Consider the following 56,066-nt stretch of genomic DNA (forward strand, 5'->3'; position numbering starts at 1 on the left):
CTCGTGCTCGCGCCGGGGGGGGGGGGGCGGGGGGCGGCGTGCTTGGGTGGCCCCGCTTGGGGGGGGGGGGCGGGGCCGCCCCTTGCGGGGGCCCCCCCCCCGACCGGTCAGGACGGTGTCGCCGTCGGCACCGTCGCGCCGGTGCTCCCGTCGGTGGGGGACCGGCGGGCGACTCCGACGTGGTGGAAGAGCAGGTTGAGCAGGACGGCCATCACGCAGCCGGCCGAGATACCGGAGTGCATCAGGGTGCGGACCGCCTCCGGGAAGGCGTCGTAGAAGGTCGGTGCGGCGATCGGGATGATCCCGACGCCGAGCGAGACGGAGACCAGGATGGTGTTGGAGCTGGATTCCATGCCGGCCTCCGCGAGGGTGCGGATGCCGCTCGCCGCGACCGTGCCGAAGAGCACGATCCCGGCGCCGCCCAGGACGGGCTGCGGTACCAGGGAGACGACCGACCCGAGCACTGGGAAGAGCCCGAGCAGGATCAGGATGCCTCCGCCGGCCGCGACCACGAAGCGGCTGCGGATCTTCGTCAGTGCCACCAGCCCGATGTTCTGGGCGAAGGCGCTGGCGGCGAAGCCGTTGAAGACCGGGCTGAGCGCGGTGGCCAGCCCGTCGGCCCGCAGGCCGGCGGCGAGCACGGGTTCGTCGGCCTCGCGGTCGACGATCCTGCCGAGCGCGAGCATGTCGGCGGTGGACTCGGTCATCGAGACCACCATGACGATGCAGAGCGAGATGATCGCGGCGGCGTCGAACATCGGCGCGCCGAAGTGGAACGGGGAGGGGAGCGCGAAGACCTTCGCGTCCTGGACCGCGCCGAAGTCGGCCAGGCCCAGCGGGAAGGCGAGCAGGGTGCCGATCGCCAGACCGATGAGCAGGGAGAGCTGCTGCCAGAAGCCGCGCAGCAGCCGGTTGCAGAGCACCACCGCGACGAGGGTGGTCGCGGCGAGGCCGATGGCCCGCGTGGAGCCGTACCCGGGGGCGCCCGGCGCGCCGCCGCGGGCCCAGTTCACCGCCACCGGCAGCAGGGACACCCCGATGAGGGTGATCACGGTGCCCTGGACGACCGGTGGGAAGAACCTGATCAGCTTGCAGAAGTACGGCGCCGCGAGGAAGCACAGGAGCCCCGCGACGATCACCGCTCCGAAGATCACCGGGAGGGCGTCCTTCGGTCCGTGCTCCTTGGCGATGGCGATCATCGGGGCGACGCCCGCGAACGAGACGCCGTTCACGAACGGCAGCCGCGCGCCGATCTTCCAGATGCCGAGGGTCTGCAGGAGGGTGGCCAGTCCGGCGGTGAACAGGCTGGCCGATATGAGCAGGGCGAGCTCGGCGGGGGAGAGTCCCACGCCGGCGCCGACGATGAGCGGGGGAGCGACGACTCCCGCGTACATCGCGGCGACGTGCTGGAGGCCGGTGGAGAAGAGCCTCATGGGTGGCAGCAGCTCGTCCACGGGGTGGACCCCCGGCCCGGACGAGGTGTCGGGGAGGTTGGTTGACACACCGTCCGGACCCGGGGGTCTGTCAGGGGTGGAACCGCCGTCTTCGGTGCTGGTGTTGCTGGGTGCCATGTCGAGCCCCTCTTGTGCCCGAGGCTCCCGGCGCGCCCGCGGCGCTGGAGAACGGCCTGCTGTGCGGTGACCGAGGACGGGACGGCGGTGCAAGGATCCCTCGGCCGGCCTCTCCGGCACCCCGGGCCGGCCGCCGTGAGGCGGGCACGATCTCCGGTTGGTGGGGGTGGAGAAACAGGTACTGCGGGTGCAGCGGTCCGCCCGGCACCAGCCGGCCGTGGAAGGCCGGAGGGTGCGGTGGTGCCGGTCGGGGTTCATGGGGTGGGGCGGTCAGGCGACCGGGATGACCGGGACGACGCCCTCGCGGTGCACGGTGCCCTCGATCAGGCCGTACATCCGGTCGGCGGCGTAGTAGACCTCGTTGTCGTTCTTGAGGCCGAACGGCTCCAGGTCCACCAGGAAGTGGTGCTTGTTCGGGAGCTCAAGGCGTACCTCGTCCACCTCGGCGCGGTTGTTCAGCACCCGGGTGCCCATCGAGTGCAGGGTCTGCTGCAGCGAGTAGGAGTAGGTCTCGGCGAAGGCCTCCAGCAGGTGCCGCCGCACGTGGGTGTAGGAGCGGTTCCAGTTGGGCTGGGCCTCGGCGTCGCGGCCGTTGAAGCCGTACTTCCAGCGGGCCGTCACCTGGGTCGCGAGGATGCGGTCGTACGCCTCCTGCAGGGTGGTGTACCTGTCCTTGATGTAGCCCCAGAACTCCGAGTTGGTGGAGTTCATCACGACGAGGTCCTTGAGGCCCGAGATGACCTGGAAGCTCTCGCCGTCGTAGACGATCTCGCTGGTGCGGGTCTCGCCGCCGTTGCGGACGAACGAGTGGCCGACCTCCTCGGAGCCGATGAAGCGCGCCGAGTTGTCCGGCGTCCTGATCCGGTCCCAGGTGTACTCCTCGATCCGGATCCGGGCGCGGTGGATCGGCTCGTTGTTGTCCACGAAGTGCTTCGCCAGCGTGATGCCGAACTGCTCCGCCGACTCGATCCCGTACTCCTTCGCGAAGGCGAAGACGGTGTTCTTGGTGGTGTCGGTGGGCAGGCAGTTGGCGTTCGAGCCGGTGAGGTGGACGTCGTCGAGGTCCCCGGAGAGGGCGACCGAGACGTTCAGGTCCTTGATCTCGTGACGGGTGCTGTCACGGTAGACGCGGACGATGCGGTTCTCCGCCTTGCCGTACTGGTTCTGACCGAGCACGTGGGCCATGACATGGCTCCCAATCAATGAGGCGGTCTAGCTTCCGCGGTAGACCGAGTATCCGAACGGGTTGAGCAGCAGCGGCACGTGGTAGTGGTGCTGCGCGGGCGCGACCGTGAAGACGATCGAGACCTCGGGGAAGAACGGCGCCTCGTCCGACCTGCCCGCGTAGTACGCGGCGGTGTCGAACCGGAGCCGGACGACCGAGCCCGCCTCCACGGCCGGCAGGTCCTTGGCCCGGCCGTCGGAGTCCGTGGCGGAGGTGCCGAGCACCGTCCAGCCACCCTCGGTGTGCAGTGCGAGCTCGACCGGGACGCCCTCGGCCGGGCGGCCGAGGCTGGTGTCGAGCACGTGGGTGGAGATGCCAGTCATGGGTGAAGTGACCTTACTGATGGCAGATATGACGCTGAGTCAGAATCCCGGTGGGAGTTCAGGACTCGTCGAGCAGACGGGTGATGCGGATGTCGTTGATCTTGCGCAGTTCGCCCCGGACGATCTCCGCCTCGGTGGCGGCGTCGTTGGGGTAGCGCTCGCGCAGGGCGGCGAGCATGGTGGCCGCGGTGCGGCCGGTCGCGCAGATCAGGAACACGTGGCCGAACTTGGCCTCGTAGGCGGCGTTGGCCTCGTGCAGGTCATCGAGGAGAGCGGTGTCCACTCCCTGGATGCCGGCCTGCTCGCGCTCGGAGGTGGCGTCGCCCGTCCTGGGCTTGCCGATCCGGGCGTGGCCGGCCATGGCGTCGTGCAGGTCGGAGACGGTGAGCGCGTCCATGGCCGCCGCGTTGGCGGCGAGCAGGGCGTCACGGTCGGACCACGGTCGGGCCGCCGCGACGGCGGTGGCCCAGCCGGGGCTGGAGCAGACCTCCAGCAGGATCGCCTTCAGCTCGGCGGCGTCGGCCGCCGCCAGGGCCTCAAGGGCGTGGGGGTGGTTGGTCACGGGTGGACCTCCTGAAGAGTGGTGCCACCCGCACAAGCTAGATCCACCCACCCGGGCCGTCAACACTTTGTTGAACGGTTGGTGGTTACGTTTTGAACCGGCTCGTGTTGCCGGGCCGTTTCGTGTGCGATTAGCCAAGTGTGCCCCGTCGGGGGCTGGTCCAGACTGGCCGAGCCGAGGGGTTTCACCCGTTCGGCCCGGCCTGGACGTACGCCCCGGGGCGGACGCGACCGGCCGGAATCAGCCGGACTTCGTCCCGTCCTGGCGGTTGAGGTAGTTGTACACGGTGAAGCGGCTGACGCCGAGCGCCGAGGCGACCGTCTCCACCCCGTGGCGGACGGTGAAGGCGCCCCGCTCCTCCAGCAGGGCGACCACGCGCTGCTTCTCCCAGCGGTCCAGCTCGGCCAGCGGGCGGCCGTCGAACTGCCGGGTCATCTCGGTGAGCAGGCGGTCCAGCGCACTGCTGAGGTGGGGCAGCCGGACGGCCAGGGCCGGGGCGCCCTCCCACTCCAGGACGACGTCGTCGGCCTTCGCCTCGTCCAGCGGGACGGGCGTCGCGCCGACCGCGTCCAGCAGCGGCTTCATCGCCGCGGCGAGCGGGTGTTCCACGTGGTGCTGCTCGGTCACGGCGTACCGCCCTCCTCGCCGAGCACGCTGACCTGGACGGAGATCCGGGTCGCGCCGGCGTCCAGGGTCTCCCGGAGCAGCTTGGTCACGGCGGCGAGGACCTGGTCGGCCTCGCCCTCCGCGCCGGTGCCGAACGGGCCGACCGCGACGGCCAGGCCGGCCTCGTCGACCACCTTCCGGGCCGCCGCGGCGTGCTCCGGGAACGTGTCCAGTTCGAACGGTTCTGTCGTGAACTCCACCATCAATCGCACCCGCTCACTGTAGCGAGCGGGGGCGGGCGCGGTCAGGGGGTGGTCAGGGGGTGGTCGGCGGCGGCGTTCCGCGGCCGGTCGGCGACTGGTCGATCGAACAGTCCGCGGCTGTCCCGGCGGGCGGGACCGGGCCACTTCAACAAATTGTTGCGGCGGCCTTGACACCCGCTCGACCCGGCGGACATGCTTCCACCAAGCAGAATCCCTCTTCCGGATCGTGGAAGTTGCGGATAGACGGAAGAGAGTGAGAGGTGATTGACGTGACTGCCGCTTCCGAGCACAGCTACACGGTCAACCTGTCGATCCTGTTCAGCGAGCTTCCGCTCCTGGAGCGCCCGGCCGCGGCCGCCGCCGCCGGCTTCACCGCCGCCGAGCTGTGGTGGCCCTTCGGCGAGGACCACGACCCGTCCGAGGCCGAGCTGGACGCGCTCCGCAAGGCCTTCACCGACGCGGGAGTGCAGCTCACCGGCCTCAACTTCCTCGACGACCTCACCAAGGGCGCCCGCGGCACCGTCTCGGTCCCGGCCGAGAAGGACCGCTTCCGGGCCAACGTCCCGGTCACCGCCCGGCTCGCCGACTCGCTCGGCACCAAGGCGCTCAACGCGCTCTACGGCAACCGGGTCGAGGGCGTGGACCCGGCCGAGCAGGACGCGCTCGCGCTGGAGAACCTCGTGATCGCGGCCGAGGCCGCCCACGCGATCGGCGCGGTCCTGCTGATCGAGGCGCTCAACAAGCCCGAGTCCCCGGACTACCCGCTGGTCTCCGCGGCCGCCGCGGTCGAGGTCGTCGACAAGGTCAACGCCGCGACCGGCCTGGGCAACGCGCGCTTCCTCTGCGACCTGTACCACCTGGCCAGGAACGGCGAGGACCTGGCGGCCGTCATCGACCGCTACGCCGACCGCTTCGGCCACGTGCAGATCGCCGACACCCCGGCCCGCAACGAGCCCGGCACCGGCGAGCTCGACTTCGAGGACCTCTTCGCCCGGCTCACCGCCGCCGGCTACACCGGCCGGATCGGCCTGGAGTACCGCCCGGCCGGCGGTGTCAGCGCCGACGCCTTCGAGTGGCTGCCGCGCGAGCACCGCGCCGCGAAGTAGTCCCCGACCCCACCCCCTTCACGACATAAGGAACGACGCGATGAGCCGCAAGATCGCCTTCATCGGCCTCGGCATCATGGGCAGCCCGATGGCCGCCAACCTGGTCAAGGCCGGCCACCACGTCACCGGCTTCAACCTCACCCAGCCGCAGATCGACGCGCTGGTCGCGGCCGGCGGCCACGGTGCGAGCAGCATCGCGGACGCGGTGAAGGACGCCGAGGTCGTCATCACCATGGTCCCGGCCGACCCGCACGTCGAGCAGGCCGTGCTGGGCGAGGGCGGTGTGCTGGAGAACGTGCAGCCCGGCACGCTCGTCATCGACATGTCGAGCATCACCCCGCAGACCTCGATCAAGGTGGAGGCCGCGGCCAGGGCCAAGGGCGTCCGCACCCTGGACGCCCCGGTCTCCGGTGGCGAGGCCGGCGCCGTCGAGGCGGTGCTGTCGATCATGGTCGGCGGCGCGGCCGAGGACTTCGCCGAGGCGAAGCCGCTGTTCGACGTCCTCGGCACCACGGTCGTCCACGTCGGCCCGGCCGGCGCCGGCCAGACCGTCAAGGCCGCCAACCAGCTGATCGTCGCGGTGAACATCCAGGTCCTGGCCGAGGCCGTGGTCTTCCTGGAGAACGCCGGCGTCGACCTCGCCGCCGCGCTGGACGTCCTCGGCGGCGGTCTGGCCGGCTCGACCGTGCTGAACCGCAAGAAGGCGAACATGCTGAACCGCGAGTTCGCGCCCGGATTCCGGATCGACCTGCACCACAAGGACATGGGCATCGTCACCGACGCGGCCCGCGCCGTGGGCGCCGCGCTGCCGGTCGGCGCCGTGGTGGCCCAGCTGGTCGCCTCCGCCCGGGCGAACGGCGACGGCTCGCTCGACCACTCGGCGCTGCTGCGCGGCGTCGAGCGGCTCTCGGGCCGCGAGGTCGCGTAGCCCCGCTCCCCCTGACTCCTCCTGGTGGCGTGTACCTATCCGGTCGTGCCCGCGCCACCAGGAGGCCAGACCCGATCGGCAGGCGGGCTGGGGCTCATCCGCCCCCTGCCGATCGACCAGACCGGCGGCGCGCACTCCCTGTCGGGGGCACTTCGGTCGTGCCAGATGTGCGCCGCCCGGCCTCCTCCCTCAGCCGAGGGGAGCCTCTCGTACGTCGGAAGCGGGACGAGGGGAACGGCGGGGAGGGGGCCGCCCCCAGATCCTCGGCGGCGGATCCGCCGGGCCCTGTCCGGGGCCCGGTCCGCCGCGAGGGCACATGCTTGACGAACCATCGCCAGACGTCCGGAAGTGAGGCCCACACCATGCCCGCCACCCCCACTCAGGGCCATGTGGTCGTAGCTCCCGACAAGTTCAAGGGCACTCTGGAGGGCGCCGAGGTCGCCGCCCGGATCGCGGCCGGCATCCGCCGCGGCGCGCCCGGCGCGGAGGTCCGCGAGCTGCCCGTCGCCGACGGCGGCGAGGGCACCCTGGCCGCCGCGCTGGCGGCCGGCTTCACCCGGATCCCGGCCAAGGTGGCCGGTCCGACCGGCCTGCCGGTGGACGCCGCGCTGGCCGTCAAGGGCGACACCGCCGTGGTCGAGCTGGCGCAGTCCTCCGGACTGGCCCGGCTCCCCGGCGGCCGGACCGCCCCGCTCGCGGCAGGCTCCTTCGGGGTCGGCCAGCTGATCGGCCGGGCGGTCGGCCTGGGGGCCAGGCGGATCGTGCTCGGCCTCGGCGGCAGCGCCTGCACCGACGGCGGCGCGGGCATGGTCCAGGCGCTCGGCGTCGGCCTGCTGGACGCCGACGGCACCGAGCTGCCGCCCGGCGGCGCCGCGCTGCGCCGACTGGCCCGGCTGGACCTCGGTTCGCTGGCCGACGGGCTGGCCGGCGTGGAGGTCGTGGTGGCCTGCGACGTGGACAACCCGCTGCTGGGCCCGCGCGGCGCGACCGCCGTCTACGGCCCGCAGAAGGGCGCCGACGGCGAGGACCTGGTGGTCCTGGAGGAGGGCCTGACCCGCTTCGCCGACGTGGTCGGCGAGGCCGTCGGACGGGACTTCCGCGACGCCCCCGGCGCCGGGGCCGCGGGCGGGGTCGGCTTCGCCGCCCTCGCCCTGCTGGGCGCCACCATGCGACCCGGCATCGAGCTGATGCTCGAACTGCTGGGTTTCGACGCGGCCGTGCGTGGGGCACGCCTCGTCGTGACCGGTGAGGGGTGCCTGGACGCGCAGACGCTCCACGGCAAGGCCCCCGCTGGCGTTGCCGCGGCGGCCACCCGGGCGGGGGTTCGGGTGGCCGCTGTGGCAGGACGGCTGGAGCTGTCGGAGCGGGAGTGGCGGGCGGCCGGTTTCGCCGCCGCGTACGCGCTCACCGACCTGGCCGAACAGCCGGGGGACAGCATGACCAGGGCGGCGGAGCTGGCCGAGGTCGCGGGGGAGCGGCTGGCGGCGGAGTTCCTCGCCCGCTAGCGGTCCTCCTCTCGTATTTTCCTACATTGACGTTTTGTTGAAGGCGGCCCTAGGCTCCGGGCATTCCTTCGGCACACCCCACTCGTACCCAGGTTTCGGAGGTCCCCCATGTCCTTCAGCGAGACGGCGGTGATCCGCTCGCGCCGGGTCGTCCTGCCGGACGGCGAGCGCCCCGCCGACGTGCTGATCCGCGACGGGAGGATCGAGCGGATCGCCGAGCACGGCTCCCTCCCGACCGGCGACCGCCCGGACGGCGCGGTCGCGCTGACCGACCTCGGCGACACCGCGCTGCTCCCGGGTCTGGTCGACACCCACGTACACGTCAACGAGCCCGGCCGCACCGAGTGGGAGGGCTTCGCCACCGCCACCCGGGCCGCCGCGGCCGGCGGCGTCACCACCATCATCGACATGCCGCTCAACTCCATCCCGCCCACCACCACGGTGGACGGCCTGGACGCCAAGCGGAAGACCGCCGAGGGCCAGGCCTGGGTCGACCTCGGCTTCTGGGGCGGCGCCGTCCCCGGCAACGTCCCCGACCTCGAACCGCTGCACCGCGCGGGCGTGTTCGGCTTCAAGAGCTTCCTGGCCCCGTCCGGCGTGGACGAGTTCCCGCACGTGGAACAGGCCGACCTGGAGGCCGCGCTCACCGAGCAGGCCCGGATCGGCGCCCTGGCGATCATCCACGCCGAGGACCCGGCCGTGCTGGCCGCCGCACCGCAGCAACCCGGCGTGCACTACCGGGACTTCCTCGCCTCGCGCCCCGCCGACGCCGAGACCGCGGCGGTCGCCCGGCTGCTCGACACCGCCCGCCGCACCGGCGCCCGGGTCCACATCCTGCACGTCTCCTCCGCCGCCGTGCTGCCGCTGCTGCGCCAGGCCCGCGAGGACGGCGTCCGGGTGACCGCCGAGACCTGTCCGCACTACCTCACCCTCGCGGCCGAGGAGGTGCCGGACGGCGACACCGCCTTCAAGTGCTGCCCGCCGATCCGCGACGAGTCCAACCGCGACGCGCTCTGGGCGGCCCTGGCGAACGGCGAGTTCGTCGCGATCGTCTCGGACCACTCGCCGTCGACCCCGGACCTCAAGCTGCTGCCCGAGTACGGCGGCAGCGGGGACTTCGCCCAGGCGTGGGGCGGCATCGCCTCCCTGCAGCTCGGCCTGCCGGCCGTCTGGACCGAGGCCCGCCGGCGCGGCCACTCGCTGGGCGACGTGGTCCGCTGGATGGCCGCCGGACCGGCCTCGCTGGTCGGCCTCACCGGCACCAAGGGCGCCATCGCGGTCGGCCACGACGCCGACCTGGTGGCCTTCGACCCGGACGGCGCCTTCGCGGTGCAGGCCGCCCGGCTGCACCACCGCAACCCCGTCACCCCGTACGCGGGCCGGACGCTGACCGGCGCCGTGCGTACCACCTGGCTGCGCGGCCGGCCGGTCGACACCGCCGCCGCGCCGTTCGGCCGCCAGCTCACCCACACCCCGTAGGCAGGAGACCCCCATGAGCACCGGTACCACCCCGAGCGCTCCGTTCACCGAGCTGGTCAACCTGGCGTCCCGGCTGCTCGGCGCGGGCGTCGTCGCCACCAACGAGGACACCTTCGCGGACGCGGAGAACCTGCTGGTCGCCAAGCCCGCCGAGTTCCGCCCGCACACCTTCGGCCACAAGGGCCAGATCATGGACGGCTGGGAGTCCAAGCGCCGCCGCGGCGTCAGCGCCGAGCAGCCGCACCCCACCGACGAGGACCACGACTGGGCGATCGTGCGGCTCGGTGTCGGCGGAGTGATCCGCGGACTGATCGTCGACACCGCGCACTTCACCGGCAACTACCCGGAGAGCGCCTCCCTGCAGGCCGCCTCGGTACCCGGACACCCCTCGCCCGAGGAGCTCCAGGCCGCCGACTGGGTCGAGCTGCTGCCGCGCACCCCGCTCCAGGGCGACACCGCCCACGCGTTCGAGGTGCACGACGACACCCGCTACACCCACGTCCGCCTCGCCATCTTCCCGGACGGCGGCGTCGCCCGGCTGCGGGTGCACGGCGAGGTGCTGGCGGACCCGCGCGAGCTGGACGGCCTGACCTTCGACCTGGCCGCCCAGGAGTACGGCGGCGTGGCCGAGGCGGCCTCCGACCGCTACTTCTCCTCCCCGCACAACCTGAACGCTCCCGGTCGCGCCTCCGTCATGGGCGAGGGCTGGGAGACCCGGCGTCGGCGCGACAAGGCCAACGACTGGGTGCAGATCGCCCTGGCCGGGGGCGGCGAGGTCCTTGCCGCCGAGGTGGACACCACCCACTTCGTCGCCAACGCCCCCGGCTGGGCCGACCTGGCCGGCTACGACGCCTCGCAGGGCGGCAACCCCGCCGAGGACCGTGACGGCTGGTTCGAGATCCTGCCCCGCACGCGCCTGCAGCCCGACACCCGCCACCGCTTCCGGCTCGACGTCGGCCGCCCGGTGACCCACGTCCGCATCAACGTCCACCCCGACGGGGGCCTCGCCCGGCTCCGGCTGACCGGCCGCCTGACCGAGGCCGGCCGCGCCGCCCTCGCGCTGCGCTGGTTCAACGCCGTGCCCGCCGCCGAGGCCGCCGCCGCCCTGGCCGAGGCCGGCCTCACCGCCGAGGAGGCCGCCGCGCTGGCCGCCGCCCGCCCGCTGGCGGACCGGGCCGCGGCCGCCGCCGCCGTCGCCGCGCTCCGGCCGGCCGACGGCCCCGACGGCGAGCAGTCCTCCCGCCGCCGCTCGGCCGCCTGGCGCCTGCTCGGCGCCTGACCCGCCGCCACCCCCCTCCACGCACCGCCTTTATCGACACCTGAAGGACCCTCCATGTCCAAGATCCTGACCACGGAGTCCGGCGCGCCGATCGCCGACAACCAGAACTCGGCCTCGGCCGGCGAGTACGGCCCGCTGCTCATCCAGGACCAGCAGCTCCTGGAGAAGCTGGCCCGCTTCAACCGCGAGCGCATCCCGGAGCGCGTCGTGCACGCCCGCGGCTCCGGCGCGTACGGCTACTTCGAGGTCACCGACGAGGTCTCGCAGTACACCAGGGCGGCCTTCCTCTCCGAGGTCGGCAAGCGCACCGAGCTGTTCCTGCGCTTCTCCACCGTGGCGGGCAACCTGGGGTCCAGCGACGCGGTGCGCGACCCCCGCGGCTTCGCGCTGAAGTTCTACACCGAGGAGGGCAACTACGACCTCGTCGGCAACAACACCCCGGTGTTCTTCATCAAGGACCCGATCAAGTTCCCCGACTTCATCCACTCGCAGAAGCGCGACCCGTTCACCGGCGTCCAGGAGGCGGACAACGTCTGGGACTTCTGGGCCCACTCGCCGGCCTCCACCCACCAGATCACCTGGCTGTTCGGCGACCGCGGCATCCCGGCCTCCTACCGCCACATGAACGGCTACGGCTCGCACACCTACCAGTGGGTCAACGAGCAGGGCGACGCGTTCTGGGTGAAGTACCACTTCAAGACCAACCAGGGCATCCGCTCGCTGGACGGCGACCAGTCCGCCGAGGTGCTCGGCGCCGACGCCGACTCGCACCAGCGCGACCTGCACCAGGCCATCGAGCGGGGCGTCTTCCCGTCCTGGACCCTCTACGTCCAGCTGATGCCGGTCGCCGAGGCCGCCGAGTACCGCTTCAACCCCTTCGACCTCACCAAGGTCTGGCCGCACGCCGACTACCCGCTGGTCAAGGTCGGCCGCCTCGTCCTCAACCGGAACCCGGAGAACGTCTTCGCCGACGTCGAGCAGTCCGCGTTCTCCCCGAACAACTTCGTGCCCGGCATCGGCCCGTCCCCGGACAAGATGCTCCAGGGCCGGCTGTTCGCCTACGCCGACGCCCAGCGCTACCGCCTCGGCGTCAACCACACGCTGCTCGCCGTCAACGCCCCCAAGGCCACCGAGGCGAACAACTACGGCCGCGACGGCCTCTCCGCCGTCAACAAGTCGGGCCGCGGCAGGAACTACGAGCCCAACTCGTACGACGGCCCGGCCCAGACCGACAGCGCGCTCGCCGCGCCGGTCCGGCTGGACGGCCACACCGGCACCTACACCACGCCGGCGCACACCAAGGACGACGACTTCTTCCAGGCCGGCGAGCTCTACCGGCTGATGTCGGACGGCGAGAAGACCCGCCTGATCGGCAACATCGCGGGCTTCCTGGCGCAGGTGACGCGCGACGACATCGTCGAGAGGAACCTCGCCCACTTCCACGCGGCCGACGAGGAGTACGGCGCCCGCCTGGAGGCCGCCGTCACCCGGCTGCGCGCCGGCGACGAGGGCTGACCCTCCCGCACACCGACCGACCACCCTCACCGGCCGCCGGGGCCCGCACCCCGGCGGCCGCACACCGGGCCTCTCCCTCCAGGGCAGTGGGGGAGGGGCCCGCTGTTGTCCAGCACCTTCACCGAATATTCGCGGACGGCAACTGCCGGGCCCCCGGGGTGGTTAGGCTGGAGACGCGCCCGCGGGTAGCTCCGCGTGCTGGACATCGGAAGGGGACGACATGTCGACACCAGTCCCGGGTCGTCACGCCATGCTGGACCAGGGTGTGCCCGGTCCGTTCACCTCTCTGCAGCACGCCCTGAGACTGCTGGAGGCCGTCGACCGGCACCCCGACGGCGCCACCCTGGTGACGCTCGCCCGGGAGACGTCGCTCGGCCTGCCGACGGTCCGGCAGCTCGCGGAGATCCTGGAGATCGAGGGCTACCTCCAGTGCCAGGACGGCGGTTGGGTGCTCGGCGGCACCTTCGCGCTGCTCGGGCAGCACAACCGCGAGCAGCTGGTACGGGCCCGGCTCAACCGCAAACTGGCCGAACTGCGCGACGAGTTGGGTGCGGCGGTGTACTTCAGCCGGTACCACGACGGGGAGTTGTCGGTGGAGGCGGTCTCCGCTGCCGACCACGCCCCGGCGGTGCAGGAGTGGGTGGACTTCCGGGCCACCGCGCACGCCAGCGCGATCGGCAAGTGCCTGCTCAGCCAGCTGGACCACGACGGCCGCCTCGACCACCTCTCCCGGCACCCGGTGGCCCGGCTGACCTCCCGGACGGTCACCGACGCCGACCAGCTGATGCACCGTCTGGAGCGGCAGCCGGCCACCGTGCCGGTGCTGGACATCCAGGAGTACGCGCTCGGCACGGTCTGCGCGGCCGTCCCGGTGACGGCCGGCAGCACCGTCGGCTGCCTGGCCACCTCGATGCCGCTCGACAACGTCCACCGGCTGAAGGCCGCGGCTGAACTGCTCGCGGCCCGCGCCGCGCCGCTGATGCTGGCCATGGCGGTCTGACCGCAGCACCGCCCGCGGCCCGACCGCGCCGCAGCCCCGCGAGGGCCCCGCCGAACGGCGGGGCCCTTGGTGTTTCCCGGGGCGTGTTTCCCGGAGGCCGCCGCGGTGCACATCACTTATTAGACTCGATGTCGATAAGGGTCGCCGAAACCCTTGAAGCGACCACTACCCGCGAGTAGGTTGGCTGCAGGCCAAGCGGACCGGCGCGGGCCGAGCCGCCCGCCCCCAGGTACAGGAGGGCCCTCCCATGCCCCGATCCACCTCCCCCACCAGCGCCCCCACCACTGCCCCCACCCCCGTCCCCGCCGTCGCCGCCCCCGCCGCCCGGGTGCACGACAGCCTCGTCCTGGAGCCCCGGGACGTCCGCTTCGACTGGTCCCGGCTGCCGCTGCACTGGATCCCGGACGAGCCGATGGCCACCCACATCATCAACGTCCTGCACCTCCTGCTCCCCGAGGGCGAGCGCTGGTTCGTCAAGGTCTTCAAGGAGGCCCTCCCGCTCGTCCGCGACGAGCAGCTGAAAGAGGAGGTGCTCGGCTTCATCGGCCAGGAGGCCATCCACGCCGAGGCCCACCAGGAGGTGCTGGAACACCTGCTCGCCCAGGGCCTCGACCCCCGCCCGTACGTCCGCCAGATCTCCTGGCTGTTCCAGCGCGTCCTCGGCGAGAAGGAGGGCCTCACGCCCGCCCGGCACCGGGAGAACGTCATCGAGCGGGTCGCCTTCATCGCGGCGATCGAGCACTTCACCGCCTTCCTCGGCAACTGGGCGCTCAACTCCCCCGGCCTGGACCGCGCCGAGGCCGACCCGACGATGCTCGACCTGCTGCGCTGGCACGGCGCCGAGGAGGTCGAACACCGCAGCGTCGCCTTCGACCTGCTCGTCCACCTCGACCCCGGCTACCTGCGCCGGGTCCGCGGCATGGTCGTCTCCGGACCGCTGCTGGTCCACCTCTGGGTGCGCGGCGCACGCTTCCTGCTCGCCGCCGACCCCACCCTCGACGGCCGGCTGCGGCCCAGCTGGCGCGAGGCGCGGCTGATCGCCAGGCGCGGCCTGCTGCCCGACCCGCTCCAGTCGGTCCGCTCCGGACTGCGGTACCTGCGACGCGGCTACCACCCCACCCAGGAGGGCTCCTCCAGCCAGGCGCTCGGCTACCTCGCCACCTCCCCGGCCGCCCGCGCCGCCGCCCACTGACCGCCCACGCCAGGAGAGCCGCCCGGATGGACCTGCGCAACCCGCCCCCCGACCTGTACGGCCGCCCGCGCGCCGACCGCTTCATGCAGCGCCTCACCACCTTCGGCGACCGCTACACCCCGGCCCTCGGCCTCCCCCTGCTGCGCCGCAGCCCCCGCCGCCCCTACAGCGTCCCCGCCGCGCCGCTGCGCCTGGTCGTCGCCGACCGCCGCACGATCGCCACCGACGTCGTCGAACTGCACCTCGCCGACCCGTCCGGCGGCGACCTGCCCGGCTGGCAGCCCGGCGCGCACCTGCGCCTGGGCCTGCCCTCCGGCCGCGAGCGGCACTACTCGCTCTGCGGCGACCCGGCCGACCGCCGCGGCTACCGGATCGCCGTCCGCCGGCTGCCCGGGGGCGGCGGCGGCTCGGTGGAGATCCACGACGAACTGCACACCGGCAGCCGCCTGACGGCCCGCCGCCCCCGCAACGGCTTCGCGTTCTGCGCCGAGCCCGCCGTGCTGCTGCTGGCCGGCGGGATCGGCATCACCCCGCTGCTGCCGATGGCCCGCGAGGCGCAGCGCCACGGCCTCGACTGGCGCCTGGTCCACGTCGGCCGCAGCGCCGACACCCTCCCGTACGCCGAGGAGCTGCGCGCGCTCGGCCCGGACCGGGTCGAGCTGCGCACCGACGACGAGCACGGCGTCCCCACCGGCGCCGAGCTGCTGGCGCACGCCCCGCCCGGCGCCGCCGTGTACTGCTGCGGCCCGGCCCCGATGCTCGCCGCCGTCCAGGGCGCGCTGGCCGCGGCGCCGTCCGCCGCCCTGCACTTCGAGCGGTTCGGCGCCGCGCCGGTCACCGGCGGCGAGCCGTTCACCGTCCGCCTCGGCGCCGAGGGGCCGGCCCTCGGCGTCCCCGCCGACCGCTCCGCCCTGGACGTGCTGCGCGAGGCCCGCCCGGACCTCCCGTACTCCTGCCGCCAGGGCTTCTGCGGCACCTGCGAGGTCCGCCTGCTGGCCGGCGCCCCCGAGCACCGCGACCGCCGCCTCACCTCCGAGCAGCGCGCCGCCGGCGCCCTGCTGCCCTGCGTCTCCCGGGCCGCCGAGGGCGAGACCCTCGTCCTCGACCTGTAGCAAGGAGCCCCCCGCGATGGCGAAACCCCCGTCCTTCCCGTACACCGAGCACGACCTCACCCGCTTCCGCGAGACCCAGCAGCTCGCCTACCACTGCGCCGAACAGGTCGCCGCCTGGATCGAACCGGGCGTCACCGAGCGGCAGGCCACCGCCGAGCTGCGCCGCTGCCTGGTCGCGGCCGGGGTGCAGGACTTCTTCCACGTCCCGTTCGCCTGGTTCGGCGACCGGACGGCGTTCCGGAACTTCCACACCCCGCTGCAGTTCTTCGCCGGCGGGCGCCGGCTGGCCGAGGGCATGCCCTACGTGCTGGACTGCGCGCCCGTGGTGGACGGCTACACCGCCGACATCGGCTACGGCGGCAAGGTCGGCGACAACCCGGTCTGGGACCGGCTCGCCGCGGACCTGAAGGTCTACCGCGAGCTGATCCTCGCCGAGGTCCGGGCCCGCCGCCCGCTCGACGAGGTGTACGCGGCGGTGGACGCGCAGATCGCCGCGCACGGCTACGACAACCGCCACCGGGTCTACCCGGGCCGGGTGATCGGCCACCAGGTGACGCGGACCACCGCCCGCGGCCCGGCCGGGGTGAACGTGCTCGGCTTCGGGGTGCGTACACTCCAGACGCTCGGCCGCGAGCTGATCAGCGAACGCCTGCACGGCCGTTCACCGCTCTGGGCGGACGGCCGGTCCTCCCGGCACGCGCCGACCCCGGGCCTGTGGGCGGTGGAGCCGCACATCGGCTTCCGCGGGGTGGGCATCAAGTTCGAGGAGCTCCTCGTGGTGACCGAGGACGACGCGTACTGGCTCGACGACGACCTGCCGCACGTGCGGCGCTGGACCACGCTGGAGGAGGCCCGATGACCACCCGCCGCCGCACCGTCCACTCGGGCGGGCTGCCGCTCGCCGTCTTCGAGGAGGGCGACCCGGACGCACCCACCGTGCTGCTGGTGCACGGCTACCCGGACACCCACGCGGTCTGGGACGACGTCGCCGCCGACCTCGCCCGCGACCACCACGTGGTCCGCTACGACGTGCGCGGCGCCGGCGCCTCCGGGGCCCCCGCCTCCCGCGACGGATACCGGCTGGAGCAGTTGGCCGCGGACCTCTTCGCGGTCGCCGACGCCGTCAGCCCGGACCGCCCGGTGCACGTGGTCGCCCACGACTGGGGCTCGCTGCAGTCCTGGGAGGCCGTCACCACCCCCGGCGCCGAGCAGCGGCTCGCCTCCTACACCACGATGTCCGGCCCCTGCCTGGACCACATGGGGCACTGGCTGCGCGAGCGCTACCGCCGGCCCACCCCGCGCCACCTGCGCCAGCTGCTCGCCCAGGGCGTCGCCTCCTGGTACATCACCGCCTTCCACCTGCCCTACCTCGCCCCCGGCATCTGGCGGCTCGGGCTGGCCCGCGCCTGGCCCCGGGTGCTGCGCGACCTGGAGGAGGTCACCCCGCGCGCCGGCCACCCGCAGCCCACCCTGCGCCGGGACGCGGTGCGCGGCATCGAGCTCTACCGGGCCAACATGCGGCCCACCCTGCGCAACCCGCGCGAGCGGCCCACCGAGGTGCCCGTCCAGCTGATCACCCTCACCCGGGACCACTACGTCGGCACCCACCTCTCCGAGGGCCTGGAGCGCTGGGTGCCGCACCTGACCCGCCGCTCCCTGCACGCCACCCACTGGTCCGCCCTCCTGGAGAAGGGAAGCGCCGTGGCCGGCCTGGTCCGCGACTTCACCGCCACCGTCGGTGCCGGGCACCGCACCGACCCGGCCGGTGGCCCCCTCGTCGTCGTCACCGGCGCCGGCAGCGGCATCGGCCGGGCCACCGCGCTGGCCTTCGCCGAGCAGGGCGCCCGGGTCGTGGTCTGCGACCTCGACCTGCCCGCCGCCGAGCGCACCGCCGAACTCGCCGGCCTGATCGGCCCGCCCGCCCGCGCCTACCGGGTCGACGTCGCCGACGGCGCCGCCTTCGAGGCCTTCGCCCGGGAGGTCGCCGCCGAGCACGGCGTCCCCGACGTGCTCGTCAACAACGCGGGCATCGGCCACTCCGGGACGTTCCTGGAGACCACCGAGAAGGAGTGGCAGCGGGTCCTGGACGTCAACCTCTGGGGCGTCATCCACGGCTGCCGCGCCTTCGGCGCACTGATGGCCGACCGCGGCCGGGGCGGCCACATCGTCAACCTGGCCTCGGCCGCCGCCTACCTGCCGTCCAAGGCGCTGACCGCCTACGCGACCAGCAAGGCCGCCGTCTTCATGCTCTCCGACTGCCTGCGCGCCGAACTCGCCGGGCACGGCATCGGCGTCTCCACCATCTGCCCGGGCATCGTCAACACCAACATCACCCGCACCTCCACCTTCTCCGCCACCACCCCCGACCAGCAGGCCGCCAAGCAGGCCCGCGCCGCGCGGCTCTACGCCCGCCGGGGCTTCCCGCCGGAGAAGGTCGCCGCCGCGATCCTGCACGCCGTCCGCACCGGCAAGGCGGTCGTCCCGGTCACCCCCGAGGCCAAGGCCGCCCGCTTCCTGAGCCGCCTCTCCCCGGGCCTGCTCCGCCTGGCGGCCCGGCTCAACGTGACCTGAACGAGCGATCCCACGGGCCTGCGATATCACTTAGGCTTGACTTTGATATCGCAGGCCCGTGCCGCTCTGGGAGGTCGACCATGGCCCGTACCGTGATAGACGTCAACGACGAACTGCTGGCCGAGGCCGCCGAGATCTTCGGTACGACGACCAAGGTGGCCACCGTCAACGCCGCCCTCGAGGACGCGGTGAAGCGCCGTAAGGGCAGGGAGTTCCTCGGCTGGCTCGCCGACGGCGGGCTGCCCGATCTCACCGGACCGGTGGACAAGGGTGAGTGAGCGCTTCCTGATCGACAAGTCGGCTTTCGCCCGCTACCCCAAGCCGGCGGTCCGGGCCGTGGTCGACCGGCTGTTCAACGAGGGGTTGCTCGCGCTCTGCGGCGCCGTCGAGCTGGAGATCATGCACAGCGCCCGGTCCAAGAGCGACGCCGATCGGATCCGCGAGGGCCTGGGCGGCTTCGACTGGCTGTCGACGCCCGACGAGGTGTGGGACCGCGCCGTCGAGGTCCAGGCCCTCCTCACCGCCGTCGGCAACTGGCGGGCGCTGTCCGTGGCGGACCTCGTCATCGCGGCCACCGCCGAGCGCCACGGCGCCACCGTCCTGCACTACGACGGCGACTACGACATGATCGCGGCGGTCACGGGTCAGCCCACCCGCTGGGTCGTCCCGGCGGGCGCGGCGGACTGACCCGGACCGGGCGTGTCCCCCCGCCCGGCCCACCGGCGGGTGCGTGGCGCGGGAGAACGGTTCGTCCCCCCGTGGAATCCCGACAGCAGGTGTCGGGATTCCACGGCAGCATCGGTGGTGACGGAGCAGGCACCACGGAAGGGCACGACATGGCACAGCCGCTCAAGGGCAAGGTCGCACTGGTCGCCGGGGCGACCCGGGGGGCCGGGCGGGGGATCGCGGTGCAGCTGGGGGCCGCCGGGGCGACGGTCTACGCGACCGGGCGCAGCGCCGGCGGGCACCGGTCGGAGTACGGGCGGGCGGAGACCCTGGAGGAGACGGCGGAGCTGGTCACCGCGGCCGGCGGCCACGGGATCGCCGTCCGGGCGGACCACCTCGTCCCCGCCGAGGTCGCGGCCGTGGCGAAGCGGGTCGAGGCCGAGCAGGGCGGGCTCGACCTCCTGGTGAACGACATCTGGGGCGGCGAGAACCTCTTCGAGTGGGAGAAGCCGGTCTGGGAGCACGACCTCGACAACGGGCTGCGGCTGCTGCGCCTCGCCGTCGAGACGCACGCGATCACCAACCACCACCTGCTGCCGCTGCTGCTGCGCCGCCCGGGCGGGCTGGTGGTGGAGATGACCGACGGCACCGCCGAGTACAACGCCACCCGCTACCGCAACTCCCTCTTCTACGACCTCGCCAAGTCCTCGGTGCTGCGGATGGCCTTCGCCCTGGGCCACGAGCTCGGCCCGCGCGGCGCGACGGCGGTCGCGCTGACCCCCGGATGGCTGCGCTCGGAGATGATGCTGGAGCACTTCGGTGTCACCGAGCAGACCTGGCGCGAGGCCACCGCGAAGCAGCCGGACTTCGGCATCTCGGAGTCGCCCGCCTACGTCGGCCGCGCGGTGGTCGCGCTGGCCTGCGACCCGGAGGTGGGGCGCTTCAACGCCGCCTCGCTCTCCAGCGCCGCCCTGGCGAAGGAGTACGGCTTCACCGACCTGGACGGCAGCCGCCCGGACGCCTGGAGCTACCTGGTGGACGCGGAGACGGCGGACGGCCCGCTGGACCCGGCCGGCTACCGCTGAGCGGCGTACAGCGCCGCGCTGCGGGCCGCCGCCCGCGCCAACCGCCGCCGCAGCTCCGGGGGTTCGAGCAGTTCGGCCTCGGGGCCGAGCCGCAGCAGCTCCTCGTAGGCGACCTCCGAGGACTCGACCGGGAGCCGGACGGTGACCCAGCCGTCGCCGTCCGGCTCCCCGGCGGAGTCCAGCGCCTGCCGGGCCGCGAGCGGCTCCAGCAGGTGCGGGAGCCGCTCGGCGCCGAGCGGGCTGAGCCGGACCAGCACGCTCTCCCGCAGCAGCGAGCGGGCGAACCCGGCCGCCTTGGCCTCCCAGAACGCGGCGAGGTCGAACGCCTCGTTCCGCTCGAACCGTTCGGCCAGCGGCTCGGCCTCCGTCAGCCGGTCCACCCGGTACGCCCGGGCGCCGTCCGCGTCCTGCGGCCGGGCCACCAGGTACCAGGCGCCCGCCTTCAGGACCAGCCCGTACGGCCGCAGCGTCCGCTCGACGGCGTCCGCGCCGCGCCGGTAGCGGGCCCGCAGCAGCCGTTCGCCCCAGACGGCCCGGGAGACCTCGGCGAGCAGCGGCGGGACGGGCGCGGTGCGGAACCAGCCGGGCGCGTCCAGGTGGAACCGCCGCACCCCCGTGGCGGGGGCCTCGCCCAGCTCGCTCACCACCTTCAGCCGGGCGGCCAGCGCGGGGCCGTCGAGCCCCATGTCGCCCAGCGGGCCCGGCAGTCCGGCGAGCAGCAGCACCTCGGCCTCGGCCCGGTCCAGGCCGGTCAGCCGGGTGCGGTAGCCGTCCAGCAGCCGGTAGCCGCCGGCCCGGCCGCGGTCGGCGTAGACCGGCACGCCCGCCTCGGCCAGCGCCAGGACGTCCCGCTGGACCGTCCGCTCGGACACCTCCAGCTCGGCGGCCAGCTCGGCCCCGGTCATGCTCCGCCGTGCCTGGAGGAGCAGCAGCAGTGAAATCGCCCGCGCCGCCCGCATGAGGCCCACCCCTTCCGGTCGTCCCGATCCTAGGGCGCGTCGTGCCCGGTCCGGGCCCGGGCGTTTGGTACCCAGGAGGTCCACCACCCGGCGCGAGCGAAGGAGCTCCCATGGCCACCGGCACCGTGCAGTCCTACAACGTCGACCACGGCTACGGCCTGATCACCCCCGACGACGGCGGGCCCGCGCTCTACGTGTACTTCGACTCGATCCAGGGCTCGGCGAGCGAACGGGCGCTGACCGAGGGACAGCAGGTGGAGTACGACCCGACCGAGCAGGAGGGCCGCCCGGTGGCCGAGCGGGTGCGGCCGGTGCAGCCCCTACGATGAGGGACCGTCCTGGTCGGCTTCGCCCGGGTGCTGCGCGGCCGGCTGCGGCGGCCGGCCGCGCGGCGGCCCGGCGTTCCGCCGCTCAGCGCCCGAGCCGTCCGAGGCCCTCGCGCAGCTCGGCGGCGTCCATGCAGATGTGCACGTCGACCTCGGCGTTGAACTGCAGCCAGAACGGCTCGCAGATGCCGGGCAGCGCGGCCTCGTCCGCCACGTCGACGACGAGGATCTGGCTGCGCCGGCCGTTGCGGGCGAAGAAGTAGGCGGCCTCGGGCTTGAGGTCGCCCATCAGGCGGTCGAAGATCCCGGCGACCGCGCCGTCGGTGATCAGCCGGTTGCTCGTCGCGGTGTCGAGTGTGATTTCCAGCAGGGCACGCATGGGGTGCTCCTTCCCCGGACCGGGGCGTCAGGGAGGGTCCCTGACCTCCAGCGTCCCGCCGCCGTCCGGGGCCCGCAACGTCACCCGGGTGGGGGCGCCGGGATGGCCGTCCGGGCGGGGGCGGGGCTGCATGGGAGGCGACAGCCCACCAGGCAGGAGCAGCCCCATGGCGATCATCGCGGCGTTCGAGTTCCCCGGCGTCGGCCAGGCGCAGTACGAGGAGGCCGTGGACCGGCTGACCGGCGGGACCGGGCTGCACTCGCCGTCGGACTGGCCGGTGCGCGGGCTGGTCCTGCACGCGGCCGGCCCGTCGCCGGACGGCGGCTGGCACGTCACCGACGTGTGGGAGTCCCGCGAGGCCTTCGAGCACTTCGCGGCGGTGCTGATGCCGATCCTCCAGGAGGTCGGCATCCCGACCACCCCGGCGCTGCTGTGCGAGGCCTACAACGTGGTGCGGTGAAACGGGCGCGCCGGAACGCGGTGCCTGAAACGCGGCGCCGGTGCGCCGTGGGATCACGCCGCGTGCGGCTGCGGCTTCTTCCCGTCGGCGGCGTCCGGCTCCTGGGCGCGCGCCAGGTCGTGGTGGATCGGCCCGTCGCCGGCGCTCAGCGGCAGGCAGCTGCCGCCCCGGCGGTGGGCGATGATCTCGGCGGCGACGGAGACCGCCGTCTCCTCGGGGGTGCGGGCGCCGAGGTCCAGGCCGATCGGCGAGCGCAGCCGGGCGATCTCGGCCTCGGTCAGGCCGGCCTCGCGCAGCTTGGCGTCGCGGTCCCGGTGGGTGCGGCGCGAGCCCATCGCGCCGACGTAGCCGAGGGGCAGCCGCAGGGCGCGCTCCAGCAGCGGGATGTCGAACTTGGCGTCGTGGGTGAGGACGCAGAGCACCGTCCGGCCGTCGATCCGGTCGAGCTGGGAGTCGAGGTAGCGGTGCGGCCAGTCGACGACGACCTGGTCGGCCTCGGGGAAGCGCCGCTCGGTGGCGAAGACCGGGCGGGCGTCGCAGACCGTGACGTGGTAGCCGAGGAACCGGCCGATCCGCACCACGGCGGCGGCGAAGTCGATCGCGCCGAAGACGATCATCCGGGGCGCGGGCACGTAGGACTCGACGAAGAAGGTGACCGTGCCCTGGTCGGCGTCGTCGCAGGGGCGCCCGTCCAGGCCGAGGACGATCCGCCCGGTGCGGCCGGCGTCCAGCATGGCCCGGGCCTCGGCCACGACGGCGCGTTCCAGGGCGACGAGGAGGTGTCGCGCGGGGCGGCCCGTCGCCGGGGTGTCGGCGGTCGACGGGGGGCAGGGCGCGGGGGCGAGGGTGCCGTGGTGGGTGTCGGCGGTGACGCTGACGGTGGCGCCGACCAGGGCCGGCGGCCCGGCGACGGCCCGGGCGAGCGCCACGGGGGTGCCGGAGGCGATGTAGGTGATGCCCGCGTCGAGCGCGGCGTCGGCGCCGGGGGTGATCGGCTGGACGAAGACGTCCAGGATGCCGCCGCAGGTCAGGCCGACCGCGAAGGCGTCCTCGTCGCTGTAGCCGAACCGCTCCAGCACCGGCTCGCCGGAGGCGATCGCCGCCTGGCACAGCTCGTACACGGCCCCCTCGACGCAGCCGCCGGAGACGCTGCCGATCGCCTCGCCCGCGGCGTCGACGGCGAGGGCGGCCCCCGGGTCGCGCGGCGCGCTGCCGGACACCCCGACCACCGTGGCCACGGCGAAGGAGCGCCCGGACGCGTGCCAGGCCTGCAGCTGCTCGGCGATGTCCTGCATGTCGGGGAGCTCCTTGCGGATCGCGGTCGGTGGGCGGATCGGTGAGCGGAGGGGGAGGTGCCGCCGTACGGGAAACGATTCCCGTACGGCGGCGGTGCTGCTAGTGCACGCCGAGCCAGGACTTGATCGGGGTGAGCGCGAAGTAGACCACGAACACGACGGTCAGGATCCACATCAGCGGGCCGGGCTCGCGCCACTTGCCCTGGCCGGCCTTGATGACCGTGTACGAGATGACGCCCGCGGCGACACCGGCGGTGATGCTGTAGGTGAACGGCATCAGGACGCAGGTGAGGAAGGCCGGGATGGCGATCTCACGGTCCGACCAGTCGATGTGCCGGGCCTGGCTCATCATCATCGAGCCGATGACGACGAGGGCGGCGGAGGCGACCTCGACCGGGACGATCGCGGCGATCGGCGAGAAGAACAGCATCAGGGCGAACAGGCCGCCGGTGACGGTGGAGGCGAGGCCGGTCCGGGCGCCGTCCCCGACGCCGGTGGCGGACTCCACGAAGACCGTCTGACCGGAGGCGCCCGCCAGGCCGCCGACCGCGCCGCCGGCGCCGTCGATGAACAGCGCCTTCGACAGGCCGGGCATCCGGCCCTGCTTGTCGGCCAGTCCGGCCTCGGTGCCGACGCCGATGATGGTGGCCATCGCGTCGAAGAAGCCGGCCAGGACCAGGGTGAAGACGGCGACGGAGGCGCTGATCGCGCCGAGCCCCTTGCCGCCGAAGGCCCCGAACACGTCGACGTCGCCGAAGAGGCTGAAGTCGGGGGCGGAGACCGGGCTGCCGGGCCACACCGGGGCCGCGCTCTTCCAGGCCTCGGCGGGCACGTGGGCGACCTTGTTGACGATCACCGCGAGCACGGTACCGGCCGCGATGCCGATCAGGATCGCGCCGCGGACGTTGCGGGCCATCAGCACGAAGATCGTCAGCAGGGTGAGGCAGAAGATCAGGACGGGCCAGCCGGACAGCTCGCCGAAGGGGCCGAGCGACAGCGGGGTGGGCCCGGCGGTGTGCACGAAGCCGGCCTTGTAGAAGCCGATGATCGCGACGAAGAGGCCGATGCCGATGGTGATGGCGTGCTTGAGCGGCAGGGGTATGCCGTTCATGATCTTCTCGCGGAGGCCGGAGACCACCAGCAGGACGATCAGCAGGCCGTAGATCACGCACAGGCCCATGGCCTGTGGCCAGGTGGTGTGCGGTACCACCAGGGCGGAGACGGCCCCGGACACCGAGAGGCCGGCGGCCAGTGCCAGCGGCACGTTGCCGACCACGCCCATCAGGATCGTGGTGACGGCGGCCGCGAGCGCGGTCGCGGTGGTGAGGGCCGCGTGGTCCAGCTTGACGCCGGTGACGTCGGCGCCGCTCAGGATGATCGGGTTGAGCAGGATGATGTAGGCCATCGCCATGAAGGTGGTGAGGCCGCCGCGGAGCTCGTTCGCAAGGGTCGATCCCCGTGCGGAGATCTTGAAGTACGCGTCCAGCGCGCTCTTCGGGGAGGTGGCCGGGGCCGACGTGGGGGTGTCGTCCTCGGCGGGTCTGTCTTCAGTGGTGCCGGGCTCCGTGGGAATCCGGGTCATGTCCACTCCCAAGTGTCAAAGGGGGTTGGGGTGGGCGAGCCGACCTGACAGCCAGTCAACGAAGTTGGCACAGGGGGACTACTCGACTCACTGGGCGCACTCTGTGGCAGTGCCTGCGGTGCGTAGGTGGTGCGCACCGCTGCAGAACCCCGGCGTGGGAGAGGCAGCGGGATGGGACGTTCGCTCGGTGTCAGCTGGTGCATGGGTGGTGCTCTTCACTGCGTCGGGTGGTGCGGGTGGTGCGGGTGGTGCGAGTGGTGCGGGTGGTGCTGCCCCGGGGCGGCGGGGAAGACTGTCGCCGCCCCGGGGAGGTTCACGGGCCCGGGCCTACAGGGCGCCGGGCGTCTCGGTGGTCAGGTGCTCGGGCCGGACCGGGATCCGGTTGAGCGCCAGGCCGGTCGCGTTGCGGATGGCGGCCACGATGGACGGCGTCGCGGAGACGGTCGGGGCCTCGCCGACACCGCGCAGCCCGTACGGGGCGTGCGGGTCGGGCAGTTCCAGGATGTCCACCGGGATCGGCGGGGTGTCCAGGATGGTGGGGATCAGGTAGTCGGTGAAGGACGCGTTGCGCACCTTCCCGTCCTTGACGATGATCTCCTCCATCACGGCCAGGCCGAGCGCCTGGGTGCAGCCGCCCTGGATCTGGCCGACCACCGAGAGCGGGTTCAGCGCCTTGCCGACGTCCTGGGCGGCGGTCAGCTCGACCACCTTGACCAGGCCCAGCTCGACGTCCACGTCGACCACCGCGCGATTGGCGCAGAAGGTGTACTGGACGTGGCCGAAGCCCTGCCCGGTCTCCTTGTCGAACGGGACGGTCGGGCGGTGGTGGTGCTCACGGGTGAGGTCGATCGCGTCGTCGCGCAGCAGGTCGACGATGGAGATCAGCGAACCCGCCGACTCCGAGACCACCTTGCCGCCGGCCAGCGTCAGATCGGTCTGGGTCCAGCCGTAGCGCCGGCGGCCCTTGTCGATCACGGCCTGCTTGACCGCCTCGGCGGCGAGCTTCACCGCACCGCCGGTCATGTAGGTCTGGCGCGAGGCGGAGGTGGAGCCGGCCGAGCCGACCTCGGTGTTCGCCGGGTGGATGGTGACCTGCTCCACGCCCAGCTCGGTGCGGACGATCTGGGCGTGCACGGTGATGCCGCCCTGGCCGACCTCGGCCATCGCGGTGTGCACCATGGCGACCGGCTCGCCGCCGATGACCTCGATCCGCACCCGCGCGGTGGAGTAGTCGTCGAAGCCCTCGGAGAAGCCGACGTTCTTGATGCCGACCGAGTAGCCGACGCCGCGCACGATGCCCTCGCCGTGCGAGGTGTTGGACAGCGCGCCCGGGATCTGGCGGACGTCCAGGTTCGCCAGGTCCAGCGGCGGCGGGAGCGGCATGTCCTTGACCCGCCGGAGCAGCTCGGCGACCGGGGCCGGCGAGTCGATCTGCTGGCCGGTGGGCAGGTGGTCGCCCTCGGCCATCGCGTTCAGTTGGCGCAGCTCGACCGGGTCCATGCCCAGCTCGGCGGCCAGCTTGTCCATCTGCGTCTCGTAGCCGAACGCGGCCTGGACGGCGCCGAACCCGCGCATCGCGCCGCAGGACGGGTTGTTGCTGTAGAGCGCGATGGCGTGCATCTTCACGTTCGGGATCACGTACGGGCCGTGTCCGAGCGAGGCCGCGTTGCCGACGACGGCGGGCGAGGCGGAGGCGTAGGCGCCGCCGTCCAGCACGATCCGGCAGTCGGCGAAGACCAGCTTGCCGTCGCGGGTGGCACCGTGCTCGTAGTGCATCCTGGCCGGGTGGCGGTGCACGTGGCCGAAGAAGGACTCGTCGCGGGCGTAGACGATCTTGACCGGCTTGCCGGTTCGCTGCGCCAGCAGGCAGGCGTGGATCTGCATCGACAGGTCCTCGCGGCCGCCGAAGGCACCGCCGACGCCGGCCAGGGTGAGGCGGACCTTCTCCTCCGGCAGGGCCAGCACGGGCGCCATCTGCTGGCGGTCCACGTGCAGCCACTGGGTGGCGATGTACAGGTCGATGCCGCCGTCCTCGGCGGGCACCGCGAGGCCGGACTCCGGGCCGAGGAAGGCCTGGTCCTGCATGCCGACCTCGTAGTCGCCGCTGACGATGACGTCCGCCAGCGCGCGGACCTCGTCCGTCACGCCCAGGCCGGAGACCAGCTTCTGCTCGTGGCAGATGTTGCCGTAGCCGTGCGACTTGTACTCGTGCGGCTCGTGCACGTAGCCGTACGTCTGCGGGTCGAGGCACTGCTCCTCGGTGGTGATCGGGGTGAGCACCTCGTACTCGACCTTGATCTTCTTCACCGCGCGGCGGGCCGTCTCCGGGTGGTCGGCCGCGACCAGCGCGATCGCCTCACCGTGGTAGCGGACCTTGTCGATCGCCAGGGCCGGCTGGTCCTGGATCTCCAGGCCGTAGAACTTCGAGCCCGGGATGTCGTCGTGGGTGAGGACCGCGTACACGCCGGGGACCTTCAGGGCCTCGGAGATGTCCACCGAGAGGATGTTGGCGCGGGGGTGCGGCGAGCGCAGCGCCATACCCCAGAGCATGTCCTCGTGCCACATGTCGGACGAGTAGGCGAACTCGCCCCTGACCTTCAGGTTGCCGTCCGGGCGCAGCGGCGAGCCGCCGATGCCGTCCTTGCTGGCCTGGTTTATGTTCTGCAGGTTCTTCTGACCCTGGATGGTTCGAGTGCTCATGCTCCAAGCCCCTTGCCGGCGCACTTGCGGGCGGAAGCCAGCCGCACCGCGTCCATGATCTTCTCGTAGCCCGTGCAGCGGCAGAGGTTGCCGGAGAGCGCCTCGCGGATGTCGTTGTCGCTCGGCTGGGCGTCCTGCTCCAGCAGCGCGTCGGTCTGCACCAGGAGGCCGGGGGTGCAGAAGCCGCACTGCACGGCGCCGGCGTCGACGAAGGCCTGCTGGACGAGGCCCAGCTCGCCGCCCTCGTCGGCCAGGCCCTCGACGGTGCGCACGTCCCGGTCCTGCACCTGGCCGGCCGCGACCAGACAGGAACAGACCGGGGTGCCGTCCAGGTAGACCGTGCAGGAGCCGCACTCGCCCTGCTCGCAGGCGTTCTTCGAACCCGGCAGGCCGACCCGCTCGCGCAGCACGTACAGGAGGCTCTCGCCCTCCCAGACGTCGTCCGCCTCGACGGGCTTGCCGTTGGCGGTGAAAGTGACCCTCATGCCGCGCTCCTGATCTGCTTGCTGTAGTCGTTCCACGTCCAGGTGAGCGTGCGGCGGGCCATCACGGCCAGCGAGTGCCGGCGGTAGTCGGCGGTGCCGCGGACGTCGTCGATCGGGGAGGCGGCGGCCTTCACCAGTTCGCCGAACTGCTGGATCACCTCGGCGCCCAGCAGGTCGCCGGACTCCCACAGACCGCGCTCGGCGAGCACGCCCTGCAGGTACTCCTCGGCCGCCACGGCGCGGCGCGGCGTGGGGGCGGCCGAACCGATGCCGGTGCCGACGGTGCCGTTCTTCGGGTGAAGGGCGAAACCGAAGGCGCAGACCGCGATCACCATGGCGTTGCGGGTGCCGATCTTGGAGAACTGCTGGGGGCCGTCCGCGACCGGGATGTGCACCGCGCGGATCAGCTCGTCCTGCTCCAGCGAGTTGCGCTTGACGCCGACGTAGAACTCGTCGATCGGGATCATCCGGGTGCCGCGCACGGATGCGGCCTCCACGAAGACGTCCCGGCCGGCCGCCAGCAGCGCGGGGTGCGCGTCACCGGCGGGCGAGGCGCCACCGAGGTTGCCGCCCACGCCGCCGCGGTTGCGGATCTGCGGGGAGCCCACGGTGTGGGACGCCAGCGCGAGGCCCGGCAGCGGGCCGGACAGCTCGTCGATGATCCGGGTGTACGGGACGGAGGCACCGAGCCGGACGACGTCGCCGTCGTTCGACCATTCGGTGAGCTCGGTGATGCGGTTCAGGTCGAGAATCGCGGATGGCCGGTGCACGTCGAAGTTCATCTCGACCATGACGTCCGTACCGCCCGAGATGGGCAGCGCGGTCGGGTACTCAGCCTTCACCGCGAGTGCCTCGTCCCAGGTAGCGGGCCGAAGGAACTCCATGCGGGTGTCTCCTCAAGTCGTCGCCTGCCGGGCGGGTGGGCACAGTGCCCGGAACCCGGTGTTCGGACCACGCAAACCGCTTCGTTGCCTCGGCGTCGGATCCTGGTCACCGGTTCGTGTCCGGCGGCGTGTTTGCCAGTGAACCGCTGTGACGGGGCCCACTGGCAGTCACCGATGGCATGAAGCCCCGGCTGTGGTCCCGCCCGCCATCCTGTACGTTCCTCTAAGGACGACAATCTCGCAGCCCAGCTGTGGACCGGGCGCCACCTACGACCGTAATCCGGCCGTGATTCCCAAGCTACGGGCCCGTAATCCGGGTGCCGGTCGGTACGTAACACCGAGGACTGATGTTCGGGCACACTGTGACCCCCCGGACCGCGTGCTCGGGCACCCCCACCCTCACCCCAGCCCGTTAGGAGTCCGCGGATGCGTGTCCGTGACCTGCTCGCCCCCGGCGCCCCGAGACTGCGCCTGCTCGCGGCCGAGGAGGAGCTGGACCGGCAGGTCAGCGGCGTCATGACCACCGACCTGCACGACCCCGGCCGCTACCTCCACGGCGGTGAGCTGGTGCTCACCGGCATGCTCTGGCGCACCGCGCCGGCCGACTCCGAGCGCTTCGTGCGCACCATCGTGGCCGGCGGCGCCGTCGCCCTCGCGGCCGGCGAGGCCGAGGTCGGGCCCGTCCCCGAGGACCTGGTCGAGGCGTGTCGACGCCACCGGATGCCCCTGTTGGCCGTACCCGACGACATCGCCTTCGGCACGGTCACCGAGTTCATCGGCCGCCAGGTCTCCGCCGACCGCGCCGCGGACCTGGCCGCCCTGGTCGACCGCCACCGGCTGCTGGTCTCCGCGGCCGGCGGCGGCGGCCTGGACGCCGTCCTCGACCTGCTCGGCGGCGACCTCGACCTCGACTGCTGGGTGCTCACCCCGACCGGCGCGGTGATCGCCGGACCCGCCGACCGGCTCTCCGCCGAGGACCGCGACCAGCTCGTCCGCGCCCACCTCGGCGCCCAGCGCCAGCGCCGCCGCCCCCCGCACCGGGCCCGGCTGGCCACCGGCTCGTACTCGCTGCTGCCCGCCCCCGCGCTGGCCGACACCGAGGCGCCGCTCGCCGACTGGGTGCTCGCGGTGGCCGGCGACGTCACCGAGTGGACCGGCAAGCGCCAGCAGCTCGCCGAGAACCTGGCCCGCCTGGTCGCCGCCGAGCGCCACCGCCGCGACGAGGGCCGCCGACTGCGCCGCCGCCTCGCCGACGAGGTGCTGACCCTGCTTCAGCGCGACGCCGACCCGACCGAGATCAGCCGCACCCTCTACGCCTCCAGTGCGATGGCCGCCCGCTACGAGAGCCCCGAGCCCAAGCCCCAGACGCCGGACGGCTCCTGGCTGGTGCTCAGCGCCGAGGGGACGGGCCTGCCCGAAGGGGTGGTGCGCTCGGTCCTGGAGGAAGCTCTCAACGGGACCACCGACCGCGCCCTGGTGGCCGGGGCCGGCACCGGCGCCGTCGTGGTGATGCCCGCCTTCGACAGCACGGTGCCCGCCGACACCCTGCGCGAGCTGCTCGCCCCGCTGGAGGCCGGCCTCGGCTCGGAGGGCCGGATCACCCTCGGCGTCTCCGCCCCCGCCTCCGAGGCGGGCGGCCTGCGCGGCGCGCTGGAGGAGGCCCGGCACGCCCGCCGGATCGCCGCCGCCCGGGTCGGCCGGGTCTGCGTGGCCGGTCCGGAGGAGCTGGCCTCGCACGTGCTGCTGCTGGCCGCCGTCCCCGACGAGGTCCGCCGGGCCTTCCGCAGCCGGCTGCTGGACAAGGTGATCGCCTACGACATCGAGCACCAGGCGGACCTGGTCCGCACGCTGGAGGCGTTCCTGCGCTCGGACGGCTCCTGGACCCGCTGCGCCGCCCAGCTGCACGTCCACGTCAACACGCTGCGGTACCGGATCGGCCGTATCGAGGAACTGACGGGCCGGGACCTCTCCCGGCTGGAGGACCGGGTGGACTTCTACCTGGCGCTCGAACTGGCCTGAGCCGTCCTGCTCCGGCACGGCTCCGCGGCGGCCCCTGCGGGTCCCGCCGGAACGCGCGAGGGCCCGCCGCGCAGTTGCGCGGCGGGCCCTCGTGTCCGGCTCGGTTACGGCTGGGCCGGGATGACCGAGGTGAGCCACTCGAAGACGCCCGGCACCATGTTCTTCCAGACGTCGCTGGAGTGCGGCCCGGTGGTCTCCTGGACCTGGATGGTGGTCGGGGCCTTGGCGACCGCCGCGATGGCCTGGCCGTCCTCGTAGCCGTCGCCCTTGTTGCCGCTGATGTACAGGGCGACCTTCGGCGGCTGGGCGGCGGTCTTCACGATGTTGACCGGGTTGTTGGCCTCGCGCAGCTTCGCGTCCTTGCCGACCAGCGAGTCCTTCTCGACCGCCGGGTCGTTGTAGCCGGAGAGGCTGACGCCGGCCCGGTAGCGGTTGGGGTGGGCCAGGGACAGCTTGGTGGCGCAGTGGGCGCCGGCCGAGTAGCCGGCGACCCCCCAGCGGTCGGGGGACGGGTCGGCGCGGAAGTTGTCCAGCACCATCTGCGGGACGTCCCGGGTCAGCCAGGTGTCCGCGTTGACCTTGCCGGGCACGTCGGTGCAGCCGGCGTCGGTGCTGTTGCCCAGCAGCAGGGTGCGCGGCGAGACCAGGATGAACGGCGCCACCTTGCCCTGCTGCATCAGCGGCTTCAGCTGCTCGGAGACCTTCAGCGTGCCGTACCAGGTGGAGGACGACCCGGGGAAGCCCGGGATCAGCTCGACGACCGGGAACTTCCTGTCCTTGAACGCCGGGTCGTGGTACTGCGGCGGCAGCCAGACCAGCACCTCGCCGTCCACCCCGGACAGCTGGCCCTTGAGCTCGGTCTTCTGGACGTCGTTCGGCACCTTCGGGTCGTCGACGCCCTTGAAGGACTGCAGCGCCTTCGCGGGCGGCTTGGCGTCACCGGCGGGCGCCGGGGTGCCGGTCGCGGCGCCCGGCGCCGCGGGGTCGGCCGGCGGGACGGAGGGCACGGCCCGGACGTGGTTGCCGGTGCCGAGCAGGTCGTCCCAGCTGCCGTAGATCAGGTTGGCGTTGTTGACCATGACGAAGACCATCACCACGGCCGTGACCTGGCAGAACACGATCATGGCAAGCCTGGACAGGATCCGCACCGGCTCGGGGCCTCGCACCTTGCCCCAGAGCAGCATCGCCACCGCGATGGAGATCGGCACGAGGATCACCGTGCAGACGAAGAATGGCGTACCTACCAGTTGCATCAAGTTCTCGTATCCGGGTTGCAAGCCGCCCCGGGCCCCACTCGCCCGGAACGCACTCCAATGGCATCAGACGGTCTGGAACGGGGGTCGGTTGCCGTCCGAATCTGTGCGGAACCTGAGAGGAACATCACGTTTCCGTGATGATCCCTTTTCGGGTCGGACATAGTCTGCCATCTGGGCGGCCCTCATCCGGACTTCGGCCGGGCGGGATGCCCAGCGAACTCCCAGGATCTTCCCCCGCGGGCACGATACCGCCCGGACGGACCGCGGCGGCGGGCGAGGCGGTGCAAGAGCCCGTGCGGCGGGAAGCGAGACTATGGGGATGAGCACAACCCGCTTTCGCCCTTCCCGCCGGCTCCGGCCGGTCTGCGCCGCCCTGGTGCTGCTGGCCGCCGTGGCCGGCTGCAGCAGCACCGGCGGCCTCCGCGCCGAGCAGGCCCGCGACAGGGCCGCCGCGGCCGCCGGAGCCGCCGTCACCACCCCCCGCTGGAAGGTCGCCATGGTGACCCACGCGGGCGCCGGCGACGCCTTCTGGGACACCGTGCGCAAGGGCGCCGAGCAGGCCGCGGCCAAGGACAACATCACCTTCCTGTACTCCAACGACGCGCAGACCCAGAACCAGGTCCAGCTCGTCCAGGCGGCCATCGACCAGAAGGTCGACGGCCTGCTGGTCACCCTCGCCAAGGGCGACGCGCTCGGCGACGTGCTCGGCAAGGCCAAGGCCGCCGGCATCCCGGTGATCACCATCAACTCCGGCCAGGAGTACTCCGCCCGGTTCGGCGCGCTCACCCACATCGGCCAGGACGAGACCACCGCCGGCCAGGCGGCCGGCGCCGAGCTCGCCGCGCGCGGGCGCCGGAACGTGCTCTGCGTGATCCACGAGCAGGGCAACGTCGGCCAGGAGCAGCGCTGCTCCGGCGCCCAGTCCAAGGCCGCCGGCTCCTTCCAGGTGCTCTACGTGGACGGCGTCAACATGCCCGACGCCCGCGCCGCGATCTCCGCCAAGCTCCAGGCCGACCAGGGCATCGACACCGTGCTCACGCTCTCCGGCCCGATGGCCGCCACCGGTCTGCAGGCCGTCCAGGACGCCCGCCGCACCGTCGAGCTCGACACCTTCGACCTGGGCACGCAGGTGGTGGCCGGCCTCAAGTCCGGCAGCGTCGGCTTCGCCGTCGACCAGCAGCCCTACCTCCAGGGCTACGAGGGCGTCGACCTGCTCTGGCTCTACCGCTCCAACCTGGACATGCTCGGCGGCGGCAAGCCCGTGCTCACCGGCCCGCAGATCCTCACCAGGGACGACGCCGACGCGCTCGCCGAGTACGTCGCGAGGGGGACGCGTTGAGCACCGACCTCCTCGTCCAGGACCGCCCGGCCGCCCTGCGGCGGATCCTCGCCCGCCCCGAGCTCGGCGCGCTGATCGCCGCCGTCGCGGTGTTCCTGGTCTTCGCCGCCGTCGCCGAGCCCTTCCTGCGGGTCTCCTCCCTGGGCACCGTGCTGTACGCGGCCTCCACCATCGGGATCATGGCGGTACCGGTCTCGCTGCTGATGATCGGCGGCGAGTTCGACCTCTCGGCCGGCGTGCTGGTCACCACCGCGGCGCTGACCTCGTCCATGGTCAGCTACCAGCTGACCGCGGTGACCTGGGTCGGCGTCCTGGTCTCGCTGCTGGTCACACTGGCCGTCGGCGGCTTTAACGGCTGGATGCTCGGCCGCACCCGGCTGCCCAGCTTCATCGTCACCCTGGGCACCTTCCTGATGCTCACCGGTGCCAACCTCGGCGTCACCAAGCTGGTCTCCGGCACCGTCTCCACCAAGCCGATCTCCGACATGGAGGGCTTCGCCTCCTGCCGCTGGCTGTTCGCCTCCGAGGTCACCGTCGGCGGGCTGACGATCAAGGCCACCGTCTGGTGGTGGCTCGGCCTGCTGGCGGCCGGCAGCTGGGTGCTGCTGCGCACCCGCTTCGGCAACTGGGTCTTCGCCGTCGGCGGGGACGCGGCCGCCGCCCGGGCGGTCGGCGTGCCGGTGGCCCGGACGAAGACGGTGCTCTACCTCGGCGTCGGCTTCTGCGCCTGGGTGCTCGGCCAGCACCTGCTGTTCTCCTTCGACACCGTGCAGTCCGGCGAGGGCGTCGGCAACGAGCTGATCTACATCGTCGCGGCCGTCATCGGCGGCTGCCTGATCACCGGCGGCTACGGCTCGGTGGTCGGCTCGGCGCTCGGCGCGCTGATCTTCGGCATGGTCAGCAAGGGCATCATCTACGCCCAGTGGAACCCCGACTGGTTCAAGTTCTTCCTCGGCGCCATGCTGCTGCTGGCCGCCCTGCTGAACTCCTGGGTCAAGGGCCGGGCCGAGCGGGGGCCGCGATGAACGCGCCGATCCCGACCGACGGGCCGGTCGCCGGCGGGCACCCGGAGCCGGGCGCCGAGCTGCTCTCCCTGGAGGGCGTCGGCAAGACCTACGGCACCGTCCGGGCGCTCCAGGACGTCTCGCTCACCCTGCACGCCGGCGAGATCAGCTGCGTGCTGGGCGACAACGGCGCCGGCAAGTCCACCCTGATCAAGATCATCGCCGGGCTGCACCGGCACGACGAGGGCCGCTACACCGTCGGCGGCGAGGAGGTCCGGCTCGACTCCCCGCGCCAGGCCCTCGACCTCGGCATCGCCACCGTCTACCAGGACCTCGCCGTGGTGCCGCTGATGCCGGTCTGGCGCAACTTCTTCCTCGGCTCCGAACAGGGGTACCGGCGCTGGGGCGGCCTCCGGCTGGACGCCGACGGGATGCGCGCCACCACGCGGGAGGCGCTCGCCCGGATGGGCATCGACCTGCACGACGTGGACCGCCCGATCGGCACCCTCTCCGGCGGCCAGCGGCAGTGCGTGGCGATCGCCCGGGCCGTCCACTTCGGGGCGCGCGTCCTGATCCTCGACGAGCCGACCGCCGCCCTCGGCGTCAAGCAGTCCGGGGTGGTGCTCAAGTACGTCACCGCCGCCCGCGACGCCGGGCTCGGGGTCGTCCTGATCACCCACAACCCGCACCACGCCCACCTGGTCGGCGACCACTTCACCCTGCTGAAGCGGGGGCGGATGGCCGGCAGCCACCCCCGGGCGGAGATCAGCCTCGAACAGCTCACCACCGAGATGGCGGGCGGCTCCGACCTCGCCGAGCTCTCGCACGAACTGGGCCGCCCCGACCCCTCCACCGACCCGAAGGAGCGCCCGCAGCCATGACCAGCCCGCATGGCACCACCCGGCCGGCCGTCCTGCCCAACCTGCTCGGCCTCGGCCCGCGCGCCGAGCGCCGCCGCCGCGCCCTGCCCGCGGGCATCCTGCGGCTGCCCACCATCGGTGTCGACATCGGCGGCACCAAGGTGGTCGCGGGCGTCGTGGACGGCGAGGGCCGGATCCTGGAGAAGCTGCGCACCGACACCCCGGACAAGAGCAGGAGCGCCAAGGTCGTCGAGGACGTCATCGTCGAGCTGGTGCTCCAGCTCGCCGACCGGCACGACGTCCACGCGGTGGGCATCGGCGCGGCCGGCTGGGTGGACGCGGACCGCTCCAAGGTGCTCTTCGCGCCGCACCTGAACTGGCGCAACGAGCCGCTCCAGCAGGCGCTCAGCGAGCGGCTGCGGTTCCCGGTGATCGTCGAGAACGACGCCAACGCGGCCGCCTGGGCGGAGTGGCGGTTCGGCGCCGGGCGCGGCGAGGACCACATGGTGATGCTCACCCTCGGCACCGGCATCGGCGGGGCCGTCGTCCGCGACGGCTACGTCGACCGGGGCAAGTACGGGCTGGGCGGCGAGTTCGGGCACATGCAGGTGGTGCCCGGCGGGCACCGCTGCCCGTGCGGCAACCGGGGCTGCTGGGAGCAGTACTCCTCCGGCAACGCCCTGGTGCGGGACGCGCGCGAGCTGGTCGCCGAGGAGTCACCGGTGGTGCAGCCGCTGCTGGCCCGGGCCGGCGGCGCGGTCGAGGGCATCACCGGCCCGCTGGTCACCGAGGCCGCCCGGGCCGGCGACCCGACCGCCACCGAGCTGCTCTACGAGGTCGGCACCTGGCTCGGCGTCGGCATCGCCAACCTGGCGGCCGCCCTCGACCCCGGCCGCTTCGTGATCGGCGGCGGTGTCTCCGAGGCCGGCGATCTCCTCCTCGCCCCGGCCCGCGACACCTTCCGTCGCACCCTCACCGGCCGCGGCTTCCGGCCCGAGGCCGCCATCGTGCACGCGGCCCTCGGCAACGAGGCCGGCCTGGTCGGCGCCGCCGACCTCGCCCGCCAGGTCGCCCGCCGCTTCCGCACCATCAAGCGCCGCCGGGTGGAGCGCAGCGTGTCCTAGTGCCGCGTCAGGCAACTTTTGCCCGCGACGGGGCGAAGGTTGCCTGACGCGGCACTAGCGAACGGGAACAGGGCCGGCGGTGTGTCAACTACCCGTTGGTAGCCGCGATGCCCTGTTGTCCGGTCCATGCCTCCTGTGAAACAACGGAGCTGACGCCGACTCAGGAGGCCCTCGGATGAGAGCTCTGGCCCGTATCACCCCGCCGTTGTTGCTCGCCACCGCGCTGGTCTGTTCGGCCGCCGGGCCGGCCGGGGCGGCGGGGCCGCCACCGAAGGCGCCCGAGGCGGTGGGCTGGGGCGGGGCGGTGGCCAGCGTGGACGCGGACGCCACGGCCGCGGGCATCGAGGTGCTGCGCAAGGGCGGCAACGCCGTGGACGCGGCGGTGGCCGTGGCGGCGGCGCTCGGCGTGACGGAGCCGTACTCGGCCGGCATCGGCGGGGGCGGGTACTTCGTCTACTACGACCACGACAGCGGCCGGGTGCACACCATCGACGGCCGGGAGACGGCCTCCCGGACGGCCGACGAGGGGCTGTTCCTGGAGGGCGGCAAGCCGCTGCCGTTCGCGGACGCCGTCACCAGCGGGCTCTCGGTCGGGGTGCCCGGCTCCCCGGCGACCTGGGAGACGGCCGTCCAGGCGTGGGGGAAGCGCTCGTTCGCCGACGCGCTGAAACCCGCCGAGCGGATCGCCGAGCAGGGGTTCACGGTCGACCAGACCTTCCAGGACCAGACCGCGCTCAACCAGGACCGGTTCAAGGACTTCCCCGCCACCCGCAGCCTCTTCCTGCCCGGCGGCAAGCTGCCCGCGGTCGGCTCCACCTTCCGCAACCCCGACCTGGCGGCCACCTACCGCCAGCTGGGCCGGGAGGGCACCGGGACGCTCTACCGGGGCGCGCTCGGCGCCGACGTCGTCCGGACCGTCCAGCAGCCGCCGGTCGACCCGGCCTCCGGGCGCAACGCCCGCCCGGGCAAGGTGGACGCCGCCGACCTGGCCGCCTACCAGGTCCGCCGCCAGCAGCCCACCCACGTCGCCTACCGCGACTACGACATCTACTCGATCGCCCCCTCCAGCTCCGGCGGCACCACCGTCGGCGAGGCGCTCGGCATCCTGGAGGACGGCGAGCTGTCCGCCCTGGACACCACGCAGTACTACCACCACTTCCTGGAGGCCACCCGGATCTCCTTCGCCGACCGCAACCGCTGGGTCGGCGACCCGCGCTTCTCCGACGTCCCCGCCAAGGAGCTGCTCTCCGCGCGCTACGCCGCCGCGCGGGCCTGCCTGATCAGCCCCGACCGCGCGCTCACCAGCCCGCTGGCGCCCGGCGACCCGCGCCACCCGGCCGACTGCGCGAGCGCCGGCGCCGCGGCGCCCGAGCCGTACGAGGGGCTGAGCACCAGCCACCTCACCGTCGCCGACCGGTGGGGCAACATCGTCTCCTACACGCTGACCCTGGAGCAGACCGGCGGCAGCGGCATCACCGTGCCCGGCCGGGGCTTCCTGCTGAACAACGAGCTGACCGACTTCAGCTTCACCCCGCTCGTCCCCGGGGTGCCCGACCCCAACCTGCCCGGGCCCGGCAAGCGCCCGCGCTCCTCGCTCTCGCCGACCATCGTGCTGCGCGACGGCGAGCCCGTCCTGGCGGCCGGCTCGCCCGGCGGCGCGACCATCATCACCACCACCCTGCAGGTCCTGCTCGGCCGGCTCGACCGCGGCCTGAGCCTGGAGCAGGCGATCGCCGCACCGCGCGCCAGCCAGCGCAACACCGCGGCCACCCAGGCCGAGCCCGGCTTCCTCGCGCTGCCCGAGCGGGCCCGGCTGGAGGCGCTCGGCCACGCCTTCGCCACCACACCCGAGATCGGCGCCGCGACCGGCGTCGAGCGGCTGCCGGACGGCCGCTGGGTGGCGGCCGCCGAACCGGTGCGGCGCGGCGGCGGCGCGGCCGCGGTGGTGCGGCCCGCCCCCTGAGCCGACCGGTTTGTCAGTGCGCGGCGGTAGATTCGGGGTGGGCGTTCCCGGCCTTGCGGGGCCGCCCACCCCTCGCCCGCTCCTGTCCGCACCACCGGGAAGGCCGCCCGCCGTGACCGTCCGCATCGCCACCTGGAACATCAACTCCGTGACCGCGCGGCTGCCCAAACTCCTGGAGTGGCTGGAGAGCGCCAAGCCGGACGTGCTCTGCCTCCAGGAGCTCAAGTGCGCCGGGAGCGCCTTCCCGTACGAGCCGGTGCGCGAGCTGGGCTACGAGACGGCCGCCCACGGCACCGGCCGGTGGAACGGCGTCGCGATCGTCTCCCGGATCGGCCTGGACGACGTGGTCCGCGACCTCCCGGGCCAGCCCGGCTACCTCGCCGACGACGCCCTGCTGCCCGACGTCGAGCCGCGCGCCATCGCCGCCACCTGCGGGCCGGTCCGGGTCTGGTCGGTCTACGTGCCCAACGGCCGCGAGGTCGACCACGCCCACTACCGCTACAAGCTGGAGTGGCTGGAGGCCCTGCGCCAGGCCTCGCTGGAGGACGCCGCGGGGGAGCGGCCGTTCGCCGTCCTGGGCGACTTCAACATCGCGCCCACCGACGAGGACGTCTTCGACCTCGCCGCCTTCGAGGGCCTGACCCACGTCACCCCCGCCGAGCGCGCCGCCCTCGCGGCCCTCGGCGAGGCCGGCCTCCAGGACGTCGTGCCCCGCCCGCTCAAGTACGACCGCCCCTACACCTACTGGGACTACCGCCAGCTGGCGTTCCCCAAGAACCGGGGCATGCGGATCGACCTCACCTACGCCAACAAGCCCTTCGCCGACGCCGTGACGGACAGCTACGTCGACCGCGAGGCCCGCAAGGGCAAGGGCACGTCCGACCACGCGCCGGTCGTGGTCGACCTGGACCTCTGAGCCCGGTCCGGGTCGGTCCGGACCTGGCGGCCCGTCCCCCGAACGGTCCCGAGCGGTGGCCGGGCGGGGGGCGCGTGCCTACTGTCGGTGAGTGACTGGGTGTAGTTGTTCGATCACGAGGACATCGGAGTCCCCGGCTGCGCCCGAGAATCCCGGAGGTTCGGGTATGCGCTCCATGCGTACGGCCGCCGCCGCCCTGATCGGCGCGACGGTGCTGACCGGCCTGACGGCCCCCCTCGCGCTGGCCAAGGACGGCGCCGCCACGGTCAGCCCGTCCCAGGCCGCACCGGGCCAGACCGTGACGGTCACGGTCTCCTGTGAGAAGTCCGACAAGCCCAACGCCAAGACCATCACCGCCAGCTCCGCGGCCTTCGAGGGCGGTCCGGCCACCCTCACCCTCGGCTCGGACGGCAAGCACACCGGCTCCGCCCGGCTGGCGAGCAGGGACGGCGGCGCCAGCAAGGTCGACGGCACCTGCCCCGACGGCGGTGCCTTCTCGACCAGCGTCACCGTGACGACCGTCGCCTCCTCGTCCTCCTCGCCCGCCGAGAGCCTCGGCGAGTGGGGCAAGGCGGCCGGGGAGTGGGCCGGCTCGCTCGGGCAGTCCGGTGCGGGCAGTCAGCAGGTCGCTCCGCACGGCGCGGTGAAGACCGGTCTCGGCGGCTCGGTGGCCGCCAACCCGGCCGAGCTGGCCGGCGGCGCGGCGCTGGTCGCGGGCGGTATCGGCGGCTTCTGGCTGCTGCGGCGCCGCGGCGGCGCCGGGTCCGTCTGAGCCCGCTCCACCCGCTCCACCCCCTGCGCCGCCGGGCCCGATGGTCCGGCGGCGCAGGCGTGTCAGGCGGTGACCGGCCGGGCGCTCCACCCGGTGGCGGGCCCGGTGGGCCGGGCGGCCGCCCCGGTGGCGGAGTCCTCCTCGCGCAGGGCCTTCAGGAGGCCGGTGGACAGCAGGTACTGGGCCAGGATGTAGGTGGCCATGATCCAGAACTGATGCCCCGGCAGCTCCCGCCACTTCGCCAGCTTGGTGGCGATCAGCGTGTCGGAGAGCAGGAACAGCGCCCCGCCCAGGCCCGTCCGCCAGCCGAGGCCCGCCGAGGTGACGGCGGTGGAGGTGAGCAGCAGGCTGTAGCCGGCCACCGGGACCCGCAGGCCCCCGAGGTCCGGCCAGAGCTGACCGACCATCGCCGCCCAGGCCGTCGCGTACGCCACCGCGACCACGGCCGCCCGCCGCCGGTCGGTGAGCGCGCCGCGCTGGACGAACATCGTCACGTAGCAGACGTGTGCCGCCGCGAAGGAGCCCATGCCCGCCAGGAACGCGGGGTCGTTGCCGAGCTGGAGCAGGACGTCCCCGCCGGCGCTCAGCAGCAGCGCCGGCGCCAGCAGCTTCGGGGCCTCCTGGGCGGCCGCGGTCGCCGCGGTGACGCTGTGTGCGGCCAGCAGCGGCATCAGGGCCGGCTTGGTGGCGTGCCGCAGCACGGGCGACTCGGTGAGGATCGCGCCCAGGTGGGCCGCCGAGGTGGCGGCGAAGCCGGTGAGCAGCCCGGTGGCGGAGCGCAGGCGCCCGCCCATGACGGCGCGGGTGGTCGTACGGATGCTCATACGGCGGTGTCCTCCGGGGGTCGGGCGGGTGAGGGGCGCCCTGGCGGGCCCGTGCTCGGCACGATAGGTGACCGTACCCGGTGGGGGAAGGGTTTGTTACCGGCGCGTAGCTGTGGGTGCGGCCGGTCGGCCGCCGGGTCGGGGCGGTCCGGGGGCCGGTCGATCGCCCACCGGCCCCGGCCACTGCCACCGGTGGCGGCGCCCAGCGTCTAGTCTGGTCCACGACATGGAGCAGCAGGAGTACGCGACCGGCACCACGCGGGTGGCCGGTGGCACGTCGGACGGGCGCGAGGGCGGGGCGCGGCGGGGGACCACCGACGCCGGCATCGCCGTGCGCGGCGTCCGCCCTGACGGTCCGCAGGAGGGCGCCCGGCCGGAGCACGGCCGTGCCCGGGCGGGCGGGTCGGCCGGGGCCGCCGAGGGGCTGTCACCCGACCCCGGGCTGCTGCGGCTGGCCCACTGGTTCGCCGAGGCCTCCCCGGGCACCGCCGACGACCTGTGCGCCGCCTCCTTCGGGCTCTACCCCGCCCGCCACTTCGGCGTCCTGGCCGAGCCGGGGGCGGGCCCGGCCGATGCCGAGGTCAGCTGGTGGCACGGGCCGACCGCGCACGCCCCGGCCGTGCTGCGGCTGCGGGAGGCCCGTCCGGTGCGCGGTGTGCGCCGGGCCCGCCGGGACGCGGACGCCCCGGACGCCGCCCTGCCGGACGCCGGTGCGGGCCGGCCGGGCCGGCACCGCAAGCCCGAGCGCTCGCGGGCCGCCGCCTGTCCGCTGGATCGTTCCGCTGCGGCCGAGCGCCGGATCGCCGCCCGGCTGCTGCTGGCCCATCCGCTGGTCACCGCCGCCGGACCGCACGCCGACGGGTTCCCGCTGATCCGCCGTCACCGGGACTGGCTGACCGAGCGGTTCGACACCCTGCTCGGCTACCGGCTGGTGGTCGGTCCCTGGCATGCCCGGCTCTGCAAGGCGGGCCTCGGCCCCGGTGGCGCCCGCCGGCTCGAACACCCCGGCACCGGAGTCCCGTTCACGCCCGGTGCGTACGCCCAACTCGCGCTCGCGCTGGCGCTGCTGGTGGACGCCCCCGAGGAGCTGCCGCTCGGCCGGCTGCTGGAGGCGATGGACACCGCCGCCCCCGGGCTGGCCGCCGACCCGGCCGAGCTGGCCGCCGCCCTCGCGGCCCTGGCGGACTGGCAGGTGCTCACCGAGGCCCCGGCCCAGGCCGACCCGGCGGCCGTCCTGACGGTGGACCGGGAGCTCGCCCGCGCCGTCCCGGCCGGTCCGCCCGCGCTCGCGGACGACGCCGCCGACCTGATCCGCCGGGCCGCCGCGGCCGAGCCCGCGATCGCCGTCCGCCGCCGCCTCGCCGAGACCCCGGCCGCGCTCGGCGCCGACCTCACCGAGGACCAGCGGGCCTGGCTGGACCGCCACCGCCACACCGGGCCGGCCGCCCTCACCGACTTCCTCGGTCTGGAGGCCGAGCTGCGGGCCGAGGGCGTCGCCCTGCTCGACCCCGCGGACGAGCTCACCGATCTGGCCCTGCCCGGTACCGGCATGCTCGCCCAGGCCACCCTGCTGCTGGTCGAGCGCCTGGTCGAGGAGGTCCGCCCGCTCCCCGGGGAGAGCGCCGGCACGGACGTGTCGATCCCGGACGCGCTGATAGACGGCGTGCTCGGGGACATCGCCGACGAGTACGGCCTCCCGGCCGGCTGGCGCCGCGACTACCTCGCCGACCGCACCGCGCTGCGGCGCGACGCCCTCGACCTGCTGCAGCGGATGGGCCTGATCACCCGGGCCCCGCTCGGCACCCGCCCCCCGGGCTGGCTGCTGCGGGCCCCCGCCGCCCGCTACGCGCCGGCCGCGGACCTCCTCCCCGCCCCCGGCACCGGCCGCCACTCCCGCCCGGAGCCGCCGGCCGTCCCCGGCCAGCCTGGCCCGCGGACCCAGCAGCGGGCCTGACCAGCTCCTCTGAGCGCGGGCCCCGAGCGCCCGGCCCGGTTCGCAGAGGGGCCCGGAACACCGAAAAGCACCGCATCCGGGGCCTGGACGGCCGGACTGCGGTGCGGGGGACGGGCGAGGGTGCGGAGGGGAAGCGGGCCGTCGTGGCCCGGGTCAGTTCACCGTCCGGCGGTGGCCGTCGCCACCGTGTCGTGCCGGACGGTCTCCACGGTGGCACCGACGCCCAGGGAACCGAGGGCGACGGAGGCGAGGACGGCGGCGACGGCGAGGAAGCGGCGGTGCCGCTGGGGGAGCGGGAAGCGCGGATCCTCGAGGGTCGCCGGAGGGTTGGCGTTCATGTCAGAGAGCGTTCCAGGGCGGCGTTAACGGTCGGTACGCGCGGGTGAAGTCCGGATGGGGCGTGGGCGTCGGATTGTGGGGCCGGGCCCCGACCCGGGGGAGCGGGGCCCGGCCCGGATGCTTCGGGTGCGGTGGTTCACCCGGACGGCGGTCGCGGACCCCGGCCGGCGTCCGCCGTCGCCTCGCCGACGGCGACCTTGACGGCGTCCCGCAGACCGTGCGCGGGGTGGAAGCGGGACGGTCCGGCGGCCGGGTCCTCGCGCAGCTCCTTCACCAGGGCGACGCAGAGCAGCAGCATCACCACGACGAACGGCAGCGCGACCAGGATGGTGGCGTTCTGCAGTGCGGTGAGCCCGCCCGCCAGCAGCAGCGCGGCGGCCACCCCGCCCATCAGGACGCCCCAGACCACCACCAGCCAGGTGCGGGGGTGCAGCGAGCCCCGGCTGGAGAGCGAGCCGAGGACGAGCGAGGCGGAGTCGGCGCTGGTGATGAAGAAGGTCATCACCAGCAGCACCGCCACCACGCTGGTCACCGAACCGAGCGGCAGGGCGTCGAGCATCTCGAAGAGCGAGGCCTCGGCGCCCTGCGGGATGGTGGCGACCAGGTCGGCCGCGCCGGTGGAGTCCAGCCGGATCGCCGTCCCGCCCATCACGCAGAACCAGATCACCGTGGCGCCGCTGGGCACCAGCAGGACGCCGAGCAGGAACTGCCGGACGGTGCGGCCGCGCGAGATCCGGGCGATGAAGGTGCCGACGAACGGCGCCCAGGAGAGCCACCACGCCCAGTAGAAGATCGTCCAGGTGCCGAGCCAGGCCTCGTCGGTGAAGGCGCCGGTCTGGGTGGACATGGCGACCAGGTCGGAGAGGTAGCCGCCGACGCTGGACGGGATCGCGTCCAGCACGAAGACCGACGGGCCGACCAGGAAGACGAAGACCATGATCAGCGAGGCCAGTACGACGTTCGCGGTGGACAGCCACTTGACGCCCTTGTGCACGCCGGAGAAGGCGGACAGCACGAAGGCGGCGGTCAGCGAGCCGATGATGACCAGCTGGGCGTTCTCGGTGTTGCGCACCGAGGAGATGTAGCCGAGGCCGTCCGCGACCTGGAGGGCGCCGAGGCCGAGGCTGGTGGCCGAGCCGAAGACGGTGGCGAACACGGCGAGCAGGTCGATCGCCCGCCCGGCCCAGCCGTCCGCGCCGCGCTTACCGATCAGCGGGACGAAGGCGGCGGAGAGCCGGTTGCCCCGGCCCTTGCGGAAGGTGGTGTAGGCGAGGGCCAGGCCGGCGACCGCGTAGATCGCCCACGGGTGCAGCGTCCAGTGGAAGAGCGAGAACTCCAGCGCGCTCTGGGCGGCGGCCGGGCTCTGCGGTTCGATTCCGGAGCCGGGCTGCGGGGCGGCGAACAGCTGGAGCGGCTCGCCGACGCCGTAGAACATCAGGCCGATGCCCATGCCGGCGCTGAACATCATCGCGACCCAGGCGAGGGTGGAGAACTCGGGCTCGTCGTCGTCGCGGCCGAGCCGGATGCGGCCGAAGCGGCTGAAGGCGAGCAGGACGGTGAGGACGAGGAAGACGTCCGCGGCGACCACGAACAGCCAGCCGAAGTTGTGCAGCACCCAGGCGAGCGCGGTGCTGGAGGTGTCGCCGAGGGAGTCCTGGGCGAAGACCCCCCAGGCGACCACCGCCAGCACCAGGACGGCGCTGATCCCGAAGACCGCCCGGTCGGTGGGGAGGGTCGCTGCGGGTTCGTCAGGGCCCGGCGGCGGACTGCTCATGGGGGTACCTCTCACGGCGTACTGGACGGTCGGCGGCATGATCAAGAAATGGATACATGTCGTACTATGTCCAGTCGCCGTGCGCGGAGGGTGGAGGGCACGCCGGGGAGCGGCGAGGAGGCGGCAGGGCGTGCCGGACCGTCAGGCGGCGCCGAACCGCCCGCCGAACGGCTCAGCTGGTCGGCTGGGCCTCGTACGGGGCCGGGTACGGCGTCTCGTACGGGGTCAGCACCAGCCGCACCACGTCCTCCAGCCGCCGCCGGGCATCCCCCAGGGTGGTCCGACCGGTCACCCAGGCGGTCAGCTCGCCCTGCCAGGCATGGCCGACGATGTGCCGCACCAGATCGCTCGCGGCGGCCGGGACTTCGGCCATCACCGCCTGCAGCGCGGTGCTGTCGGCACGGGCCATGCCCTGCAGGGCCTCGCTCGCGAAGGGATCGGTGGACGCCGCGACGGCCACTCTCAGCCGGGCCAGTTCGGGCTGGCGCTGATAGGCCCGCATGCCGCCCCGGACGAAGCGCACCACCCGGTCGGTGGCCCCCAGTCCCGCCCGCGGCCCGCGCAGCTCCGCCACCAGGTCGGCCAGCAGCAGGCGGTGCCACTCGGCGATCGCCGCCGCCAACAGGTGGTCCTTGGAGGAGAAGTAGCGATACGCCGTCCCCAGGGCGACTCCGGACCGCTCGCAGACCTGCTTCATCTGCAGCCGCTCGACGCCGATCTCGTTCACCAGGGCGAGCGCGGCCGCGATCAGGGACTCGCGGCGTTCGAGCTGACGTGGAGACATCGTCTCCACCGGCCGTGGTGACAGGTCAACCTTGGTCACCCGCACCATGATACGGCTCGGGGCCGCTCAGGAGTATGACGCCGACCGGCCTCCCCTTGTTCGCATCTCGGCCACCGGCCCGGCGGACCCCCGTCAACGGGGGCGGGGAGGCCGTTCGCGGACCAGGGCCTCCTGGACCGCCGAGGCCACCAGCAGGCCGTCCCGGTCGTAGAACTCGCCGAGCGACAGCCCCCGGCCGTCCGAGGCGGACGGGCTGCGCTGGGCGAACAGCAGCCACTCGTCGGCCCGGAACGGGCGGTGGAACCACATCGCGTGGTCCAGCGAGGCGAGGATCAGCCGGGGCGGCTGGGTGCGCTGGAAGAAGTTGGGCTGCAGGTGCAGCCCGGCGGTCGAGGCCAGCGTCAGGTCCGAGAGGTAGGTGAGCGCGCAGACGTGCACCAGCGGGTCCCCGGCGGGCAGCGGGGAGCCGGTGCGCAGCCAGACGAACTGCTGCGGCATGCCCGGGACGGCCGGCGGCAGCCCGGGTGCGTCCGGCGGGACGAAGCGCAGTTCCAGGGCGCGGAACCCGTCGATCCGGGCCAGGTCCCCGCGGGCGGTGTCGTCCCAGCGCGCGAAGGCGTCCGGCAGCTCCTCCGGCCCGGGCACCCGGGGCATCTCCCGGTGCCGGTCGGCGGCGGGCTCGGAGCGCTTGAAGGACGCGGACAGCGTGAAGATCGCCTCCTCGCCCTGGACGGCCGTCACCCGGCGGGTGGCGTACGACATGCCCTCGCGGACCCGCTCCACCTCGTAGCGGATCGGGCGGGTCGGATCGCCGGGGAGCAGGAAGTAGCCGTGCAGCGAGTGCACCGAGCGGCCGTCGCCGATGGTGTGCCCGGCCGCGGTCAGCGCCTGCGCGGCGACCTGGCCGCCGAAGGCCCGCATCGGGGCGCCGGCGTGGCAGCGGCCCCGGAACGTGTTCCCGTCCAGCCGGTCGATCCGCAACAGCTCGGCGAACGGGCTACCGGCGTCGGTGGCCCGAGTCTCCTGATGGGTCAGCTCGTTCACCGGCCCATAGTGGCAGAAACCAACGGTCCACCGGTGTGACCTGGGTAACCCCGAGGGCGTTCCGTGCAATAGAACCTGTTCCAGTCCTGCCGGGGGCGGACGGACTGTCAGTGCGGTCACCTAGCGTGCTCGGCATGACGCAAGCCGCACACGCGTACGCCTATCTGCGCCCGTCCGCCGTCCTCGACGGCGCCGACGGCCCCCGCCTCGCCCTGGAGACCTCCGGCGGCGCCACCCCGCTCGGGGCGGTCGCCAACCCGCGCTTCTTCGCCGGCTTCCTGGCCGACCCGGCGGCCGCCGCCGCCGGGCTGCTGGCCGTCGCCGACGTCGCCGCCGCCCGCTACCACCAGCCGCGGCTGCGCGCCTCGCTCGACCCGGTGGTCACCGCCAACGGGGACCGGCTGCGCTTCGAGTCCTTCTCCGGCTGCTGCGGCGTCTACGCCCGCCTCGACGTGCTGGAGGCCGGGCTCGACGGCGACGACATCGGCCACGGCACCACCAACGTCGACGTCAACAACCCGCTGCGCGAGGCGCTCACCCGGATCGGCCCGGCCGACCCGCTGCACCTGGCCGTCGGACCGGACGCCCTGGAGGTCACCACCTTCGACGGGCCGGTCGTCGAGCGCAAGGTCCCGCTGCCCGAGCGCTGGCTGCGCGGCTTCGCCGAGACCCAGGTCACCGCCGCCGGCTTCGACCTGCGGGCCGAGCTGCCCGCCGCGGAGGCCGTCCGCTTCCTGCGCTCCCTGCCGCGCGGCAGCGCCCGCCCCGGCGCCCCCGGGTGGGTCGTGCCGGCCGGCCGGACGCTGCGCCCCACCACCCGGCCGGTGCCCGGCTCGGTCTGCCTGCCCGGCCCGGAGCGGCTGGCCGCCCTCCACCGGGTGCTGCGCCACGCGCTGGCGCTGCGGGTGTACGGGCCGGTGGCGGGCGACGGACCGCAGGCCTCGGCCTGGGAGGTGGTGCTGCCGGGCATGCGGCTGACCCTCACCCTCTCGCCCGACGCCTCGCGGGGCTTCTCCGGCGAGGGCGGGGTGCTCGGCGCGCTGGCCACCGGCACGGCCGAGCAGGACGCCGAGCTGGTCGGCGTGCTGCTCGCCTGGGAGCCGCGGATCGACACCGCCGAGCTGGCCGAGCAGTCCGGGCTCCCCGCGGAGCGGGTCCGGGCCGCGCTGACCAGGCTCGGCACGGCCGGGCAGATCGGCTACGACACGGCGGAGGCCGCCTACTTCCACCGCCAGCTGCCGTACGACGCGGGCCGCGCCGAGGCGCGCAACCCGCGGCTGCGGGCCGCGCACGCGCTGGTCGCGGCGGGCGCGGTGCTGGAGGAGGGCGGCGGGCTCGCCACGGTGACGGTGGACGACCACGTCCAGCGGGTGCGGACGGACGCGGCGGGCGGGGCGTCCTGCACCTGCCTGTGGTGGGCCAAGTACCGGGGCGGGCGCGGCCCGTGCAAGCACGTCCTGGCGGTCGGGATGGTCCGCGAGGCCCGCACCGGGACGGGGGCCGGCCGATGAGTGCGGTGGAGGAGCTGCTGCAGGCCGTCCGGGAGGGGCGGACGCCGCAGGTGCCGGCCCTGGCCGCGGCGCTCGGCCCGGCCGAGCGGCGGGCCTGCCTGGTGGAGCTGAAGGACCTGCGCAAGCGGCTCCGGGGCGAGTGGTCGAGGACGGCGGAGCGGCAGAGCGGCGCCCTGCTGGTCGCCGGCGCCGGCTGCCACACCGGGCCGGCCGCGGCCGCCGCCTGGATCGGCGGGCGGGACTTCGCGGGCCGCTCCTGGGCCCGCCACCCCGCGCTCGCCGAGGTGGTGGCCGCCCATCCGGTCGAGTGGCAGACCGACGTGGCCGCCCGGCTCGCCGAGCGCTCCCCGCAGGGCTGGAACTGGGACCTCTACCCGCTGATCGAGCAGGTGGTGCGGCGGACGGGGTGCCCGGTGCCGGAGTCCGACGCGTTCGTCACCGAGTGGCTGCGCCGGCTCGTCCACGGCGACGGCGGCCGGCGTGGTGCCCGCGCGACGATGCTGGAGCGGCTGCGCGCCGACGCCTTCCGGCCGGTCCTGCTGCCCCGGGTGTTCGAGCTGGCCGACATCGGCTCGCTGCTGGAGACGCGGCTCTCCGACCGGCCGGGGGACGTCTGGTCCGAGGCCGTCGCCGGGCTGGCCGCGAGCGGGGAGCTGGACCGCGCCGAACTGGTCGACCGCTGCCTCGCCCGGCTGGTGCGCGGCGGCCGCCCGGCCGACCAGCGGTTCTTCCTCGCGGTGCTGCGGGAGCTCGCCCCCGCGCCCGGGGAGTACGCCGCGCACGTCCGCAGCCTGCTCGCGCTGCTGGACGGCCTCTCGGTGGTGGCCGGCCACGCCCAGGAGGTGCTCGCCGGGCTGGACGAGGCCGGGCTGGTCGAGTCCGAGGTGGCGGTCGAGGCCTCGGCGGTGGTGCTGTTCCGGACGGAGAAGAAGCTGGTCCGGGCACAGCTGGGCTGGCTGGACAAGGCGGCGAGGCGCGCGCCGGAGCGCGCCGGCCCGCTGGTGCTGGCGGCCGCCGAGGCCTTCGGCCACCCGGACACCGCCCTCCAGGAGCGGGCGCTCCACGTGGTGGCCCGTCACCTCAAGGCCGCAGGCCCGGCCGTGCTGCCCGAGCTGCGGTTCGCCGCCGAGGGGCTGAACCCGGCCCACCACGCGCGCGCCGCAGGGCTGTTCGGCGGCCCGGTCGGCGGCGACGACCCGGACACCGGGTGGAGCGAGCTGCTGCCGCCCGTGCCCGTCCCGCGCCCGCTGGCGGAGCCGATCGCCACGCCGGCCGAGGTCGCCGAGGAGCTGTCCGCGCTGCTGGCGGCGGAGCAGCCGGAGGTCGCGGTCTTCGAGCGCCTCCTGGACGGCCTGGTGCGGCACGCCCGCCTCGACCGGGCGGCGCTCGGCGCGGCACTGGAGCCGGTGCTGCGGGTGCACCACTGGAACGAGCACCGGCGCTGGGACGACTGCGGCCCCCGCGACGTCCTGTACGTCGCGCTCACCGTCACCGGGCAGGTGGACCCGCACCACCGCAAGGGCGTGCTCCGGCGCAAGGACCGGTCCGCGCTGCGCGGTGCGAACAACACGCCGTACGGCCACGTGCTGGGCGCCCGGCTGGTGGAGGCGGCCGAGCGGATCACCACCGGCGGGCTGCCGCTGCTGCTGGCCACCCCCACCGACGCCACCGGCGCGCTGGCGGCGTCCGCGCTGGTCGAGCGGCTGGCCCGGTACGAGGAGGCGGGCGTGGCACCGGGCGAGGCGGACGTGCAGGCCGCCCTTCTGCGGCTCACCCCGACCACCGACGCCGAGCCGCTCGCCGCGGCCGGGCGGCTCACCTCCCCGGCCGGGCGCCGGGTGGCGCACTGGCTCGCCGGGGGCGGGCTGCCCGGCCAGCCCTCGGAGCGGGTCGTCTTCAGGCCCGGCCGGGACACCGCGGGCGGCCACCCCTTCTGGGACCGCTGGTGGGAGGACCTCAACCGGGTCGCCGTCGCCCAGCCGGGCATCGGCGCCGGGCCCAAGGGGCCGGGCGGCGAGCGGCTGGACGCCGTCTTCCGGGCGCTGCTGGAGGGCACCGAGCCGAGCGTGGCCCGGGCCCGCAAGCAGAACGAGTGGCAGTGGCAGCCCACCGTGCACTGGGCCGCGATGCTCCCGCACCACCGGGAGGAGCTGGCGGCCCGCTGGCTGGACTGGTTCGCCGACTCCGCCGACCGCGAGCGGCGCGGTGCGGCCGGGCTGCTGCCCGTCCTCGCCGAGGCCGGCGGTCCGGCCGGGCTCGCGGTGCACCTGGTGGTGGCGTACGGGCTGGGCGCCCGCTTCCCCGCGGACCGGACGGCGGCGGTGGACGCGCTGCTGGTGCTCGCCGCGCGCGGGGACCTGGACGGCGGCCTGCTCGGCCGGGAGCTGGCCGCGCTGGTGGCCGCGGGCACGGTGCTGCCCTCACGGCTGGGCAACGCCCTGGACGCGGCGGCGCAGACCGGCGCGTACGGCACGGTCTGGTCGGTGCTGGCCCCGGCGCTGCCCGGGCTGCTGGCGCTCGACCCGGCGCCGCGGGGCCTGGGCGACGTGGTCGCGGTGGCCGCGGACTGTGCCCGGCGGACCGGGGCGCGCGGCCCGATCGAGGAGGTCGTGCGGGTCGCGGCCCGCTCCGGCGCCAGCCGCCTGGTCAAGGAGGCACGGGCGCTGCGGGAGGTGCTGGGGCTTGTCTGACGATTCGCGTCGCATCAGCGCGCGGCTCCCCCAGCCTCCGGCCGGGAGGTGCCCCCAATCCGCGCCCGGCTGGGCGTGCCGCCGGATCGGCCTCGTACTGGACGTACTTGGGCGATTCGGCGGTGCGTCCAGGTGGGGGTACCTCCCGGCCGAAGGCTGGGGGAGGATGCCCGGCGTCGCGCGCGCGGCGGGAATTGTCAGACAAGCCCCAGCGGGCTGAGGGCGGGGCGGCGGCGGCACGGGTGGGCCCGGCGCCAGGGGGAGCGCCGGGCCGGGCCGCGCGGTGGTCAGACCGTGACGCCGCCGTCCTCGGCGGCCGCCTGCGGCCGGGTGGCGGGGCCGCCCGCGGCCTCGGCCGGGCCGCCGGCAGTCTTGGCCGGGCCGCCGGCAGTCTTGGCCGGGCCGCCCGCGGCCTTGGCCGGGCCGTCCGGGACGAGCAGCTCCGCGTCCTGGGGCAGCGCCGCGACCGCCCGCCACCAGAGCCGCAGCGGCGGCGGGTCCACCGGTTCGAACGGCTTGCCGGGCCGGGGCGCCGCCAGGCGCGCGCCGAGTGCCTGGGCGGCGGCGACCGCCCGCTCGGCGGGTTCCTCCCACGGGTGCGGCGCCAGGTCGAAGGTGCACCAGTGGATCGGCAGCAGCAGCTCCCCGCCGAGGTCGAGGTGAGCCCGGACCCCTTCCTCGGGGGTCATGTGCACCTCGGGCCAGAAGTCGCTGTAGGCGCCGACCTGCATCATCGTCGCGTCGAAGGGTCCGAGCCGGCGGCCGATCTCGGCGAAGGCCGGGAAGTAGCCGGTGTCCCCGCTGTGGAAGACCCGGTGCTCGGCGCCGGCCACCACCCAGGAGGCCCAGAGGAACAGCGCGCTGGTGCGCGGTCCGCGCGAGCAGTAGTGCCGGGCCGGGGTGGCGGTCAGGGTCAGCCCGGCGACCTCGGCCGACTCCCACCAGTCCAGCTCGACGATCCGGTCGGCCGGTACGCCCCAGTGCTCCAGGTGCGCGCCGACGCCGAGCGGCACGGCGAACACGGCGCCGGTGCCGGACAGCGCGCGGACGGTGGCCATGTCCAGGTGGTCGTAGTGGTCGTGCGAGACCACCACCACGTCCACCGGCCCGAGTTCGCCGAGCGGCAGCGGTACCGGGTGCAGCCGCTTGGGGCCGGTCCAGCCGAACGGCGAGCAGCGCTCGCCCCAGACCGGGTCGAACAGCACCCGGCGGCCCTCGATCTCGGCCAGCACGGTGGCGTGGCCCAGCCAGGTCAGCCGCAGTCCGGAGGCGGGCGGCGCGGCCAGCTCGACCGGGAGCAGCCGGTGCAGCGGCACGGCGGCGGTGGGGCTGCGGCGGGTCCGGTCGGAGGTCAGCCGGGCGCGGGTGATCTCCAGGGGCGTGCGCTCGTACACCAGCCGGCGGGTGGGCAGCGGGTTGCGGAAGGCACCGTCGGCGAACTGCGGCGAGCGGTGGATCCGGGACAGGCGCTCGCCCCGGGGCTCGGCCCCGAAGGCGTCCGTCCTGACCCGGTGCCAGGCGGAGCGGCGGAGGCCGGCCAGGCCCGGGGGAGTGGAGAACTGCGAGGTCAGACCGGCGACGCGGGAATACCACGGAGCGGGGCGGGGCACGGCACCTCCAAAGAGGGTTACGGCTACCGGGCATGCCGAGGTGCGTACCGCCGGTGGTGCGGTCCCGTCCGGTACGACAACCATCTCGTCGGAGGTTACTCGCCGTGGGCCGTCCGGACCTGGTGGGAGGCCCCGCGCGTGCCGTTCGGCGTACGGCGGGGTCTCCTGCCGGTCCGGACCGCTCAGGCGTAGAAGCGGGTGATCGCCTCCGCGACGCAGTGCGGCTTGGCGCTCTCCGCGCTGGTGACGGTGAACCGGACGACCGCCTGGACGCCGCCGGGGACCTCGGTGGCGGAGAGCAGCTCGGCCGTCGCCCGGATCGCGGTGCCGACGGGGACGGGAGCGGGGAAGCGCACCTTCTCCGAGCCGTAGTTCAGCGCCATCCGCACGCCCTCGACGCCGTAGCACTCCTTCGCCAGCACCGGGATCATCGACAGCGTCAGATAGCCGTGCGCGATGGTCGAGCCGAATTGGCTCTCCTTCGCCCGCTCCGGGTCGACGTGGATCCACTGGTGGTCCCCGGTGGCCTCGGCGAACAGGTCGATCCTGGCCTGGTCGACGGTGTGCCACGCGCTGGTGCCGAGCTCGGTGCCGACGGCGGCGGCCAGGTCGGCGAGGGAGGCGAAGGTCGTCAAGGTGCGCTCCTGGGGGCGGGGACTGCGGGACTCCGGCAGAGTATGCCTACTCGCCGGTCACCTGTCAGGGGCCCCGGGCGGGCCCGGGCGCCCCGGTGGGCTCAGGAGTGCTGCACCCGGCGGCCGAGCGGGAAGAGCCGGCGCCCGCTGACCAACTCCGGTACCAGGGCGACGAACATCGGGTCCGGATCGCCGACCCAGGGCCGCAGCCCGGAGCGCAGCGCCCGCCGGTACTGCTCCGCGTCGCGCACCACGTCCGCCCGGCCGTGCACCAGCACGCTCCACCCCGTCCGGGTGGCCGGGTCCAGCAGGTCGGCCTGGAAGGCGACGACCGTGCCGTCCAGGCAGCGGGCGGTGGTGCTGAGCCGGCGCACCGCGAGCAGCAGCCGCCCGTCCGCCGCGACCTGGAAGGAGACCGGCAGCACGGCGGGCAGCGCGTGTTCGGTGTACACCACGCGCCCGACGGGCACGGTGCTGAGCAGCCGCAGGCACTCGGCCTCGCCCAGGGTCTCCACGTGCTCTTCACGGTCCATGGGTCCGATCGTCCTCCCGCACGGGTGCGGGCCGATAGGGCCCATGGTCCCTGAGCGACGGGGCCGAGGGCCGCTGGACGGGCGGCGCCGCGGCCGGTGCGGCAGACGGTGCGGCGGGCCGCCGAACGGGCCGCGCGGCGGGCGCGACCCGGCCCGGGGCCCGGTCCGTGACGGTCCGGGGCGGTAGCTTGTCCGGCGGGTACCGGGCGTCCGGTGCGGGCGCCCGGAGCGGGCCCGCTCCGGCGGCGTGCGGTGTGGGTGGCAGGCGGTTCCGGTGCGCCGGGCCGGTAGGAAGGGGGCGTACGGATGATCAGCGGGGTCGATCTGGTGGTGATCGGGGCGGACGGCGGGCCCGACCGCGGCTTCGGCGGCTCGGCGCTGGCGGCGGACGGCGCCCGGCTGCTCGCCGACGTGCTGCCCGGGATGTGCTTCGACGCGGGCTCGGCCGGCTGCCGGGTCGCGGTCGTGGATCCGGCCGCCGACGCCAACACCATGCTCACCGAGGTGCGCGAGGCGGCCCGCCGGCCCGGCCGCTGGCTGGTGGTCTGCCTGCTCGGCCAGCTGGTCGCCGACCCGCGCGGGCGGCGACTGGCCCTGGTCACCGGCGGCAGCACGGCCGACAACGCCTACCGGCGCGGGCTCGCCTGGGACTGGGTGGTCAGCGCGATGGTCCACGGCGACCAGGAGGAGGCCCTGTTGCTGGTCGACGCCGTCGCCGACCGGGACACCTGGGCGGCGCTCGAACGCGGGGGTGGCGAGGACGGTGCGGGCGAGCTGCTCAGCTACTCGCGGGTCCCGCTCTGGGGCAGAGTCGGCCGCTACACCCCCGGCAGACGCGGCCGGGACGACGTCCTGCCCGGCGGGGACGGGTCGTTCAGCCGGTCCCTCACCGCCGTTCTGGAGCAGGGCATCCCGGGCGCCCCGGCCGCCGTGGCGCCGCTCGACCTGCAGCCGGCGGTGGCCGCCCGGCTGGGCGGCGGCGACCCGGCGGCCGCCGCCCAGCCGGGCACGACCGGCGCGCGCCTGCTCGTTCCGCCGCACGGCGGGCGCCTGTTGATGCGCAATCGGGCCGCCGTGCGGGGCGCATTGGCCGGATTGTCGCTTTCCGAAGAACTGTTGGCCGTTCTGTGGCGGGAAAGTGCCCCGACGGATCCGCCTTCCGCGTAAGGTCAGGGGGCCCGAGGTGTTGCCGTGAAGGGGTGGGTTGGCGAAGAATCGATGCCCTCGCAACAACACCAGCGGGACGGCGGAATTCTTCTGGCGACCACGGACCACGGACGGGGTCGGTCGCGACGAGGTGGGGCGATGCGGCAGCGCGGAAATGTGTTGCGCCCTGGGGCGGTTGGGGTCGGTGGGCTGGTTTTGGCGATGCTGCTGAGCGCTTGCGCGAGCAGTGGTGGCGCCGGTTCCGTCGATCGTCTGGGGACGGCTGCGCCCAGTGTTGCGGTGATGACTCCGGTAACACCTTCGGGTGGTTCCTCAAACGTCGGGATCGCGCCGAGCGACGGCCCCGAGGGAGCCGCCGCCAGATCGGCGCTGAGGACGTATCAGGACTGGTGGCAGGCCCAGGTCGAGGCCTTCGGCCGCGTCGACTCGGACGGGTCCGCCCTGGAGGCCTACTCCTCGGGGCAGGCGCTCAGCGGAGTCCTCGTCGATCTCCAGGGGCTGCGCGCCGCCAAACTGGTGATGATCGGCGGCCCGCGGAATTCCCCCGTGGTGAAGACCCTTGATCTGAAGGCGAACCCGCAGACCGCCGTGGTCGAGGACTGCCTCGATGTGACGGGCTGGCACCAGGCGGATGCCGGCACGCATGCGACAAAGGATCCCGTGCAACGGCTGTCGCGCTACATCGCGACCGCGTCCCTGCGAAAGTCCGAAGCCAGGTGGCTGATCTACGACTTCAAGCGCGAGGTGGGCCGGACATGCTGAGAATCCAGTCTCGAATCCCGATCCGTGCACTGTTCGTCGCCGGACTGCTGTTATCCGCGGCGGTGCCGGCGATGGCGGACGAACCGACGCCCGGCGGCGGGACGGTCAACCACTGCGAGGTGAAGTCG

Annotated in this window: 51 protein-coding genes and 1 pseudogene (1 of these 52 only partly in view); 30 read left to right on the forward strand and 22 right to left on the reverse strand. The window is 74.0% G+C overall.

The features are described 5' to 3' along the window. Nucleotides 1-107: 107 nt before the first annotated feature. The 6 genes from ACFVVX_RS16375 to ACFVVX_RS16400 form a co-directional block, all read right to left on the reverse strand. Complete coding sequence (locus ACFVVX_RS16375; RefSeq protein ID WP_387945912.1) at nt 108-1,571, reverse strand: nucleobase:cation symporter-2 family protein; 1,464 nt, start codon at nt 1,569-1,571, stop codon at nt 108-110. Nucleotides 1,572-1,841: 270 nt separating this feature from the next. Next, entirely contained in the window at nt 1,842-2,756 is a 915-nt protein-coding gene (gene pucL, locus ACFVVX_RS16380) for a factor-independent urate hydroxylase (RefSeq protein WP_387945914.1), read from the reverse strand. Between the two features lie 27 nt (nt 2,757-2,783). Further along, entirely contained in the window at nt 2,784-3,119 is a 336-nt protein-coding gene (gene uraH / locus ACFVVX_RS16385) for a hydroxyisourate hydrolase (RefSeq protein ID WP_387945916.1), read from the reverse strand. A 58-nt stretch (nt 3,120-3,177) separates the two neighbouring features. Then, on the reverse strand, nt 3,178-3,681 hold the full coding sequence (gene uraD / locus ACFVVX_RS16390) for a 2-oxo-4-hydroxy-4-carboxy-5-ureidoimidazoline decarboxylase (RefSeq protein WP_387945918.1): 504 nt from the start codon (nt 3,679-3,681) through the stop codon (nt 3,178-3,180). Nucleotides 3,682-3,921: 240 nt separating this feature from the next. Beyond that, nucleotides 3,922-4,266, reverse strand: a complete 345-nt coding sequence (locus ACFVVX_RS16395) for a helix-turn-helix domain-containing protein (protein WP_387946201.1) — start codon at nt 4,264-4,266, stop codon at nt 3,922-3,924. 38 nt (nt 4,267-4,304) lie between these two features. Next, nucleotides 4,305-4,550: a thiamine-binding protein gene (locus tag ACFVVX_RS16400; RefSeq protein ID WP_387946203.1), complete on the reverse strand. Its 246-nt coding sequence runs from the start codon at nt 4,548-4,550 to the stop codon at nt 4,305-4,307. 260 nt (nt 4,551-4,810) lie between these two features. Between ACFVVX_RS16400 and ACFVVX_RS16405 the strand changes: the two genes are divergently transcribed. The 14 genes and pseudogenes from ACFVVX_RS16405 (at nt 4,811) to ACFVVX_RS16470 (ending at nt 19,988) form a co-directional block, all read left to right on the forward strand. Continuing rightward, on the forward strand, nt 4,811-5,656 hold the full coding sequence (locus ACFVVX_RS16405) for a TIM barrel protein (protein WP_387945920.1): 846 nt from the start codon (nt 4,811-4,813) through the stop codon (nt 5,654-5,656). Nucleotides 5,657-5,696: 40 nt separating this feature from the next. Continuing rightward, nucleotides 5,697-6,584, forward strand: a complete 888-nt coding sequence (locus tag ACFVVX_RS16410; RefSeq protein ID WP_387945922.1) for a 2-hydroxy-3-oxopropionate reductase — start codon at nt 5,697-5,699, stop codon at nt 6,582-6,584. A gap of 362 nt (nt 6,585-6,946) precedes the next feature. After that, nucleotides 6,947-8,089 (forward strand): glycerate kinase, encoded by a 1,143-nt coding sequence (locus ACFVVX_RS16415; protein WP_387945924.1) that lies wholly within the window; start codon nt 6,947-6,949, stop codon nt 8,087-8,089. Between the two features lie 108 nt (nt 8,090-8,197). Further along, nucleotides 8,198-9,568: an allantoinase AllB gene (gene allB, locus ACFVVX_RS16420; protein ID WP_387945926.1), complete on the forward strand. Its 1,371-nt coding sequence runs from the start codon at nt 8,198-8,200 to the stop codon at nt 9,566-9,568. Between the two features lie 13 nt (nt 9,569-9,581). Then, nucleotides 9,582-10,634: pseudogene (alc, locus tag ACFVVX_RS16425) on the forward strand (allantoicase); the annotation flags it as partial. A gap of 267 nt (nt 10,635-10,901) precedes the next feature. Beyond that, nucleotides 10,902-12,362 carry a catalase gene (locus ACFVVX_RS16430; RefSeq protein ID WP_387945928.1) on the forward strand — a complete coding sequence of 487 codons (1,461 nt, stop codon included), beginning with the start codon at nt 10,902-10,904 and terminating at the stop codon, nt 12,360-12,362. A gap of 220 nt (nt 12,363-12,582) precedes the next feature. Further along, nucleotides 12,583-13,362 carry an IclR family transcriptional regulator gene (locus ACFVVX_RS16435; protein WP_387945930.1) on the forward strand — a complete coding sequence of 260 codons (780 nt, stop codon included), beginning with the start codon at nt 12,583-12,585 and terminating at the stop codon, nt 13,360-13,362. A 247-nt stretch (nt 13,363-13,609) separates the two neighbouring features. Next, nucleotides 13,610-14,554, forward strand: coding sequence for a metal-dependent hydrolase (locus ACFVVX_RS16440; protein ID WP_387945932.1), 945 nt, complete (start codon nt 13,610-13,612; stop codon nt 14,552-14,554). 26 nt (nt 14,555-14,580) lie between these two features. Next, a complete protein-coding gene (locus ACFVVX_RS16445) occupies nt 14,581-15,666 on the forward strand; it encodes a PDR/VanB family oxidoreductase (RefSeq protein ID WP_387945934.1) in 1,086 nt (361 codons plus the stop codon). A 16-nt stretch (nt 15,667-15,682) separates the two neighbouring features. Continuing rightward, entirely contained in the window at nt 15,683-16,525 is an 843-nt protein-coding gene (locus tag ACFVVX_RS16450) for a M24 family metallopeptidase (protein ID WP_387945936.1), read from the forward strand. After that, the gene (locus ACFVVX_RS16455) at nt 16,522-18,237 is read left to right on the forward strand and encodes an SDR family oxidoreductase (protein ID WP_387945938.1); all 1,716 of its coding nucleotides are present in this window, start codon (nt 16,522-16,524) and stop codon (nt 18,235-18,237) included. The genes ACFVVX_RS16450 and ACFVVX_RS16455 overlap by 4 nt, the downstream gene beginning before the upstream one ends. Before the next feature lie 80 nt (nt 18,238-18,317). Beyond that, complete coding sequence (locus ACFVVX_RS16460) at nt 18,318-18,515, forward strand: type II toxin-antitoxin system VapB family antitoxin (RefSeq protein WP_387945940.1); 198 nt, start codon at nt 18,318-18,320, stop codon at nt 18,513-18,515. After that, nucleotides 18,508-18,924: a PIN domain nuclease gene (locus tag ACFVVX_RS16465; RefSeq protein ID WP_387945942.1), complete on the forward strand. Its 417-nt coding sequence runs from the start codon at nt 18,508-18,510 to the stop codon at nt 18,922-18,924. The genes ACFVVX_RS16460 and ACFVVX_RS16465 overlap by 8 nt, the downstream gene beginning before the upstream one ends. A gap of 149 nt (nt 18,925-19,073) precedes the next feature. Continuing rightward, nucleotides 19,074-19,988, forward strand: a complete 915-nt coding sequence (locus tag ACFVVX_RS16470) for an SDR family oxidoreductase (RefSeq protein WP_387945944.1) — start codon at nt 19,074-19,076, stop codon at nt 19,986-19,988. On the opposite strand, the gene ACFVVX_RS16475 is transcribed toward ACFVVX_RS16470, so the two are convergent. Beyond that, complete coding sequence (locus ACFVVX_RS16475; RefSeq protein ID WP_387945945.1) at nt 19,979-20,947, reverse strand: helix-turn-helix transcriptional regulator; 969 nt, start codon at nt 20,945-20,947, stop codon at nt 19,979-19,981. The two genes, ACFVVX_RS16470 and ACFVVX_RS16475, sit on opposite strands and share 10 nt — an antisense overlap. 110 nt (nt 20,948-21,057) lie before the next feature. Here ACFVVX_RS16475 and ACFVVX_RS16480 point away from each other — a divergent pair, with 110 nt between their 5' ends. Continuing rightward, the gene (locus ACFVVX_RS16480; protein WP_387945947.1) at nt 21,058-21,276 is read left to right on the forward strand and encodes a cold-shock protein; all 219 of its coding nucleotides are present in this window, start codon (nt 21,058-21,060) and stop codon (nt 21,274-21,276) included. 82 nt (nt 21,277-21,358) lie between these two features. Here the strand turns inward: ACFVVX_RS16480 and ACFVVX_RS16485 are convergent, their stop codons facing one another. Continuing rightward, a complete protein-coding gene (locus ACFVVX_RS16485) occupies nt 21,359-21,652 on the reverse strand; it encodes a hypothetical protein (protein ID WP_387945949.1) in 294 nt (97 codons plus the stop codon). Nucleotides 21,653-21,818: 166 nt separating this feature from the next. Between ACFVVX_RS16485 and ACFVVX_RS16490 the strand changes: the two genes are divergently transcribed. Then, nucleotides 21,819-22,112 carry a hypothetical protein gene (locus ACFVVX_RS16490; RefSeq protein ID WP_387945951.1) on the forward strand — a complete coding sequence of 98 codons (294 nt, stop codon included), beginning with the start codon at nt 21,819-21,821 and terminating at the stop codon, nt 22,110-22,112. Between the two features lie 53 nt (nt 22,113-22,165). On the opposite strand, the gene ACFVVX_RS16495 is transcribed toward ACFVVX_RS16490, so the two are convergent. The 5 genes from ACFVVX_RS16495 to ACFVVX_RS16515 all read right to left on the reverse strand — a co-directional run bounded on the left by ACFVVX_RS16495 (nt 22,166) and on the right by ACFVVX_RS16515 (nt 29,058). Next, on the reverse strand, nt 22,166-23,407 hold the full coding sequence (locus ACFVVX_RS16495; protein WP_387945953.1) for an XdhC family protein: 1,242 nt from the start codon (nt 23,405-23,407) through the stop codon (nt 22,166-22,168). A 100-nt stretch (nt 23,408-23,507) separates the two neighbouring features. Continuing rightward, nucleotides 23,508-24,989: an NCS2 family permease gene (locus ACFVVX_RS16500; RefSeq protein ID WP_387945955.1), complete on the reverse strand. Its 1,482-nt coding sequence runs from the start codon at nt 24,987-24,989 to the stop codon at nt 23,508-23,510. A 327-nt stretch (nt 24,990-25,316) separates the two neighbouring features. Continuing rightward, nucleotides 25,317-27,689, reverse strand: a complete 2,373-nt coding sequence (gene pucD, locus ACFVVX_RS16505) for a xanthine dehydrogenase subunit D (RefSeq protein WP_387945957.1) — start codon at nt 27,687-27,689, stop codon at nt 25,317-25,319. Beyond that, complete coding sequence (locus ACFVVX_RS16510; RefSeq protein WP_387945959.1) at nt 27,686-28,174, reverse strand: (2Fe-2S)-binding protein; 489 nt, start codon at nt 28,172-28,174, stop codon at nt 27,686-27,688. Before ACFVVX_RS16510 ends, pucD begins: the two co-directional genes overlap by 4 nt. Beyond that, nucleotides 28,171-29,058, reverse strand: a complete 888-nt coding sequence (locus ACFVVX_RS16515) for an FAD binding domain-containing protein (protein ID WP_387945961.1) — start codon at nt 29,056-29,058, stop codon at nt 28,171-28,173. Before ACFVVX_RS16515 ends, ACFVVX_RS16510 begins: the two co-directional genes overlap by 4 nt. 426 nt (nt 29,059-29,484) lie before the next feature. Here ACFVVX_RS16515 and ACFVVX_RS16520 point away from each other — a divergent pair, with 426 nt between their 5' ends. Then, a complete protein-coding gene (locus ACFVVX_RS16520) occupies nt 29,485-31,077 on the forward strand; it encodes a PucR family transcriptional regulator (protein WP_387945963.1) in 1,593 nt (530 codons plus the stop codon). Between the two features lie 104 nt (nt 31,078-31,181). Here the strand turns inward: ACFVVX_RS16520 and ACFVVX_RS16525 are convergent, their stop codons facing one another. Beyond that, the gene (locus ACFVVX_RS16525) at nt 31,182-32,285 is read right to left on the reverse strand and encodes an alpha/beta hydrolase (protein ID WP_387945965.1); all 1,104 of its coding nucleotides are present in this window, start codon (nt 32,283-32,285) and stop codon (nt 31,182-31,184) included. A gap of 367 nt (nt 32,286-32,652) precedes the next feature. On the opposite strand from ACFVVX_RS16525, the gene ACFVVX_RS16530 reads away from it, so the two are divergent. The 7 genes from ACFVVX_RS16530 to ACFVVX_RS16560 all read left to right on the forward strand — a co-directional run bounded on the left by ACFVVX_RS16530 (nt 32,653) and on the right by ACFVVX_RS16560 (nt 40,311). Further along, nucleotides 32,653-33,672 carry a sugar ABC transporter substrate-binding protein gene (locus ACFVVX_RS16530; protein ID WP_387945967.1) on the forward strand — a complete coding sequence of 340 codons (1,020 nt, stop codon included), beginning with the start codon at nt 32,653-32,655 and terminating at the stop codon, nt 33,670-33,672. Beyond that, a complete protein-coding gene (locus ACFVVX_RS16535) occupies nt 33,669-34,697 on the forward strand; it encodes an ABC transporter permease (RefSeq protein WP_387945969.1) in 1,029 nt (342 codons plus the stop codon). Before ACFVVX_RS16530 ends, ACFVVX_RS16535 begins: the two co-directional genes overlap by 4 nt. Further along, entirely contained in the window at nt 34,694-35,557 is an 864-nt protein-coding gene (locus tag ACFVVX_RS16540; protein WP_387945971.1) for an ATP-binding cassette domain-containing protein, read from the forward strand. Before ACFVVX_RS16535 ends, ACFVVX_RS16540 begins: the two co-directional genes overlap by 4 nt. Further along, nucleotides 35,554-36,660: an ROK family glucokinase gene (locus tag ACFVVX_RS16545; RefSeq protein ID WP_387945973.1), complete on the forward strand. Its 1,107-nt coding sequence runs from the start codon at nt 35,554-35,556 to the stop codon at nt 36,658-36,660. The genes ACFVVX_RS16540 and ACFVVX_RS16545 overlap by 4 nt, the downstream gene beginning before the upstream one ends. A 175-nt stretch (nt 36,661-36,835) precedes the next feature. Then, nucleotides 36,836-38,623, forward strand: coding sequence for a gamma-glutamyltransferase (ggt, locus tag ACFVVX_RS16550; RefSeq protein ID WP_387945975.1), 1,788 nt, complete (start codon nt 36,836-36,838; stop codon nt 38,621-38,623). Nucleotides 38,624-38,735: 112 nt separating this feature from the next. Further along, nucleotides 38,736-39,539, forward strand: a complete 804-nt coding sequence (locus ACFVVX_RS16555) for an exodeoxyribonuclease III (protein WP_387945977.1) — start codon at nt 38,736-38,738, stop codon at nt 39,537-39,539. Between the two features lie 166 nt (nt 39,540-39,705). Next, nucleotides 39,706-40,311 carry a hypothetical protein gene (locus tag ACFVVX_RS16560; RefSeq protein WP_387945979.1) on the forward strand — a complete coding sequence of 202 codons (606 nt, stop codon included), beginning with the start codon at nt 39,706-39,708 and terminating at the stop codon, nt 40,309-40,311. 62 nt (nt 40,312-40,373) lie between these two features. Here the strand turns inward: ACFVVX_RS16560 and ACFVVX_RS16565 are convergent, their stop codons facing one another. Further along, entirely contained in the window at nt 40,374-41,135 is a 762-nt protein-coding gene (locus tag ACFVVX_RS16565) for a lysoplasmalogenase (RefSeq protein ID WP_387945981.1), read from the reverse strand. A 226-nt stretch (nt 41,136-41,361) separates the two neighbouring features. On the opposite strand from ACFVVX_RS16565, the gene ACFVVX_RS16570 reads away from it, so the two are divergent. Beyond that, nucleotides 41,362-43,089, forward strand: a complete 1,728-nt coding sequence (locus tag ACFVVX_RS16570; protein WP_387945983.1) for a DUF2398 family protein — start codon at nt 41,362-41,364, stop codon at nt 43,087-43,089. A 158-nt stretch (nt 43,090-43,247) separates the two neighbouring features. Here the strand turns inward: ACFVVX_RS16570 and ACFVVX_RS16575 are convergent, their stop codons facing one another. The 4 genes from ACFVVX_RS16575 to ACFVVX_RS16590 all read right to left on the reverse strand — a co-directional run bounded on the left by ACFVVX_RS16575 (nt 43,248) and on the right by ACFVVX_RS16590 (nt 47,030). Beyond that, nucleotides 43,248-43,427, reverse strand: a complete 180-nt coding sequence (locus ACFVVX_RS16575; protein ID WP_387945985.1) for a hypothetical protein — start codon at nt 43,425-43,427, stop codon at nt 43,248-43,250. Between the two features lie 137 nt (nt 43,428-43,564). Next, nucleotides 43,565-45,202: a BCCT family transporter gene (locus ACFVVX_RS16580; protein WP_387945987.1), complete on the reverse strand. Its 1,638-nt coding sequence runs from the start codon at nt 45,200-45,202 to the stop codon at nt 43,565-43,567. Nucleotides 45,203-45,374: 172 nt separating this feature from the next. Beyond that, entirely contained in the window at nt 45,375-46,025 is a 651-nt protein-coding gene (locus ACFVVX_RS16585; RefSeq protein ID WP_387945989.1) for a TetR/AcrR family transcriptional regulator, read from the reverse strand. A gap of 93 nt (nt 46,026-46,118) precedes the next feature. After that, nucleotides 46,119-47,030, reverse strand: a complete 912-nt coding sequence (locus ACFVVX_RS16590; RefSeq protein ID WP_387945991.1) for an acyl-CoA thioesterase — start codon at nt 47,028-47,030, stop codon at nt 46,119-46,121. 134 nt (nt 47,031-47,164) lie between these two features. Between ACFVVX_RS16590 and ACFVVX_RS16595 the strand changes: the two genes are divergently transcribed. Both ACFVVX_RS16595 and ACFVVX_RS16600 read left to right on the forward strand, forming a co-directional pair. Next, the gene (locus ACFVVX_RS16595; protein ID WP_387945993.1) at nt 47,165-48,541 is read left to right on the forward strand and encodes an SWIM zinc finger family protein; all 1,377 of its coding nucleotides are present in this window, start codon (nt 47,165-47,167) and stop codon (nt 48,539-48,541) included. Next, on the forward strand, nt 48,538-51,231 hold the full coding sequence (locus ACFVVX_RS16600) for a DUF6493 family protein (RefSeq protein WP_387945995.1): 2,694 nt from the start codon (nt 48,538-48,540) through the stop codon (nt 51,229-51,231). Before ACFVVX_RS16595 ends, ACFVVX_RS16600 begins: the two co-directional genes overlap by 4 nt. Nucleotides 51,232-51,518: 287 nt before the next feature. On the opposite strand, the gene ACFVVX_RS16605 is transcribed toward ACFVVX_RS16600, so the two are convergent. From ACFVVX_RS16605 to ACFVVX_RS16615, 3 genes are all read right to left on the reverse strand, one after another. Next, nucleotides 51,519-52,772, reverse strand: a complete 1,254-nt coding sequence (locus ACFVVX_RS16605; protein ID WP_387946205.1) for an MBL fold metallo-hydrolase — start codon at nt 52,770-52,772, stop codon at nt 51,519-51,521. Nucleotides 52,773-53,023: 251 nt separating this feature from the next. Next, entirely contained in the window at nt 53,024-53,476 is a 453-nt protein-coding gene (locus tag ACFVVX_RS16610) for a MaoC family dehydratase (RefSeq protein WP_387945997.1), read from the reverse strand. A 101-nt stretch (nt 53,477-53,577) separates the two neighbouring features. Beyond that, on the reverse strand, nt 53,578-54,009 hold the full coding sequence (locus ACFVVX_RS16615; protein ID WP_387945999.1) for a pyridoxamine 5'-phosphate oxidase family protein: 432 nt from the start codon (nt 54,007-54,009) through the stop codon (nt 53,578-53,580). 306 nt (nt 54,010-54,315) lie between these two features. On the opposite strand from ACFVVX_RS16615, the gene ACFVVX_RS16620 reads away from it, so the two are divergent. From ACFVVX_RS16620 to ACFVVX_RS16630, 3 genes are all read left to right on the forward strand, one after another. Beyond that, complete coding sequence (locus tag ACFVVX_RS16620; RefSeq protein WP_387946001.1) at nt 54,316-55,176, forward strand: hypothetical protein; 861 nt, start codon at nt 54,316-54,318, stop codon at nt 55,174-55,176. Between the two features lie 195 nt (nt 55,177-55,371). Beyond that, complete coding sequence (locus tag ACFVVX_RS16625) at nt 55,372-55,938, forward strand: hypothetical protein (RefSeq protein ID WP_387946003.1); 567 nt, start codon at nt 55,372-55,374, stop codon at nt 55,936-55,938. 71 nt (nt 55,939-56,009) lie between these two features. Continuing rightward, on the forward strand, nt 56,010-56,066 hold the 5' portion of the coding sequence (locus ACFVVX_RS16630) for a hypothetical protein (protein ID WP_387946005.1). The gene runs 807 nt beyond the window's last position; 57 of the gene's 864 nt are visible here — the first part of the coding sequence; it begins with the start codon at nt 56,010-56,012; the stop codon falls past the right edge of the window.

It is taken from the genome of Kitasatospora sp. NPDC058170 (assembly GCF_042883905.1).
Taxonomy (GTDB): domain Bacteria; phylum Actinomycetota; class Actinomycetes; order Streptomycetales; family Streptomycetaceae; genus Kitasatospora.

Bases quoted from the DNA above. Each gene is read 5' to 3' on its own strand.
- ACFVVX_RS16565 (WP_387945981.1), bottom strand. From the start codon at position 41,135: ATGAGCATCCGTACGACCACCCGCGCCGTCATGGGCGGGCGCCTGCGC.
- ACFVVX_RS16570 (WP_387945983.1), top strand. From the start codon at position 41,362: ATGGAGCAGCAGGAGTACGCGACCGGCACCACGCGGGTGGCCGGTGGC.
- allB (WP_387945926.1), top strand. From the start codon at position 8,198: ATGTCCTTCAGCGAGACGGCGGTGATCCGCTCGCGCCGGGTCGTCCTG.
- ACFVVX_RS16440 (WP_387945932.1), top strand. From the start codon at position 13,610: ATGCCCCGATCCACCTCCCCCACCAGCGCCCCCACCACTGCCCCCACC.
- ACFVVX_RS16575 (WP_387945985.1), bottom strand. From the start codon at position 43,427: ATGAACGCCAACCCTCCGGCGACCCTCGAGGATCCGCGCTTCCCGCTC.
- ACFVVX_RS16510 (WP_387945959.1), bottom strand. From the start codon at position 28,174: ATGAGGGTCACTTTCACCGCCAACGGCAAGCCCGTCGAGGCGGACGAC.
- ACFVVX_RS16460 (WP_387945940.1), top strand. From the start codon at position 18,318: ATGGCCCGTACCGTGATAGACGTCAACGACGAACTGCTGGCCGAGGCC.
- ACFVVX_RS16470 (WP_387945944.1), top strand. From the start codon at position 19,074: ATGGCACAGCCGCTCAAGGGCAAGGTCGCACTGGTCGCCGGGGCGACC.
- ACFVVX_RS16415 (WP_387945924.1), top strand. From the start codon at position 6,947: ATGCCCGCCACCCCCACTCAGGGCCATGTGGTCGTAGCTCCCGACAAG.
- ACFVVX_RS16540 (WP_387945971.1), top strand. From the start codon at position 34,694: ATGAACGCGCCGATCCCGACCGACGGGCCGGTCGCCGGCGGGCACCCG.
- ACFVVX_RS16515 (WP_387945961.1), bottom strand. From the start codon at position 29,058: ATGGAGTTCCTTCGGCCCGCTACCTGGGACGAGGCACTCGCGGTGAAG.
- ACFVVX_RS16520 (WP_387945963.1), top strand. From the start codon at position 29,485: ATGCGTGTCCGTGACCTGCTCGCCCCCGGCGCCCCGAGACTGCGCCTG.
- ACFVVX_RS16475 (WP_387945945.1), bottom strand. From the start codon at position 20,947: ATGCGGGCGGCGCGGGCGATTTCACTGCTGCTGCTCCTCCAGGCACGG.
- ACFVVX_RS16435 (WP_387945930.1), top strand. From the start codon at position 12,583: ATGTCGACACCAGTCCCGGGTCGTCACGCCATGCTGGACCAGGGTGTG.
- ggt (WP_387945975.1), top strand. From the start codon at position 36,836: ATGAGAGCTCTGGCCCGTATCACCCCGCCGTTGTTGCTCGCCACCGCG.
- ACFVVX_RS16430 (WP_387945928.1), top strand. From the start codon at position 10,902: ATGTCCAAGATCCTGACCACGGAGTCCGGCGCGCCGATCGCCGACAAC.
- ACFVVX_RS16455 (WP_387945938.1), top strand. From the start codon at position 16,522: ATGACCACCCGCCGCCGCACCGTCCACTCGGGCGGGCTGCCGCTCGCC.
- ACFVVX_RS16410 (WP_387945922.1), top strand. From the start codon at position 5,697: ATGAGCCGCAAGATCGCCTTCATCGGCCTCGGCATCATGGGCAGCCCG.
- ACFVVX_RS16375 (WP_387945912.1), bottom strand. From the start codon at position 1,571: ATGGCACCCAGCAACACCAGCACCGAAGACGGCGGTTCCACCCCTGAC.
- ACFVVX_RS16500 (WP_387945955.1), bottom strand. From the start codon at position 24,989: ATGACCCGGATTCCCACGGAGCCCGGCACCACTGAAGACAGACCCGCC.
- ACFVVX_RS16480 (WP_387945947.1), top strand. From the start codon at position 21,058: ATGGCCACCGGCACCGTGCAGTCCTACAACGTCGACCACGGCTACGGC.
- ACFVVX_RS16580 (WP_387945987.1), bottom strand. From the start codon at position 45,202: ATGAGCAGTCCGCCGCCGGGCCCTGACGAACCCGCAGCGACCCTCCCC.
- ACFVVX_RS16495 (WP_387945953.1), bottom strand. From the start codon at position 23,407: ATGCAGGACATCGCCGAGCAGCTGCAGGCCTGGCACGCGTCCGGGCGC.
- ACFVVX_RS16545 (WP_387945973.1), top strand. From the start codon at position 35,554: ATGACCAGCCCGCATGGCACCACCCGGCCGGCCGTCCTGCCCAACCTG.
- ACFVVX_RS16530 (WP_387945967.1), top strand. From the start codon at position 32,653: ATGAGCACAACCCGCTTTCGCCCTTCCCGCCGGCTCCGGCCGGTCTGC.
- ACFVVX_RS16615 (WP_387945999.1), bottom strand. From the start codon at position 54,009: ATGGACCGTGAAGAGCACGTGGAGACCCTGGGCGAGGCCGAGTGCCTG.
- ACFVVX_RS16395 (WP_387946201.1), bottom strand. From the start codon at position 4,266: ATGAAGCCGCTGCTGGACGCGGTCGGCGCGACGCCCGTCCCGCTGGAC.
- ACFVVX_RS16485 (WP_387945949.1), bottom strand. From the start codon at position 21,652: ATGCGTGCCCTGCTGGAAATCACACTCGACACCGCGACGAGCAACCGG.
- ACFVVX_RS16620 (WP_387946001.1), top strand. From the start codon at position 54,316: ATGATCAGCGGGGTCGATCTGGTGGTGATCGGGGCGGACGGCGGGCCC.
- ACFVVX_RS16490 (WP_387945951.1), top strand. From the start codon at position 21,819: ATGGCGATCATCGCGGCGTTCGAGTTCCCCGGCGTCGGCCAGGCGCAG.
- ACFVVX_RS16400 (WP_387946203.1), bottom strand. From the start codon at position 4,550: ATGGTGGAGTTCACGACAGAACCGTTCGAACTGGACACGTTCCCGGAG.
- uraH (WP_387945916.1), bottom strand. From the start codon at position 3,119: ATGACTGGCATCTCCACCCACGTGCTCGACACCAGCCTCGGCCGCCCG.
- ACFVVX_RS16600 (WP_387945995.1), top strand. From the start codon at position 48,538: ATGAGTGCGGTGGAGGAGCTGCTGCAGGCCGTCCGGGAGGGGCGGACG.
- pucD (WP_387945957.1), bottom strand. From the start codon at position 27,689: ATGAGCACTCGAACCATCCAGGGTCAGAAGAACCTGCAGAACATAAAC.
- ACFVVX_RS16560 (WP_387945979.1), top strand. From the start codon at position 39,706: ATGCGCTCCATGCGTACGGCCGCCGCCGCCCTGATCGGCGCGACGGTG.
- ACFVVX_RS16595 (WP_387945993.1), top strand. From the start codon at position 47,165: ATGACGCAAGCCGCACACGCGTACGCCTATCTGCGCCCGTCCGCCGTC.
- pucL (WP_387945914.1), bottom strand. From the start codon at position 2,756: ATGGCCCACGTGCTCGGTCAGAACCAGTACGGCAAGGCGGAGAACCGC.
- ACFVVX_RS16450 (WP_387945936.1), top strand. From the start codon at position 15,683: ATGGCGAAACCCCCGTCCTTCCCGTACACCGAGCACGACCTCACCCGC.
- ACFVVX_RS16445 (WP_387945934.1), top strand. From the start codon at position 14,581: ATGGACCTGCGCAACCCGCCCCCCGACCTGTACGGCCGCCCGCGCGCC.